The sequence below is a fragment of the Bacillus timonensis genome (assembly GCF_000285535.1).
Classification (GTDB): Bacteria; Bacillota; Bacilli; order Bacillales; family Bacillaceae_L; genus Ferdinandcohnia; species Ferdinandcohnia timonensis.
On record NZ_HE610985.1, the window covers coordinates 661,510 to 705,386 of the forward strand.

Here is a 43,877-nt window from a genome sequence, read left to right on the forward strand (position 1 = left end):
CCATCACATATGAAGTGATTACATTTTCAAATTCTTTGAGTAAACGTTCTTGCTTAATCTCAACATCCTTTAATTGTGTAATCTTGAGATATAAAAGAATAATTAAGAAAAATGCGATTGCGAATAATCCAAAGCATAGTACAAATAAAATGGTTGACATCGATACTCCCTCTATCCCACTATATCAATAAAATTGCCCTTATAGGGATGGTGTTCCTTTTCCTCTTGTTCTTGATCAGAGTCTTCTGTCTTTTGAGTTTACTGCTTTAAAAAAGAGTTTGAGGAACCATCCTTATGTATTTGAGCTTTTTCAGATTTGTTTTTCTCACTTATTTTAGTTCGATTTCTTTTATCCAATTTATCATTTTCCGCAGAGATATGATCTTGCATATGCTGTCCACGCATCATTAATTGTTCATGAATCTTCCCTGCATCTTGAGTTCTTGGGATTGCAACTTGTAATTCAATTAATTTAAGACTCAAAGTTTTCACTTCTTCCATTTTTTAATTGTCGGAAAAAATATTTATTGAAATCTCTTTATTAACTAGTTGCACTTTTACATGATGAAAGAGTTGATTAATAATTCTTTGGTATTTCCCAAATTGGACAAAGACATTCGGATAGAGATTGCCTCTCACAACTACACATTTGGTTGTGTCTTCCCCTCGTTTTTTAGAAAGGTCCTGTAATTCTGCTTCAAGCAAATCGAGTTTTTTTGTAAGTTGTACCTGTGTTAGTTTGTCTCTTTTTAAGAGTAAAATCTCATCTTCAGAAAGGGTAGATGTCTTTTTGTATTTTTCAGCTAATTTCTGGAGAATGTGGATTGCTTTTTGAAGTTGAACGTTTGTTGTTTCCATTTCTACACGTATTCGTTTCTCTTCTTCATGATGGAGATTACCTGTTCCTATAAGTATCTCTGTTTTTGTATGTAAAGCATTGCCGATGTCTTTTGCATCCAATTGTTTGCCAGCAGTGATAGAGCCCCCTATTATACTTCCGGTTACTAAACGGACGGTTCCATTTGCACGGCATGAGCTATGTAGAATAGATCCTGTTACTTCAATATTATTTCCGGCAATTACTTGACTCTGATTGATATAAGAAGCGATAATATCTCCCTGAGCTTGAATCGAAGCTTTCGTAAAACCTACAATACCACCTGAAATATAAATGGACCCATCAGCTTCTAGCTGTGCTCCTTCGACGATTCCATAGATTGAGATATCTCCGCCTGCTTTTACGACATAGTCACTAGGTACATTCCCTCTGATTGTAACATTTCCAATAAAATCAATATTTCCTGTTTTAAGGTTCAGATCCCCGTTCACTTCATAGACAGGAAGAACGTTTATCTTATTTCCCGATATGCTGACTTGTCCGTCAATTGTTGCATAAAGTTTTCCACTTGTTTCAACAATATTCTTACCCAACTTCAATGAATATGGTTTTCCGTTGACCGCACGAATTGGGTGTCCAAATACATTTTTTCCAGGTAGTCCAGGTTTTCCAGGATAAACGGTTGCTATCAATTGACCTGCTTTTACAGAAGGAATTTCCCTCACATTCCGAAAATTTAATACCTCTTTCGACTGAAACTCTTTTTTCTTTTCAGGAAATTCAAGCTTTAAAAAACCATCTTCTCCTTTTGTAGGAGCCTCGCCCTCGGCAATTAATAAGGGAAAATGCATGTCGTTCAAATTTGAGAACATGTTTGAAATGATATCTCGTTTTATTCCAAATGAAATTCCATGTTTAGTAAGCAACGAGTACACATCATTTTCTTCACTTTGTATAGGTGTAGAATCTTTACTAGCATTTACATGTACAGTTAATTTATCTTTGGATACTAGTAGTTCAAGTTCCGCCACAATCCTCCCGCCTTTTTAATGGTTATTCAGAAAGTCACCAAATGAGTAAGCTTAACGACTTTTTGACCATGATTTTAATGGATATGTTTTTGTAGGATATCCTTCAGCTTAAAAAGGGCTTTAGAGTGAATTTGAGAAATTCTTGATGTTGATAACCCCATAACCTGTCCAATTTCGGTTAATGTTAGCTCTTCTTTATAAAATAAGCTAATAATTAGCTGCTCTTTTTCATTTAATTGTTGTATTACCTGAATTAACTTGTTTAAAATTTCTTTTTTAACGACATGTTCTTCCGGTGTTAAGGTTGTATGGTCCTTGATCGAAAATGCTGACTTTTCACTGCCGTCATCATCATGTTGATAATCATCCATCGAAAGTACATTCGCATAGAATCCTTCATTAATGGTTTGATAAACTTCCTCTTCACTCATTCCAACTTGTTCTGCAATTTCTGGTATCGTGGCGTTCCTCATTAACTTTTGTTCAAGTTTTTCTATGACGGCTTCCACTTTTTTGGATTTTTCTCTTGAACTTCTAGGTAACCAATCTTCCTTTCTAAGACCATCAAGTATAGCTCCTCGGATTCGAAAGGACGCATATGTATCAAATTTTAAATCTCGAGAAGGATCGAATTTTTCCAGAGCATCATATAACCCCATCATCCCAAGACTTTTTAAATCATCTTTGTTCACACTTTTCGGAAGTGTAACTGAGATACGTTGCACATGGTATGAAACGAGTGGCATATATTTTCTGACAAGTGCGTCTCCTGCATCTGTGTCTCGTGAGTCGGTCCATTTCTGCCAATAATCGCCGTGATCTGTGGATGATAATCTGGACATTCTACTCCTCCTTTGCTCATATTTTGAACATTTATTTTACTTATTTTAGCAAAGTCCTATACAACTATTCATGACGGAACAGAGGGTGTAATCTTTTTTATATTTCCATTATCCCTTTGTTAACTGTGCGGATTTTAAGGATGGTTGTCACGGGGTCAAATTCGATTGTTCGACCGTTACTCCCACCAACATCCGACGCTACAAGTGTAATATTAAAGCGCCTTAGTTCTGCTTCAACTGCCTCAACATTTCGAGGACCAATTCTCATAATATCACTGCCAGATTGAAATTGAAACATTTGGGCCCCACCAGCGATTTTAGCTTTTAAACTCTTCGGTCGACCGCCAATTTTAATGATTTGGCTAATTAATTCCTCTATTGCAGTATCAGCATATTTAGCAATATTCATATTTCCTGCTTTTATTGAAGCGGAACTCGGTAGCATGATATGGGCAAGTCCTGCTACATGTTTTGCTTGATCATAAATGACAGCACCTACACAAGAACCTAACCCTGATGTGCGAATTAGGTCTGGTGCGGCTATGACATTCAAGTCAGCTATACCTACTTTAACAATTTGGTATGAATCAACCATCTGTTTGAACTCCTAATGCCGTAAAGATTTTTTCAAAAGAATTAGGATCCGGCAACAGCAAAAAGTGCCCATTGATGTTGTTGTTCTCAGGATTTTCATCTTCATTAATTTCTGTTTCAATGACAATTGCAAAATCACTTATCTGGGAAAGCTCTAGTAAACCGTAACCAATAATTGCCCCGACCATATCAATTGAAAATCCCGGAACAGAGGGATACAAATTCAAATGAGTAAAATCAGAAAGCGAGGTCAAATAAGAGCCCGATAAAATATTACCAACCTCTTGAAAAGCAGAAATTCCCATTTCATTCTGAATGCCACTTTCGAAAGAAAAGCTCTCATCGCCAAGTAAATCCTGAATTAACTTAGTGGCTTGTGGAAGTTGTAAGATAAAAAACATATTCCCAGTTAAATCTCCTTCAATTCGTAGGAAAATACCTGCAACGACATTATCAGCCCCACCAGCAAAATCCATCATTTCATTAAAAGAAACGATTCTCACATTAGGAACTTGCATATCAATTTTTCGATTTAAAAGTTTTGACAAAGCAGTAGCAGAATGTCCCGCACCAATATTGCCAATCTCTTTTAAAATATCTAAATGAGTAGAATTAATACGCCCGAAAAATGACATTGCAATTACCCTTCAATCTTTTCCCTTACGATTTCTGGGTTAAGAACCTTTTCTAGATTTAATAAAATGAGTAGTCTTTTATCAAGTTTTGCTACACCTTCTAAATATTCGACCTCTACACTACCTACAATCTCTGGTGGAGGCTCAATGGTGTTAACCGGGATATCCATAACATCATTTGCTGTATCTACAATTAACCCAGCCTCTACATTTTCGGTAGCAACAATAATAATCCTCGTACTATCCGTATACTCCGTTTCAACCATTCCAAAGCGAGTTCTTAGATCAATAATTGGAGTAACAACTCCTCTTAAATTAATTACACCCTTTACAAATGGTGCTGTTCTAGGTACGCGAGTTATATGTAGTACTTTTTCAATTGAACGCACCTGGGAAACTGGAATTCCGTATTCCTCATTATGGAGCGAAAATATAATCACTTTTAACGCTGCTGCTTGTTCTGTCATTTTGTTCTCCCCCTTAACCTATAAATGTAACCAACTTTATTTAATTAACGCATTACAATCAATGATTAATGCAACTTGTCCATCTCCGAGGATAGTTGCACCTGAAATGGCGAATACGTTTGTTAAATAATTCCCAAGCGATTTTAACACTATTTCTTGTTGACCGATGAAAGAATCTACAATGAGTCCCGCTGATTTATCACCTTTTTTACAAGTAAAACAGAAAGATAATCATCTTCTTGAGGAGAAGATGGAACCTCAAACATTTCTTTCAAATCTGTTAATGGAACTACCTTGCCTCTAAAATCAATTACCTTTTGATTATGTGCATGTAGAACCTCACTTTTCTTTATTATGGCTGTTTCGATAATGGAAGAAAGTGGGATAGCATATTTTTCATTTTGTACTTCAACTAGCATTACAGAGATAATGGATAGAGTGAGCGGTAACTGAATTGAAAAAATTGACCCTTTTCCAAGTGACGAACGAATTGTAATTGATCCACCTAATGATTCAATTGTATTTTTTACAACATCAAGACCGACTCCTCGTCCTGATACATCTGAAATTTTTTCAGCTGTTGAGAATCCTGAAGAGAAAATGAAATCAAATACTTCACTATCAGTTAGCGCTTCTCCAGATTTTGCTGTAATTAATCCCTTGCTAATCGCCTTTTGAATTACTTTTTCTCTGCTAATTCCCGCACCATCATCTTCAATCTCAATAAAGACATGATTTCCACTATGGTATGCACGAAGAATAACCGTACCTTCTTCTGATTTCCCATTTTGCACTCTGACTTCAGGTCTTTCAATTCCATGATCTAGTGCATTTCGCAATAGGTGTACGAGTGGGTCTCCAATTTCATCAATTACTGTGCGATCTAATTCTGTTTCCGCACCAATAATTTGAAGATCAATTTTCTTATGCAAATCCTTCGCTAATTGGCGAACCATGCGTGGGAAACGATTAAAGACTGTCTCTACAGGTACCATTCTCATAGTCAAAATAATATTTTGTAAATCACCTGAAATTCTAGACATTCTTTCGACTGTTTCATTCAACTCAGAATGATTTAATTCCTTAGAGATTTGCTCTAAACGTCCTCTATCAATCACTAATTCTTCAAATAGATTCATAAGAATATCTAATCTTTCAATATTGACCCTAATCGTTTTATGACTACCGCTTTGCTTAGTGTTTTTAGCAGGCTGGTTTTCTTCTAATTTAGGTTTTGAATGTTCTTCTTCAACTGTAAGAGAAGGAGCAACTTCTTCCTTCGCCAGTTCCTGTTCATGTACTTGTGCCATTAATGAATCAATTTTAAATTCGGTCACTATTACCTTATCTATTTCAGAAACTTTCATTATCCGTTTTTCGATATTTTCGGCTGACTCGGTTGATACGAGCGTCACTGTAAATTCATCTTTGAATTGTTCTTCCTCGAGTTGTTCTACTGAAGGAAGAGACTTGATAATTTCACCAATTTGTTCAAGTACCTCAAAGACCATAAATACACGTGCAGCCTTCAGTAAACAATCTTCACGTAAACGAATCGTGATTTCATAACAAGTAAATCCTTGTTCTTTCGATTGCTGAATGACTGTTATTTCAAAATCATCATAAGTGGTTTTTCCAACAGAATTAGCAATTTCACTTATTGCCTCTACTGAAACAGGAGTGTCAGAATTGGTAATTTCTTCTCCACTTTCAATCTTCTTAAGTAAAAAACAACATCGGAAACATCTTTTTTACCATCGCCGCCATCGGCAATCGAAAAAATCATTTCCTCTAAATAATCAACTGCCTTAAAAACAACATCCAAAAGTGATGGTGATACCGTTATTTTCATATTTCGAATGCAATCGAGTACATTTTCCATCTGATGTGTAAGACTTGCTAAATCCTCATATCCCATCGTAGCGGACATTCCCTTTAATGTATGGGCTGAGCGGAAAATCTCATTTACAATTGAAATATTTTCTGGTTCTTTTTCTAATTCTAATAAATGCTCATTACAAGCCTGAAGATGCTCTTTACTCTCTTCAATAAACACTTCTAAATATTGATCCATTTCCACCAAATAACACCCCTTTGCTTATGTAAGGGTAACTATGGTACCCGCAATATCCTCTAAATTTTCAACCCTATCAACTAAATTTGTTTCAATTGCCGCTTTTGGCATTCCAAACACAATGGAAGTTTCCTTTGATTCAGCAATTGATACAACTTGTCCTGTGTCTTTAAGTTTTTTCAATCCTTTAGAACCATCTGCTCCCATTCCTGTCATGATAACTGAGATTTTCGGAATGCCCTTAATTTCACTTACCGACTCAAACAAGGCATCAACGGATGGTCTATGCCCATTTCGAATCTCACTCTCATCAATACTAATTGCGATTGTTGTCCCAATCCTTTTTAATTTCATATGGTAACCACCGGGAGCTATATAAGCAGTTCCTGGCCTCAAAAACTCCCCATGTTCAGCTTCCTTTACCGTAATCTTACTTAAACTATTTAGCCTATTCGCTAGCGATTTAGTAAAGCCTGCTGGCATATGTTGAACAATGACGATTGGTGCGGGATAATTACTTGGGAATTCAGGGAGGACTTGTTGTAGTGCTCTTGGCCCTCCTGTTGATGTACCGATACAGACAATTTTTTTTATACTTTTATTTGGTTCTAGTTCTATTTTACTATAATCTATAACTCTACTAATAGGTGTTTCTTGAATTTTCAATGGCTTTTTAAGTAATTCTATATTAACCTGCCCTGCATGTAGTACTTTTGTCACAATTTCATTTTTAATGAGATGAAGATCAATTGAAATCGACCCTGATGGTTTTTGAATAAAATCCACAGCACCATATTGCATCGCTAGCAATGTGTTGTCTGCCCCTTCTTTCGTAGTACTAGAAAGCATTACAACTGGTCGTGGAAATTCGCTCATGATACGTTGTAATGCTTCTATCCCGTTCATTTCAGGCATTTCAACATCTAAAGTAACCACATCTGGGTTATATTTTTCTATTTTACTCAGTGCATCGATTCCGTTTCTTGCAGTACCAATAACATTAATCCTTGAATCTTCCTGAAGAAAATTTGAAATGAGTTTCCTCATAAATGCTGAATCGTCTACAATAAGAACATTAATTTTTGTCATCGCAAGTGCTCCTATCTACCACGTACGAAAAAACGTTGCAACTTTGATATAAAGGATATTTGGTGATTCTTATCGTGATTTTGTTCATTCTTTTTTTCTAAATAATTTCTACAAATATCTAATAAATGTCTACTGATTCCTGATTTTGGTGCATATAGCAAAAATGGTTCTTGATGGCTTACCGCTTTTTGAACCGTTTTATCATAAAGCAAAACACCTAATACTTCGACTTCCTTTACTAAGAACTGCAACACAGCTTGTTTTAACCTTTTCAATGTCTGCACTCCCTCAGGCTCACTTTCAGCGCGATTAACAAGTAGATATAAGGGAATGGTTTGGTCGAATAAACAAATATATTTCATCGCCGAGTATGCATCAGTAATCGAAGTAGGTTCTGGAGTTGTGATGACAAAGATTTCGTCCATAGCCATGAGAAACTTTACATTTTCCTCCGTCATACCTGCACCCATATCAAAAAATACATAGTCGTAATCATTAAGTATAAGTTGCAATTGGTCGAGTAAATATTCTGATTTCTTTTCATCAAGTTTAAACAGATTTGGTAATCCATTTCCGCCTGCAATATAATCAATACCTTTTGGTCCTTTGATTAACAAATCTTTGATGGAAAGGTTATTTTTAAATAGGTCAACAATAGTATGTTGGGCTGTAATCCCCATCAAAATATCAATATTACCCATCCCGATATCCATATCAAACAGCAAAACCTTTTTGCCAAATTTAGAAAGGGCAATGGAAAAGTTAAGTGAGAGGTTTGATTTTCCAACCCCTCCTTTTCCGCTGATTACAGCTATTGTCTTCGGTTGTTCTTGGTCATTATTCATCGATGCTAGTTTTTTACGAAGAGCTGTAGCTTGGTCTATCATAATTCATCGACTCCAAGGATAGTATTAGCGATTAAGGATGGTGAAGCTACAACAATGTCATCTGGAACATTTTGTCCATTCGTTAAATATGCGACACCAACACCAGTATCAGCAATTAAATTTACCATTGCACCATAATTTCCGGTTTCATCCACTTTTGTAAAAATGAATTGAGATATTGCAATTTTTGAAAATTGTTCATAAATCAATTTCATGTCGTTCATTTTCGATGTTAAAGAAAGCACCAAAAACGTCTCCATATCATTCGAAAAATGGATTAGGCTATTTAAGTCGTTAATATATTTTTCATTTCGAAAGTTCCTGCCTGCAGTATCAATGAAAACAACATCATAATTTTTATAATTTTCTTTTGCATGTTGGAAATCTTCAAATGAATAACAAACCTCAACAGGTGCTCCTAAAATTTTGGCGTATGTTTTTAACTGCTCAATAGCAGCAATACGAAAGGTATCAGTTGTAATAAAGGCAATGCTTTTTTTATCCTTTAACATACAATCAGCTGCCATTTTCGCAATTGTAGTTGTCTTCCCAACACCCGTAGGACCGACTACATTAATATATTTTTTTTGATAGGATATCCCACCAAACTGAACACCAGAAATCTTTGCAATGATACATTCCTTGACCCACAATTTAACTGTTTCAAACGAAGCTTTTTCTGAAGCAGAGTACCATTTTCCCTGTAAACTAGTCATGATTTCTTTTCGAATAGAAGAATCAATTCCTTGATGATGCAGCAATAAGTTCATGTCCTGTAGTACCCCTGTGTAAGGGCTAATATCTGAGGATAATTCTTTCATGGCTGCTTTTAGTTCTTGAATTTCTTTCACAAGGTCTGGAGACGATGCATGTTCGTCCTTTGTCTCGTATTGCTTCACCGTTTCACGAACCACTGGTTTCGTTGTTTCAATTTTGACATCGTTAACTGGTACTTTTCTTTTCTGTTCTTTCGTTTGAACCATTTGATTTCTTGATATTTCTGGGTCAATCGCTGCGATTACTTCAACATTCTTTTTTCGAAAAAAGCCGAAAAAACCTTGAGTTTGAACGACCTTTGAGTTTAAAATAACTGCTTCACTACCCAATTCAGCACGGATTATTTTCATCGCTTCAGGCATAGAGGGCGCAACGTATTTTTTTACCTTCAATCTATATTCACCACCCCAACACTTTGAACTTCAACATTTGCCTCAAGCTCATTATAGGATAACACCGGAACCTGAGGAAAATAGCGTTCAATCAATTGTCTGACATACATTCTGACCGCTGGTGAGCATAACAAAATTGGAGCTTGTTCTTGGATGCTTACCGTTTCAATTTGCTTTGCAATTGATTCTATAATTGATTGTGAAACAGTAGGGTCTATTGATAAATAATTTCCATGTTCTGTCTGCTGGACACCATCTGCCACATACTTCTCGACTCTACCTGAGAGAGTCACAACCTTCATTGTTTCCCCTTGAACAAGGTATTGGTTTGTTATTTGTCTTGCAAGGGATTGTCTTACATATTCAGTTAACAAATCCGTATCAGTCGTCATTCGACCAAAATCAGCTAAAGTTTCAAATATAATCGGAAGGTTGCGAATTGAAACATTTTCTTTCAGTAATTTTGCCAACACCTTTTGAACATCCCCAACTGATAATGGATTTGGTGTAACTTCTTCCACTAAAATTGGATAGGATTCTTTTAAATGATCAATTAACTGTTTCGTTTCTTGTCGACCGAGCAATTCATAGGCATTTCTTCTAATGACTTCGGTTATATGTGTGGACACTACAGAAGGCGGATCGACCACCGTATACCCTTGCATCTCTGCCTGATCCTTCACCTCTTCGGAAATCCACTTTGCAGGTAGGCCAAAAGAAGGTTCTATTGTATCAATTCCTTCAATCGAATCGTCATCATAACCAGGGCTCATTGCTAAGAAGTGATCCAGCAAGAGCTCACCTCTCGCCATTTCACTCCCTTTAATTTTCAAGCGATATTCATTCGGTTGTAATTGAATATTATCCCTAATTCTAACGACAGGTATTACTAAACCCAATTCAATTGCCAATTGTCTACGGATCATAACAATTCGGTCTAAAATATCTCCACCTTGGTTCGTATCTGCTAGTGGAATCAAACCATAGCCAAACTCAAACTCAATTGGATCAACATTTAAAAGATTAACTACACTTTCAGGGCTCTTTAAATCCTCTACTTGTACTTCCTCTTCCATATCAGACTCTAAATCAATCTCTTGATCCTTATTTTTCGAAATCATATAGCCGCCAATTGCTAAAAAACTTGAGATAGAGATTGTTAAAAAATCATGAATCGGAGTAAACAATCCCAAAAGAAAAATTGTACCAGCCGTAATATATAGCATTTTCGGATAGGCAAATAATTGCTTAGTTATATCTGAACCTAAATTTCCTTCTGATGCAGCTCGAGTTACAACAATTCCTGTTGCAGTAGAAATTAATAAGGCAGGGATTTGACTGACGATTCCGTCCCCCACTGTTAAAAGAGTAAACTTAGATAGGGCTTCTTGGAACCCTAACCCATGCTGTGTCATTCCAATGATGAAACCAAATATTAAGTTGATAAGTACAATGATAATCCCTGCAATTGCATCCCCTTTTACGAATTTACTCGCACCGTCCATTGCTCCGTAAAAGTCAGCCTCCCTGCTTACTTTTTCACGACGCTCACGAGCATCTGTTTCAGAAATCATACCGGCATTTAAATCAGCATCAATACTCATTTGCTTACCTGGCATTGCATCTAATGTAAATCGGGCAGCAACTTCTGATACACGTTCAGAACCTTTTGTAATAACAATAAATTGAATGATAATGAGGATTAAAAAGACAACGAATCCAACAACAACATTGCCTCCAACAACAAAGGTACCAAAGGTGTGTACAACTCCACCTGCATCCCCTGTTGCAAGAATCGATCTTGTTGTAGAAACGTTTAACCCTAGTCGAAATAAGGTTAAAAGAAGAAGCAATGATGGAAAGATTGAAAATTGAAGTGGTTCTTGCATATTCATCGAAGTTAGAAGGACCAACAATGCAAGAGATATATTTATGATAATTAAAATGCTTAGCATCCACGAAGGAAATGGGATAATAAGCATTGCAACGATTAAGATAACACTTAGTAAAACTGATAAATCTCTTGCACGCATTGTTTTCTCTCCTTTAAGTCAAAAGCACATGTGGTGTTGAGGTAACTAAAATAAATCCTCAAAAACAATTTATAATTTTTCTTTCAAGCGGTACACATAGGCCAGTATTTCAGCTACCGCCTTAAAATACTCTTCTGGAATGGCATCCCCTATATCTGTACTTGCATAAAGAGCCCTTGCAAGTGGTCGGTTTTCAATAGTAGTAATTTCATGCTCTTTTGCAATTTCTTTGATTCGTGCAGCTACAAAATCTACACCTTTTGCAACAACAAAGGGAGCATCCATTTTTGTATCATCATATTTTAAAGCAATCGCATAGTGAGTTGGGTTTGTTATAATGACATCTGCCTTTGGCAACTCTTGCATCATTCGACTCATGGCCATTTCACGTTGTTTTTGCTTAATTTTTGATTTGATTAATGGGTCTCCTTCTGTCTTCTTATACTCGTCTTTAATATCTTGCTTTGACATTCTAATGTTTTTTTCAAAATCAAAACGTTGATAGAGATAGTCTAAAAACGATAAGAATAGAAGTGCCCCACCAGCAAATAATCCCATCTGGACCGTTAGTTTAGCAAGAACAATTAGAGCTGCGCTGACGGTTTTCTGGGATAAAGATAAAATTTCTTCCAATCGAAACCAAAGGATTGCACATGTCACGCCACCGACAATTACAATCTTTAAGATGGATTTAATCATTTCAACAAGGGCTCGTATCGAATAAATTCGTTTAAAGCCTTGGATCGGATCAAGTTTATTTAATTTCATTTGAATTGCTTCCGGTGAAAATAAAAATCCAACTTGCATAAGGTTTGCTGCAATCCCTGCGATGAGGGCAACAATCATAATTGGGGCTAAAATAATTGCTGCTTCTATTGATAATTCAATAAAAATTTCTTGAACACTTTGTTCAGTAGGTGTAATTAATAAATAATGACTAAATGAATGATTTAAAAATGTTAATACACGGTCAAAAATGAAACCTCCAAAAACGAGGAGAGTAAAAAAGACAGAAAGAAGTAGGATGGCCGTGTTTACATCTGAACTTTTTGCAACCTGTCCTTTTTTCCTTGATTCTTGTCGTTTTTTAGGAGTGGCTTTTTCTGTTTTTTCACCTGCAAAAAATTGTAGGTCAAGCCGAACTAAAGACATCTAGCTTCCCCCTAATAGTTCCATTAATCCTCGCATCGTTAAAACAGCATTGTCTACTAGTTTTCCGACAAGCATAAAAATCATCGACATTGCGATAAACAATACAATAAAACTAACCCCAACTTTTAAAGGTAAACCTACTACAAACACATTTAATTGTGGGACTGTTCTCGCTACAATACCTAAGGCGATGTCTACTAAAAATAAAGCGCCAACGACTGGCATTGACATTTGAAATGCAATAATAAACATTGTGCTAAAAGCCTTTAAAACAAAGGCCACCACATTTTCATCACCAAAGGGAAGTGTAGCTTGGTCCATTGGGATAAATTCATAACTATAAAAGATACCGTCTAATAATAGATGATGACCATTGATAGCCAATAAAAACAAAAGTGCAAATGTATATAGGTATTGTCCCATTAACGGGCTTTGCGCACCAGTATGAGGATCAATTACATTCGCGATAGCAAAACCCATTTGAAAGTCAATAAATCCCCCTGCAATTTGGATTGCAGCAAAAATCATATAAGCAACTAAGCCGATGAAAAGACCTACCATAGCCTCTTTCAAAACCAACATGATAAAAAAGCCATCAATTTGGAGTATTGGTTTTTCCATTGATAGGAACATAATCCATGCAAGAAAAAACGCAACCCCAATCCGGTGTGATGTTGGAAGAGTGCGATACGAAAACAAAGGCATGGTCACAAAAAAGCTTGTTACCCTCACTAGAACAAGTAAAAATGCAGGGAAATAAGAATAAACCTCAGTCATTTTTTCACCCTACAAATCTCGTTAAGTTACTAAAAATATCATGTGTATACGCAAGCATCTTTGAAAGCATCCACGGTCCAAAAAATACCAACCCAAGTAGAACAGAAACGATTTTGGGGATGAAAGCCAAAGTTTGTTCTTGAATTTGAGTTGTTGCTTGGAACACACTAACAATTAGTCCGACGACTAATGCAAGTAATAATAGTGGACCACATATCATTAAAGTCGTATATACACCCTGTTCTGCCAATGAAATAACTACTTCAGGACTCAATTGTGTTCACCTACTTTTTAGAAGGTCTGTAATAAAGATTTAACAATTAAATACCATCCATCCACAAGGACAAACAAAAGTATTTTAAATGGCAAGGAAATCATTACTGGTGGAAGCATCATCATCCCCATTGACATTAGGATACTTGCTACAACCATATCAATCACAAGGAACGGAATAAAAATCATAAAGCCGATTTGAAAAGCTGTCTTGAGCTCACTAATTGCAAAGGCTGGTACCATTGCTGTTAAAGGAATATCATCAATCGTTTCTGGCCTGTCTGCTCCTGAATAATTTAAAAATAACTCCAAATCTTTTTGGCGGGTATGTTTACTCATAAATTCTTTAAACGGAACAGCTGCACGATCATAGGCTTCCTCTAAGTTAATTTCTTCATTAAACAACGGGGTTAATGCCTGCTCATTCACTTGACTAAATGTCGGTGCCATCACAAAAAAGGTTAAGAACAATGCTAGTCCTATTAACACCTGATTTGGAGGCATTTGTTGTGTCCCCAAAGACGTTCGAACAAAAGACAATACAACAATTATCCTCGTAAAGCTTGTCATAAGGATTAAAATGCTTGGTCCAAGTGAAAGTACAGTTAAAAGAAGAAGAAGTTTTACGGATGTCGAGACATTTTCGGGCGCACTAGTATTAAAAAATTCCATAAATTCATTCATTCTTTACTAGACTCCTTATTTTCAAGTTGCTCGACAATTTTCTTTCTCCCTTGTTTTAATTCTCCTAATTGTTTTTGGAGCACGGAGGAAAAAGGCTGCTCCCCATTTTTCGCTTCTTTTCTTTTATCAATAAAACGGTTTATGATATCTCTTGGTTGAATCATGGATTCTAGTGAAGCATTATGTTGTTCAAGTATTTCATTAATCTCTTCCGTGTCTTCGATCTCTGTTAGAAGCTGAATTGTGTCCCCAACTCCAACGACCAAAACCCGCTCCCCAACCTTCACAATTTGAATGGAGCGGTTTGTACCTAAGCTAGTCCCACCTAAATTCTCAATAAACCTATGCTGGTTAAACATTCGATTTCTCTTATTAACAAATTTTAATAAAAAATAGATGAGTGCAATGACAAATAAGGTTGTAAAAATCATTCTAAAAAAATCGCCCGCTGTAAATTCATTGGCAGGTTGTGAATTTTCAGTAGGATTGGTTTCCTGCTCATCGTCAATTTGTTTTTCTTGCTTATTAAGTGCGTCATTTACACTTTTATCAATCTGACCTTCCGCTGCTTGTACAGGGAAAGTGACAAGCAAGGCATGAAAGAAGATAAGTGCAATAACAACTTTTTTTATGTGTTTCACTATTGTTGCCACTCTCCTGAATTAAATAAGATCATTAATGCTTGTCCGAAGCTTGACTATATTAAATAAAGTTAGCTAAGTGTTTTACTTATCGCTTCAATAACACGGTCTGCCTGGAATGGTTTTACAATAAAATCCTTTGCTCCTGCTTGAATTGCATCTATAACCATTGCTTGCTGCCCCATTGCTGAACACATGATAACTTTTGCATTTGGATTGATTTTTTTTATCTCTTTTAGTGCTGTTATGCCATCCATCTCGGGCATTGTAATATCCATTGTTACAAGATCTGGTTGGTGTTCTTTATACTTATCAACTGCTTGAGCACCATCCGCTGCCTCTGCAACAACCTCATAGCCATTTTTTGTTAGGATGTCCTTAATCATCATTCTCATAAATGCTGCATCATCTACAATAAGAATTTTATGTGCCATTAGAAAAGCCCCCTGTATTAATTCAATTTTTTAATTCGATCACTTTGGCTAATGATATCCGTTATTCTGACTCCAAAGTTTTCTTCAATAACGACTACCTCACCTTGGGCGATGAGTTTCCCATTTACTAAAACATCTACTGGCTCACCTGCAAGCTTGTCCAATTCTATTATAGAACCAGCTGATAATTCAAGAATGTCTTTAATGGATCGTTTCGTTCTACCCAATTCAACAGTAACTTGTAATGGAATATCTAATAACATATTTAAGTTTCTTGATTCAGCCTCTTGTAAATGAACTGATTCAAATTCCGAAAATAAAGCTGGTTGAATATCAGGCTGTTTTGCCTGGGTACCACCTAAATGCTGTGGACCTGTGTTTGTAACCGGTTGTTTAAATTCTGGCTGATGAACCTGTTGATTTGGTGGATAGGTTGTACGTTGTTCCTCATGATGTTCAGTAAAGCTTGGTTGTTCAACAGGAATCTCACTATCTACTTGTTGATTGGGAACCTCCAATGTTGGAGCTACCATGTCCACTTGAGGAGAAAGTAGCTCTCCAACAAGATCTTTTGCGAATTCAACTGGAACAAGCTGCATGATTGTTGAATCGATTAGTTCCCCGATTTTTAAACGAAACGATATTTTCACTAAAATATCATCTATAGGAAGGTTTTCAGCACCCTCACCTTGTTTAATGTCAAGGATATCAATACTTGGTGGTGATATATCAATCTTTTTACTAAAAACAGTCGACATGGAGGTAGCGGCAGAACCCATCATTTGATTCATCGCTTCCTGAACAGCACTTAATTGAAGTTCCCCCAAACTCTCCGGAGCTCCAAGACCACTTCCACCAAGCATTAAATCAGCAATAATTGCTGCATCACTTTGTTTAATTACTAACATATTAGTTCCTGTAAACCCAACGGTATAATTTACATATATTGCGACATACGGATGTGGAAACTCATCTGCTAGTTCAGAGCTTTGAACAAGTGAAACATTTGGTGTGGTAATTTCCACTTTTTGATTGAGTAATGTAGAAAGGGCAGTTGCCGAACTTCCAAATGATATATTTCCAATCTCCCCAAGTGCATCCTGTTCAATTAAAGATAAAAAATCCTCTACTAGGGGTTTATTATAATTAGCTACCGTTTCTTCGTTGTCTATGTCTACTGTACCTCTTAATAGAGCATCAATTTCATCTTGAGATAGCATATTTCCATTATTCATCTTCACTGTTCCCCCCTTTAATCTCCTCTAAAATTTGCACGGCTTGCTTTTTATTAACCCTACCAACCTGAGCATAAAATTTAGGTATACCTTCAACCATTAACTCAATAGGTTGATCAATCATTTTTTCAAGCTTGATTGTATCGCCTATATCTAATAATAGGAATTCCTGAACTGCAATATCAGCTGAACCTAATTCTGCTACAATTGGCAGTTTCGTATCCTTAAGATTGTGTTTAATGTTAGAAAGTTCCTCAACATTCCGTTCCTTTTTTGGTGCAGATTGCATCCAGTAATGGGCGGATAATTTAGGAATAATTGGCTCTAAGAATACATGGGGAATGCAAATATTAATCATCCCACTTGTTTCTCCAATTTGTGTATTAAGTGAAATCACCACTACCGTTTCATTTGGCGAGATCATTTGGAGGAACTGTGGGTTCACTTCAAAGTCAGTTAAAATCGGGTCCACTTCAACCAAATTTGCCCATGCTTCTCGCGCTTGATCAAATGCTTTTTCAAACATATTGCTCATTATTTTCGTTTCAATTTCAGTTAAATTTTCAATTTTGTTATAACTTGTTCCTTTTCCTCCGAGCATTCGATCAAGTATGGCATATGCAATATTAGGGTTTACCTCTAATATGATTGGCCCCTCAAGTGGAGGCATTTCAAATACATTTAAAATAGTCATATTTGGAATCGATCGAATGAACTCCTCATATGGCACTTGATCTGCTGTACCTACAGTTATTTGCACATATGTTCGAAGCTGAGCAGAAAAAAAGGTTGTTAATAATCGTGCAAAGTTTTCATGTATCCTAGTAATACTTCGAATCTGATCCTTCGAGAAACGAAGTGCCCTTTTAAAATCATATACTTTGACACGACGCTCACTTTCTTCTCTTTTTAATTCTTCTGGGTTCATTTCTCCAGTAGAAAGAGCTGAAAGCAAGGCGTCTATTTCACTTTGGGATAGTATTTCACCAGGCAAGGTTCCACCTCCGCTCATTAAGTACTTAATTTTCTATTATGTTACTGCGGAAGAAAGGACGTCGCATAAACTTTTACGACTGTTCCATCTTGCATTAATTCATTAATTCGTTCCTTTAATCTATTTTCAAGATTAACGATGCCTTCTTCACCCTTAAATTCTTCAGATGTCATATTCGAAAGTTCTTTAATGATGATATTACTGACCTGGAATTCACGTTTCTCTAATTCCTCTTTGCCTTTTTTACCATCTGTCTGAATGTTAAAAGATATACGAATGTAATCATCACTTAATAGTTTTGTTGTTATTTCCGGAATTTCAACGGTCGATTTAAGTACTTCGTCTATAGATGGTTCCTTTTGATTATCACTAGCTGTTACCTTCGTTAAAATAACAAAAGCAGTGGTACCAACCAACGTAATTGTACTTAATATGATGACCATTATTACAAGCAGCTTATTCTTCATAGCAACTTATCCCTCCCAAGCATTAACGAAGGCCTAGCACATTCATTTTTTGATAAAATTCAAGAACCTTCACTTGTACATCCTCTTCTGTTTCCTTCACAACAAATTTTTTCCCATTAGTTAATGTAATTGTTGTATCTGGAAAGGATTCTACTTGCTCAATATATAATGCATTTAATGTAAACTTCTTATTATTTAATCTCGTTAAAGTTATCAATGTTTTTCAGGGTTTTAGTAGAAAAACCTAAAACCCTTTACCCCCTTAACGTTTTAGGTTTACAAGCTCTTGAAGGATTTCATCAGAAGTTGTAATGATACGAGTATTGGCTTGGAAACCACGCTGTGCCACAATCATTTCCGTGAATTCTTCGGAGAGGTCAACGTTTGACATTTCAAGTGCACCAGCCATTAATTTCCCGCTTCCTCCATTACCTGCTGTAGTTGCCTGAGGAGCTCCAGAGTTTTGAGTTTCGATGAACAAATTATCACCAAACTTTTCAAGACCATCAGGGTTAGCAAAAACAGTAATTTCTAATGTTCCCGCAGTTTGTAAATTACCAGCATTGTCTACAAAACTTACTACACCTGCTGAGTCAATACTAAAACTTTGAGCGTTTGATGGTATAGAAATATTTGGTTTTACATTTAAACCGCTACTATTTACTAGTTTTCCAGATTCATCTAAATAAAAATTCCCCGCTCTTGTATAATAGGTATTTGTTCCCTCTGTTAGTGTGAAGTAGCCATCACCGGAAATTGCTAAATCTAGTGGGCGGTTAGTAGACTGAATACTTCCTTGTGTCGAAATCGTGTCGATTGTAGATAATGTAGAGCCTAACCCAACTTGTTTAGGATTCACACCACCTCGTAAATTATCATTTCCTTTAGCACCTTGTATGGTTTGACTCATCATATCTGTAAAAGTAGTTCTACCTTTTTTGAAGCCGTAAGTATTAACATTGGCAATATTATTACCAATTACATCTAACTTGGTTTGAAAGTTTTTCATACCACTTATCCCTGAATACATTGAACGTAACATTTTATTTTCCCCTTTCGAATATAGGTGGCTTCTGTCGGTCGGCACACCTCGGCTTCCTGTTAAGGTCCAGCCAGTCCTTATCTTTAATCTAAAATAATGGTTCCATTAATATTGGTAAAAATCTGAGAGTTTGCTTCATCACGATTCATCGCCGTTATGACTGTATTATTCGGTACATTGACAATTAAAGCTGCATTATTGGTAACAACCAATGAATCTCTAATTCCCTTTGTTTTCGCCTCAGAAATTTTCATTTGTATTTCTTTCCACTTCGAATCTTGAATACTAATATTTCTCTCATCCAACCTCTTTTGAGCATGTTTACTAATGACAAGGCTTGTCTCTTTCTCTAACGTATCTTTAAATGATATTTTAGGTTGGTCTGAAGTCTGTACTTTCTTCTTCGTTTGTAATGATAAGGGATGATTTTGTAATTGTAGAATACGATGATCCAAAATTTCACACCTCCTATTCTTCTTCGCTAGAAGGTTCTTTTACTTTCAAAATTTCATCACTATAAATTTTCGTTCCATCCTTTAACTCTAGCTCAATATATCCTGACTTTTGAGAAACAGATGTTACAATTCCTTGTCCATTTTTAAATATTTCTTTCCCATCTTCATCCTCTGATTTAAAGGTGTACTCTACTTCTTTCCCAATCATACTGCTGTATTTTAAAAGCTGTTCACCCTGCTGGCCAGTTACAAATTTTTCTAATGTACTATTCATATTTGTCATTTGTTCCAGTGAAGTAAAAGTCGCCATTTGTGCGATAAAATCTTTATCTTCCAACGGCTTCATGGGGTCCTGATTTTGAAGCTGAGTCATTAAGATCTTTAGAAAATCGTCTTTTCCTAAAATGTCATTACCTGTTTTACGATCATTTTTTAGATTTGAAAGGTAAAGACTTGAATCAATTTTTGTTGTCATATAATCACCACCTATACTTTAAAATTAACAAGCTCGTCATGTAGAGCAGCTGTAAAGGTTTGATCCTCATTTGTTTCTTGTTTATCTTGATCCTTTTGTTGTTTTCCTGAGTGGTGTCCTTGTTGCTGTTCACTTTCTCTTTGTAAACTTTTCTCAGTTTGGCTCGGTAGTTGTGTTGAAACTTCAATTTTTTCAATCGAGATATTTTGTGCCTGAAGTGAATGCTTCAGGTTTGACAACTGTGATTCAACTAAATCCTTTGCCTGGCTTGTTGATGCCATAATTCTAGCAATCATTCCACCTTCACTTTGAAGAAGTTCAATTCGTAATGAACCAAGGTGTTCAGGATATAAATTAATTAATAGTTTTTGTTGCCCACTACCATTTAAAAAGCTACTTCTTGCTAAAATATTTTGAAACTGCCTTATAAATTGTTGTTGATTTGGCACCTGTTTGCCGTTTTGATCAACAAATATTGAAAATTGTTGTACTTTTGATAATTGACCCGAACTCGCATCTCCAGAAGAATTCGCCACATTTGTTGTTCCAGTAACTTCCGTAGTGCTACTTGCTTTGGACAGGAGTTTTTCAGGTTTTTCTACTATACCTACAGATTCTGGCTGTCCCTCTTTCCCAACTTGAAGAAGCGTCCTAATTGATGCCGCTGCTTCTTGAATTGTGCTACTGGAAAATTGATTATTACTACTAACGGGCTGTGGTGTTTCAATCCCTTTAGGTGTTGAAAAATACCTTGCATGAACTGTTTGTAAATATTGATTTCGCGACTGTGGTTCGATTAAATGCTTATCTATTACAAGAAACTTATTTTCCAGTTTTTGTATCAATTCCTGAACAAACTTATTGACCTTACTAACTGAAGCATCTTTTGTAGTCAGGAAATTAGTTGGTAACATCTCATTGGCAGTCATTTTTAACTGCTTTAACAAGTTAAGTAGACCTTCCTTATTCGTAAAGGAACTGTCTTCTACATAGCTTGTTGTCAGTAAAAGCAGACCAATTAGCTCCTCTTTTCCGTTAACCTTATCCAATTCCAACTTAGTAGTACCAGACTGAATGCTAGAAATAAATGCCTTGATTTGGTCAACCAATTCAGGTGGAAACATCAGAAGAGCATCTTGAAAATCAGACAAATCCATTTTTTCTTCCGTAAATGTCTCCATTTCAGATAAAAAATGAGTGATTGTATCAATCGAAGGGTCTTCCTGTGCTTTTTCTTCTATCATATTCGTTGGGATTTTCTCATTTAAAATCATTGCTGGTATTTCTTGATTACTCGTTAAAACGAATAAACTCTCACGAAAAGATAATTGTGAAACATTCTCTCCTTGAAATAAACCATTTCCACTCGTTCCAGAAGCAACAGACTTTCGTATAGAACCCATTAAAGGTTCGAAATTTGCTACTACGTTCACGCCATTTCACCTCCCTTCAAGTATTTATAACCATTTATTTTGTAATTAATTGAGTGAATTTCGCTGCATCCTCAGGTGACATTTTTTCAAAAATAGCAGCTAGTTTTTCAGTATCAATACTTGAAAGAATTTCCGTGGCCTCATCCTCTTTTAAATTCGGAATAATTTTTGCCGCATTTTTAGGAGACATAAGCTCGTACATTTTGGTTAATTCTTTTAAAGATTTACTTTTTGACAAGCGTTCTTCCTGAAGTTGTAAAAGTTCATCTGAAAGATTTTTAATTTCCTCTTCTAATGACTGGATTTCGCCACTCTTTGTTTCTAATTCATTTTCTAATTGGGTAACTTTTGTTTCCTTTGCCAGTATCTCTTCTTCCAAATCTGAGACGGATACTTCATCCTCTTTTGGATTTTGCGCCTTATTTTCTTCATTATTAAATAGGGAAGAAATAACTGGTATCTTTGTAGCAAAATCCTTCATTGCTCCGAGTGGATTAAATCCAGTAACAGATAGTAGAACGAATACGACAATAAGAGTAAAGAAAGACGGAATTACTACAACAAACAGAAACCACTGAAATTTGCTATATTCTTTTTCATTTGTCTCCATTTGAACACCTATCTTCCTTTTGACATATATTGTTGGATTGAAATTTCATCCATCATTTGACTCTCTTGCATCTTTATCTGTCCTTCATAGATAGCAAAATCTCTTTCGTTCATAACCTCATATTTCTTAACCTCAATATTCTTTTCGGTTAATACTGCTTGCAGTTGCTGCATTTTTTGTCTTGCATTACTGACAAGATGTTGGTAATTCATAATTGTTTTTTCTAGTGCTGTTATGAACGATTGTTGGTGCCGAATACTTTGAATGGATAAACCATTTTGTAACTGCTGTCTTTGACTTTCTTCAAGTGTTTCCTTCTTTTTTAAGGACTCATATAAACTTGTAGCAGCATCTTCAAATTCTTTAACTGATGTTTTATAATCCGCAAGAACTTGATTCTTCTCATTTTCTTTTATCGACATAACTTTTTGAAATTTGAACTTGTAACTCATTTATTTCATTCACCTTTTTCAGCCAATTGCGCCAATAAATGTAAACTTTCTTCAAACGTGAAATTCTCATCCGTCTGCTGTTTTAAAAACGTTAGAATCTTTGGGTAATATCTGATTGCTTCATCAACTTCAATTGAGGAACCTCTTTTATACGCTCCAATATTGATTAAGTCTTCTGAATTGAGGTATGTAGCCATAATTCCTCGAAGTTTTTCAGCATATGCTTTATGTTTACTAGATGTAATTTGGTTCATTACCCGGCTGATTGATTTCAAAACATTTATAGCTGGATACTGGCCCTTATTTGCAAGACTTCGGTCTAGCACAAAATGCCCATCGAGTATTCCTCGAACTGTATCCGCAATCGGTTCATTCATATCGTCACCGTCTACTAGTACCGTATAAAAAGCAGTTATCGACCCTAAATGATTTGTCCCGGTTCTTTCTAGCAATCTTGGAAGTGTTGTAAATACACTTGGAGTATAGCCCTTTGTCGTTGGAGGCTCACCAATAGCTAAACCAATTTCCCGACTTGCCATAGCTACACGAGTAACTGAATCCATCATCAGCATGACATTAAGACCCTTGTCTCTGAAATACTCAGCAATTGCAGTTGCTGTCATTGCTGCCTTGATTCGAAGGAGAGCCGGCTGATCAGAAGTTGCTACAACTAAAATCGATCTTTTGAGGCCTTCTTCTCCTAAATCTTTTTCAATAAACTCTCTTACCTCACGTCCACGTTCCCCAACTAAAGCAATTACATTTATATCTGCTGTCGTATTACGGGCAATCATGCCTAATAATGTACTTTTCCCTACTCCACTTCCCGCAAAAATTCCGACACGTTGTCCTTTTCCAACGGTTAAGAGTGCATCGATCATTTTAACCCCAACCTCGATTGGCTCTTTTATTGGAGGACGAGATAATGGATTTGGTGGGTCTTGTTCAGTAGGAGTTGAAGACAGCCCCCTTGGTAACCCACTTCCATCAAGTGGTTGCCCTAATGGGTCTAATACCTTTCCAATCAAACCGGCTCCAACCTTTATATCAAGGGGCTTTCCCGTCGCTTCCACAATGCTTCCAGGTGATATATCCTTCACATTTGAGAAAGGCATTAGGATAACATGCTCCTCTCGGAAACCAACAACTTCCGCTTGGATAGAACTTTTATGGTTTAATCCCACATAAATATGGCATAAATCTCCAATCGAACACTCTGGGCCGCGAGATTCTATCATTAATCCAACAACTCTCGTTACCTTCCCATAACGTTTATATGAATCAAGTGAATCTATTTCATTTAGAAGCTCGATTGCCTTCACAACCTATTCCTCCAATAGTATAGAAAGAAGTCTTTCTTTAATTTCTGTAAGCTGGGTATCCACACTTGCATTTATCTTTCCAAAAGAAGATTCAATCACACAATCTGCTTCTTTTAAATCTTCATTCGGATAAATGAAAAGATCACTCTCTCGATTAAGAATAGCCGTTAACTCTTCCTTTTGTTCAACCATCATTTGATAATAGCGAGGGTTTACTTGAATAGTTATATCAGAATGTTCCTTTACTTCCTTAATTGCCTTTTTTACAAGATAAGTAAAATCATCCGGACTCTCAGCTAAGTGAACTCCAATGATTTTTTCTGCTACGGCCATAGCGAGCTTTAAAATTACCTCTTCAGAAGAATCGAGATAATGCTCATAATCTTGTTTCGATGTATCAATGATTTGACGTGCAGCTAAAAGTAAATCCGCATACTCCTGATAGCCCTGTTCTTTACCTTTAATCATTCCAGCTTGAAAACCTTCTTCTGACGTTCTTTGATAAAGTTCTTGTTTTTCTTCTTCCCATTTACGTTTTTCAACTAATGCTTCTTGCCTTAGTGAATTTGAATAGGCTATCGCGTCTTTAACAATTTTATCTGCTTGTTCTTTAGCTTCATTAATCATTTTTTGAGTAACAATTTGTATATCTGAATTTTCATATTCGACTTGACTGCCGTCTGTTTGTTGTAACACTTTTAACCCAATGACTCTCTTTGATATTTCTTTGGACTCAAGCGAATTTGACTTTATCACATTAGACAATAATATCATCTCCTCCGCCACGAGCGATGACAATCTCTCCTGCTTCTTCAAGTCTTCTAATAACCGCTACAATACGTGATTGAGCTTCTTCAACATCACGCAAACGAACTGGTCCCATGTATTCCATTTCCTCTTTAAATGATTCGACCATTCTTGTAGACATGTTTTTAAAGACAATTTCCTTCACTTCTTCACTTGCAACACGAAGAGATAACATAAGGTCTTCGTTTTCAACATCACGAATGACACGTTGAATTGCACGATTATCAAGAGTGACGATGTCTTCAAATACAAACATTCTCTTTTTAATTTCTTCAGCAAGTTCAGGATCTTGAATTTCGAGCGCGTCTAAGATTGTTCTTTCCGTTGAGCGGTCTACTCCATTTAATACCTCAACAACAGCTTCTATCCCACCGGTTTGGGTATAGTCATGCGTCACAGTAGTTGAAAGTTTGCGTTCAAGTATTTGCTCAACCTCATTAATAATTTCAGGCGAAGTCCTATCCATAACTGCGATTCTTCTAGCGATATCGGCCTGGACCTCTTGTGGCAACTCAGATAAAATTTGAGCAGCCTGTCTAGAGTCCAAATAGGATAAAATTAACGCAATTGTCTGTGGATGTTCGTTTTGAATAAAATTCAAAATTTGTCCAGGATCAGCTTTTCTTGCAAAATCAAATGGTTTTACCTGCAAAGAGGAAGTGAGCCGATTAATAATGGCAGAAGCTTGTTCCTCTCCGAGTGCTTTTTCGAGTACTGTCTTGGCGTATCCTATACCACCTTGGCTTATATAATCCTGAGCAATCGCAATTTGATGGAACTCGTCCATAATTTGTTCCTTTGTATTTGCTTCCACTTTTCGGACACTTGAAATTTCTAAAGTTAGTTTTTCAATTTCTTCCTCTGACAGATGTTTGTATACTGAAGCAGAAACATCTGGACCAAGTGAAATGAGGAGAATGGCTGCTTTTTGTTTGCCGTTTAGTCCATTATGAATATCTCTTTTTGCCATTTCTCCACCTCCTACTCATCTGCCAACCAAGAACGTAATAATTTTGCAAAATCTTCTGGTTTTTCTTTGGCAAGTTTCTCTAATTGTCTACGTCTAACTGTAGCATCAGACTCTTTTTCCTCATTAACATCGGGAATTTGATTAAAGAAAATTGGTTCAGGTTGTTCAATTTCCTCTTCGGTTTCTGGAACTTTCTTTTTACGTAAAATTAAGAATAATAGAATGATAAGTCCAAGTGCTAAAAGACCACCAACAATATATGCCCATAACGGTATAGTTGTTGTTTTTGGTGTTTCTGTTACAGTTGTTGTTTTCCCATTAAACTCTTGAACAGAAACAACTATTTTATCTTGAATCTCTTCTTGCGTTAATTCGTTATTCTCATCTTGATCAATACTAGTATTAACAATCGTACTTAAGATTCTCTCAATGTCATCAACACGTTCCTGTGGCATTGATGAAGGGTTTTTAGGGTCAGGTGCTTCGACCATAACCTGAATTCCTAAATCTCTTATTTTATAAGGGGCTTCTACAATCTCCTTTGTGATTCGATTCACATCTTTATTGACACGTTCTTCAATACGTTCATAATCCCCATTACCAGCTTGTCCACCAGTGTTATAATTTGGGATATCAGTTTCTCCCGAACCAACTGGTGGTACATTCCCCGGGGCTCCTTCACCCGTAAAAGTTTCGGTAATTCTTTCAACACTGATATCGATCCCTTCCATATTTTCAGGGTCAACTGGTGTTACTAGGTTTTCTTGACGGTTTTCCTGCGTAAAATCAATATCAGTCGTAACCGATACAACAACCTTATCAGGTCCCATCATTGTGCCAAGCATTTGCTGAACTTGTCTTTGAATATCTCTTTCAATTTCTCGTTTTAAATCGAGTTGAGATGCTACATTTCCAATTACTGATAAATTTTCTTCATTTTCTAAGTCAAAATACTCAAAGTTTTGGTTAGTTATGACGATATTATCAGTAGGTAGATTTGGAATACTCTTTGAAACCAAATGATATAAGGACTTTATTTGCTGTTGGTCGAACTTATATCCTGGTTTCGTGTTTAGAACGATTGAAGCGGACGCCACTGCCTGGCTGTCCTTCACAAATATCCCTTCGTTCGGCATACTGATCATAACCTTTGCATCATTTATCCCATCGATGCCCTTTATAAGGTTAGCTATTTCAGTTTGAGTGGATTCAAGTTTTAGCATATTAAATTCATTATCGGTCATTCCAAAGCCAGCATTTTGACCAAAAAATGTATAATCGATATTACCACTCTCTGGTATTCCTTCTGCCGCAAGTTCAACCATTAAGGTTTCGACCACTTCTTCTGGCACCTTAATGGTTGTTCCATTATCCGCTATTTCCGATTGAATTCCCCTTGAATCTAAAGTTGCTTTTATTTGTCCTGTTTCCTGTGGAGATAGATTACTGTACAAAGGAACAAGTGTTGTCTTTGTTGTAAAAAACACAGTAAGCGAAATAATGAAAATTAAGAGTAATGGCAGTCCAATAATAGTGGTCTTTTGAAGACCAGATTGTTTTTTCCAATATTCACTTATTTTCGTTTTATATAATTGTAGTTTCTCTTTCATGACATACCCCTAAGTCGTTTTATAGATCTCCAGATTACCGGATTAAACCTGCATCCTCATGATTTCTTGGTATGCTTCTATAACCTTATTACGTATTTGAAGTGTCGCCTGCAATGAAACACTCGCTTTCTCTGAAGCAATCATTACTTGGTGCAAATCAACGTTTTCACCTTTAATAAGTTTTTCTGTCATTTTATCTGAAGTTTTCTGTGTTTCATTTACATTATTCAGGGCATCTTTTAAAAAACCGCTAAACTCTTTTTGAACAGAACTCGCAGTCTTCGTTTGAACGACAGGCTTTGAAATAACCTGAGGTGTTGATGCTAAATTTATCTTATCAATCACGTTGATCACCTATTTTCCTATTTCTAAAGCTTTCATTAACATTCCTTTTGACGCATTTAAAACCGTCACGTTTGCCTCGTAAGATCTTGTGGCACTAATAAGGTCGACCATTTCCTTAAGAGGGTCTACATTGGGCAGAGCCACATACCCATCTTCATTCGCGTCAGGATGTTCTGGGTTATATACAAGCTGAAATGGAGTAGTATCTTCGACGATTCCCGTTACCTTTACCCCATTTCCTATTTTTGAATGATTCATCGCCTTTGACAAATAGGAGGAAAAAGTAGAACCTTGTGGCTGCTGAACAACCATTTTCCTTTTATAAGGTTGCCATTGTCCATCAACAAGTTTCCCTCTTGTTGTATCCACATTAGCCATATTTGAGGAAATAACGTCCATTCTGAGTCGTCCAGCTGTTAGGGCTGAAGCACTAGTATTGAGGCTATGGAATATTGACACTGTTAGTTTCCTCCTTTAATCACTGTTTGTAATGTATTGAATTTCCCGCTTATTCTTTGTGTTATTGCATTATAATAAATTTGGTTTTCTGCAAGCAAAGCCATTTCCTTATCAATATCCACATTATTACCGTTGTGGTTATATGCTGTATCATTCTTTGTAATGAGCGAACCGTTTGAACGTTTGCTGTTTGTAAATTCAAAGTGCTTTTCGTTCGTTCTATTTGCACTCATTTGGCTATTCATTTCATTGGAAAGAAGGTTCTTAAAGCTCACATCTTGTGCTTTATAGTTCGGTGTATCTACATTCGCAATATTATTCGAAATAGCTTTTTGTCTTAAAGATGAGTAATCCAAAGCCTTTTCGAGCGAATAAATGGTATTTGAAAAAAGTTTCATCTAATCCCCTCACAAAAAATAGATATCCTACGAATAAATATAACGTATTGTATAAACTCTTTATTATTGTAATGAAATATAATCTATCTGTCTATGAAGCTTGCGATAAAAAATGAGTTTTTTCGACAATATAGGTCTTTATCCCTATTTGTTCCACACATAATTATAGTGTTTACTCTACAAATTTTCACGTGTTTTTTACAAATATAGACAAGAACTTATTTCCACTATAAGAATTCGACATTTTATGATAGTGATATCCTCTTAAAATAATTCATAAAAAAAGAGATGGAAAACATCCATCTTCTTTTTTTGGATTTATTTAATGTGATTTTAATTTTTCTAATTCAAATAAGAATTTATCGTTAAGTACTTTAATGTAAGTTCCTTTCATTCCAAGTGAACGAGATTCAATTACACCAGCACTTTCAAGTTTCCTTAAAGCATTAACGATTACAGATCTTGTGATACCCACTCGGTCTGCAATTTTACTTGCAACTAGTAACCCTTCGTTACCATTTAATTCTTCAAAAATGTGTTCAATTGCTTCAAATTCACTATAGGATAATGAACTAATCGCCATTTGAACAACAGCTTTGCTTCTAGCTTCTTCTTCAATTTCTTCTGCTTTTTCACGAAGAATTTCCATACCAACAACTGTTGCACCGTACTCTGCTAAAATTAGATCATCATCTTCAAAACTTTGGTCTAGTCTTGAAAGAATGAGTGTACCTAATCGCTCACCACCACCGATAATTGGTACAATCGTTGTTAATCCACTTTTAAACAATTCTTTGTTCTCAATCGGGAAAGCAGTATAAGCACTTTCAATATCAAGGTTTGAAGAAGTTTCCGTAATGTTAAATAAACTTTGTGTGTACTCTTCAGGGAAATGACGGTCCTCAATCATTTTCTTCATTCTTTCATTTTCAATCTGTTGATTGATGGCAAATCCAAGAAGCTTTCCACGGCGACTTAATAAGAAAATATTAGCTGTAATTACATCGCGTAGAGTTTCTGACATTTCTTTAAAGTTAACTGGTTTACCAGCTGCATTTTGCAGCATAGCATTAATTTTTCTTGTTCTTTGTAATAATGGCATTTACTTGTTCCTCCTGATAATCTTACAAAATAAACTGACTCAAATCTTTGTTCTTCACGATTGTACTCAATTTCTCATCGACATATTGAGGTGTAATCGTGATTTTTTCCATTGTTATATCTGGCGCTTCAAATGATAAGTCCTCTAATAGCCTCTCTAAAATCGTATGTAGGCGACGAGCACCAATATTATCCGTGTCCTGATTCACTTGGAAGGCAACTTCAGCTATCTTACGAATAGCATCGTCAGAAAATTCAAGTTGTATACCTTCCGTCTCTAATAATGCTGAATATTGTTTCAATAGGGCGTTATCGGGTTCGACTAAAATGCGATAAAAATCATCGACAGTTAGTTTAGTAAGTTCTACTCGAATCGGAAAACGACCTTGTAATTCAGGGATTAAGTCCGAAGGCTTTGACATATGGAATGCACCTGCCGCAATAAATAGCATGTGGTCAGTTTTCACAGAGCCATATTTCGTGACAACCGTTGATCCTTCGACAATCGGTAAAATATCACGCTGAACTCCTTCTCTCGAAACATCTGCTGAAGAAGAATTGTGACTCTTACCCGCCACTTTATCAATCTCGTCAATAAAAATAATTCCGGATTGCTCAGCACGGTTTATAGCTTCTTGTGTAACCTCATCCATATCAATTAACTTTGCCGCTTCTTCATTCGTCAAGACTTTTCGGGCTTCTTTAACCGTTAATTTACGCTTTTTGCGTTTTTTAGGCATAAGATTACTAAGCGCATCCTGCATATTCATCCCCATATGCTCCATACCAGAACCTTGAAGTAAATCAAACATGGATGCTTGCTGCTCTTCAACTTCAACTGTCACGTAATAATCTTCAAGTTCACCAAGTGCAAGCTTATGCGCCATACGCTTTCTTCTTTCACTCAAGCTTTCATCTTCACTTGATTTTTCCACTTCTTGCTCGTTATTATTTCCACCAAAAAGCATTTCTAGTGGATTTTTATAAGCAGTTTGCTTTTTAGAACTTGGGACCAACAATTCAACAATTCGCTTATTTGCATTCTCACCAGCACGCTCAGATACTTCAGCCATTTTCTCCTCTTTTACAAGGCGAACAGCGGTTTCAATTAAATCTCTAACCATCGATTCAACATCACGACCAACATATCCAACCTCAGTAAACTTTGTAGCCTCAACCTTGATAAAAGGTGCGCCCACTAGCTTAGCAAGTCGTCTAGCGATTTCAGTTTTACCAACACCTGTTGGTCCAATCATCAAAATATTCTTAGGTACAATCTCATCTCTGATTTTTTCATTAAGTAAACTGCGACGATAACGATTTCTCAACGCCACCGATACGGCCCTTTTTGCGTCTTTCTGACCAATAATATATTGATCTAATTTTTCTACTATCTGCCTTGGGGTTAAATTCGTTTTCAATGTAATCCCCTCCTTATAGTTCTTCAACTATAATATTTTCATTAGTATATACACAAATTTCACTAGCAATTTCTAATGAAGCTTTTGCAATTTCTTTTGCTGTTAAATGATCACCTGAATATTTCTTCAATGCGCGTCCAGCAGAAAGAGCGTAATTCCCACCAGAACCGATTGCTAAAATGCCATCATCAGGCTCAATGACTTCACCTGTACCGGATACAAGAAGCAAATCCTTCTCATCCATAACAATGAGCATTGCTTCTAATTTCCGGAGAACTTTATCACTTCTCCATTCTTTAGCAAGTTCAACTGCCGCTCTCTGCAAATTTCCATTAAATTCCTCTAATCGTCCCTCAAACATTTCAAAAAGGGTAAAGGCATCTGCAACAGAACCTGCAAATCCAGCAATTACCCTCCCCTGAAACAGCTTGCGTACTTTCCTTGCTGTATGTTTCATAACAACGGCGTTACCAAAAGTAACTTGGCCATCTCCCGCCATTGCAGATTTTCCTTTATGTTTTACAGCGAATATTGTCGTTGCATGAAAATTTGACATTTTCTCAAACAACCTCCTTATGCACGTGGATGTGAGGATAAATAGATATTACGTAAATGATCCTTCGTAACATGTGTATATACTTGAGTAGACGAAAGACTTTCGTGTCCAAGCAGTTCTTGTACAGACCTCATATCGGCGCCCTCGTTTAAAAGGTGTGTAGCAAATGTATGTCTTAATACGTGTGGACTAATATGAATGGTAGAGGAAGTCTTTTTTATCATATTATTTAAGATTAACCTGACTCCCCTTGTGGTTAGAGGCCCACCACGAAAATTAAGGAATAAATTGTTTGTATGTACTGATGCTTTTTCGAGTAATTCCTTGCGACCATTTGATATGTAGTTTGAAAGTGCTTGCTCGGCATAACTTCCAAAAGGTACATATCGTTGTTTATTGCCTTTACCGTGAACAAACACGGTTCCTAATGAGAAGTCTAAATCCTGAAGTGTAAGTTTACAGCATTCACTTACACGGATTCCAGTAGCATAAAGCAATTCTAATAACGCTTGGTCCCGCTGACCAATACTCGTTGAAATATCTGAAACTGCAAAAAGCTTTTCCAATTCCTCTTCATATAAAAAATGAGGAAGCTTTTGTTCTCTTTTCGGCATTGAAACCAATTTGAATGGATTTTGAGAAATATACTTTTCCCGTAGAAGGAAATTAAAAAAACTACGCAAAGTTGAGATTTTTTTAGCAACAGTACGTCTAGCATATTGTTTCTTATAAAGCTCAGTAAGATACAATCGTACATCTGAATATGTTACATTTGATAAATTTGTGATAGACTCACGTTTCAGAAATTCGAAGAAATGTTCAATTGATTGCTCATAATGCACAATAGTATATTCTGCATAATTTTTCTCGATTTGTAAATATTCTTTGAATAACTGTAACGAATTGTTCACATTTTCCATTTTTTTCACCTCACAAGGGCTACTAAATATTATCACAATTTAGTAGCCCTTGCAAATAAAAACTCTGATTTTTTTACAAAATTCTGAATTGCGCAAGAAATAGCGTTTGTATCTTTTCTAAAAACGTAGAAAGTGGTGAGCCATATGTGAAGCTCACCACCACAACGTTATTTTTGAGGTTCTTCATTGTAATCACACTCAACACATTGTACTTGAATACCTTTTTTAAGCTTTTTCTCAACTAACAAACTCTCACATTTCGGACACTTTCTAGGAAGTGGTTTATCCCAAGAAAGAAAATCGCATTCTGGGTATTGATCACATCCATAAAAGATTCTCTTCTTTTTACTTTTTCTTTCAACAATGTTACCTTTTCCACATTTCGGACAAGGAACCCCGATTTCTTTAACAATCGGTTTCGTATTCCGACAATCCGGGAAATTCGAACATGCCATGAATTTCCCATATCGTCCCATTTTATATACCATTGGATGACCACAATTTTCACAATCCACACCTGCTGGTTCATCCTTTATTTCAACTTCCTTCATTTCCGCTTCGGCTATTTCCAATCTTTTCTCGAAGTCTTTATAGAATTCATCTATGATATTAATCCATTCTGTTTTTCCATCTTCGACTTCGTCAAGATCATTCTCCATTTTAGCAGTAAACTCCACATCTAAAATTTTCGGGAAGAACTCGAGCATCAATTCATCTACAATTTGGCCTAATTCTGTTGGAACAAATCGCTTGTTATCTAATGCCACATAGCCTCTTTTTTGAATTGTATCAAGGGTAGGTGCATATGTCGATGGTCTACCTATTCCACGTTCCTCTAATGTTTTAACGAGTCTTGCTTCCGTATACCTAGGAGGTGGTTGAGTAAAATGTTGCTTTGGATCAATATCCTTTGAGAAAACTTTATCTCCCTCTACTAATGCAGGAAGCATATTTTCCTTTTCTTCAACATTATCATCGTTCCCCTCAACATAAACCTTCATAAAACCAGGGAATTTAACTTTTGATCCTGTTGCTCTAAATACTACATCACCATGGCTAAGGTCTACACTCATTGTGTCCAAAATTGCAGATGCCATTTGACTTGCAACAAAACGCTCCCAAATAAGTTTATATAAACGTAACTGGTCTCTGCCTAAGTATTGCTTCACACTACTCGGTTCTCTAAAGACTGAAGTCGGGCGAATCCCTTCGTGTGCATCTTGTGTATTCGCACCTTTTTTCTCTTTTCTTTTCGTATCATTTAAAAATTGCTTTCCAAATGTTTGTTGAATATATTGAGAGCTTTCCTCAACGGCTGTCTCTGAAATCCGAGTTGAATCAGTACGCATATATGTGATTAGACCTACTGTACCTTCTTTACCTAGGTCAATTCCTTCATATAATTGTTGTGCCAACATCATTGTCTTCTTGGCACGGAAATTCAATTTACGAGCCGCCTCTTGCTGTAAAGAAGACGTAATAAATGGTGGTGCTGGATTTCTTTTTCGTTCTTTTTTTGTTACAGAATCAATAGTAAACGAGTTGCCATCTATTGCCGATAGAACTTTTTTTACTTCTGCTTCATTTGTTAAATCAACTTTTTTTCCATTTAGACCGTAAAACTGACCTTCAAATTGGTCATTGCCTTTTATAAAATCAGCCTTTATTGACCAATACTCTTCTGGCTCAAAATCTTGAATCTCTTTTTCGCGTTCAATAATAAGTCTTACAGCTACGGACTGTACTCTACCAGCACTTAGCCCTTTTTTTACCTTTTTCCAGAGCAATGGGCTAATATTATAGCCTACTAATCTGTCAAGAACACGTCTTGCCTGTTGTGCATCCACTAAATCCTGATTTATCGGACGTGGATGTTTAAAAGATTCTTTAATAGCATCCTTAGTAATTTCGTTAAAAACAACCCGACAGTCTGAATGAATATCCAAATCTAATGAGTGTGCGAGATGCCAAGCAATTGCTTCCCCTTCACGATCGGGGTCAGCTGCAAGATATACTTTTTTTGCTTTTTTAGCTGCTGATTTTAATTCTTTTAATACCGGGCCTTTCCCTCGAATTGTGATATATTTCAATTCGAAATGATTCTTTGGGTCAACCCCCATTTGACTTCTTGGCAAGTCACGCACATGGCCCATAGAAGCCTTTACTTTATATTTTTTACCTAAATATCTTTCAATTGTTTTCGCCTTTGCAGGTGACTCAACAATGACTAAATAGTCCGACATGTATCGCTTCCTCCTTAGAGGTTAAAATAATTTCCGGTTAATATGATGGGTTGATACCCCTTCAGAATAAATTTAAATCCTCCATATTATTAAATATTCTTGTACAGTTTGTCAAACTGTTATGTTTTATTTTTATACATTTTTTATCTATACTGTTAAGAATTTGTAGGAATTTCTGATAAAATATCGTCACAAGAAAGAACTAATTTCGCTCCTGATTGAATTAATTTATTTGTTCCTACGCAAGAAGGTTCCAAGATGGACCCAGGTAACGCAAAAACCTCTCTTCCTTGATTCACAGCTTGGTCAGCCGTTATTAAAGAACCGCTTCTTTCCTTTGCTTCTACAACTAAAGTTCCTTGTGTTAAACCACTAATAATACGATTTCGCATGGGGAACTGCCATTTTTCAGGTTTTGTTGATGGGGGATATTCAGATATAAGTATATGATTTTGAGTGATAGTAGTTGCCAACTCAATGTTTTCTCGAGGATATATGTGATGAAGGCCGCCAGCTATGACTGCAATTGTTTTGCCATTATGATGAATTGCCAATTGGTGTGCCATTGTATCAATTCCACGTGCTAAACCACTAACCATTACCCAATCTTTTTTTATCAAAGGCACCAAGACCTTTGTCATACTTTCAACGCTTGTTCTTATCGGTGTACGAGAACCTACAACACCCAATAATTTCCTACTATTTAATAATGCCTGGTCTCCTGCTGTATACAAAACCCAAGGTGGGTCATAAATTTGCTTCAAAAGAAAAGGATATTCTTGATCGAAGATGGTAATTATGCCCACATTATTATATCTATATTGTTTTAGCATACTTTGGATTGATAAAGAATGCAAATCTTTTAAAAAAATATTTAGTTGATTTTTGGGTAATGGTAGGATTTTATCATATACAGAAGAGGGGATAGTATAAATCGAAGAAAGTGTGGGATCATGTTGTAGAATTCGAAAAATAGATTTCCAACCTATTCCACGACAATGGTGAAGATGTATTAACTTTTCACGAAATTTATCCATATGTTCTCCTTTTTTCCATGAGAAAGAGACAGTTCCTTTAAACAGAACTGCCCCATTCTTTTATTTGTTAATGAGTTTTACATTTTTCGTATAAACCTTTTTCTTTTAGAACGGAAATTAAAGTTTCACCCATAACAGATGGTGTTTCAGCAACCTTAATTCCACATTCATTCATTGTTTTGATTTTTTCAGCAGCAGTACCTTTACCACCAGAAATAATCGCACCTGCATGGCCCATACGTTTACCTGGAGGTGCTGTTTGTCCACCGATGAATCCAACAACAGGTTTGGTCATATTAGCTTTAACCCACTCTGCAGCTTCTTCTTCAGCTGTTCCACCGATTTCACCAATCATAATAACAGCATATGTGTCTTCATCTTCATTAAATGCTTTTAATACGTCGATGAAGTTAGTTCCATTAACGGGGTCTCCACCAATTCCAACAGCTGTTGTTTGACCAATTCCAGCTTGTGTTAATTGATGAACAGCCTCGTATGTTAATGTACCAGAGCGTGATACAACTCCTACATGGCCTTTTTTATGGATATAACCAGGCATAATTCCAATTTTACATTCGTCAGCTGTAATTACACCAGGGCAGTTAGGACCGATTAAACGAGTCTTCTTACCTTCCATGTAGCGTTTCACTTTAACCATGTCTAATACCGGAATATGCTCTGTAATACAGATTGCTAAATCTAGTTCTGCATCAACTGCTTCCATAATGGCATCAGCAGCAAATGGAGCAGGTACATAAATAACAGAAGCTGTTGCACCTGTTTGCTCCACTGCTTCTTTAACAGTATTAAATACAGGAACACCTTCTACTTCAGTTCCACCTTTACCTGGTGAAGTACCACCAACGATTTTAGTACCATATTCAAGCATTTGTTTTGTATGGAAAAGCGCAGTCGCACCTGTTATCCCTTGAACAATTACTTTTGTATCCTTATTAACAAAAACACTCATGTTTGTCCCCTGCCTTTCTATCCTACTAGTGATACGATTTTTTGTGCACCGTCTGCCATTGATTCAGCAGCAGTAATGTTTAGACCAGATTCTTGTAAAATCTTTTTACCTAAATCAACGTTTGTTCCTTCAAGACGTACTACTAGAGGAATTTCCAAGCCTACTTCTTTTGTTGCAGCTACTACACCTTCTGCAATCACATCACATTTCATAATTCCACCGAAGATATTTACAAAAATGCCCTTCACGTTTTCATCAGAAAGAATGATTTTGAATGCCTCGGTTACTTTCTCAGCAGTAGCACCGCCCCCAACATCAAGGAAGTTTGCGGGATCGCCACCGTAATGTTTAATGATATCCATTGTAGACATAGCAAGACCAGCACCATTAACCATACATCCAATGTTTCCATCTAATGAAATATAGCTTAAATCATATTTAGATGCTTCAATTTCCTTTACATCTTCCTCGTCTAGGTCACGGTATTCTAATACATCCTTTTGACGGAATAATGCGTTAGAATCAAAGTTTAGTTTTGCATCAAGTGCCATTACTTTACCATCGCCTGTTACAACTAATGGATTAATTTCTGCAATTGAGCAATCTTTTTCCACAAATGCAGTGTATAACGCTGTCATAAATTTAACAGCTTGATTCACTAATTCTTTCGGAATATTAATATTGAATGCAATACGTCGAGCTTGGAATGGAAGTAATCCAACTACAGGATCGATTTCTTCTTTGAAAATCTTTTCAGGTGTTTTTTCAGCAACCTCTTCGATCTCTGTTCCACCTTCTTCAGATGCCATTAAAACAACACGAGAAGTTGCGCGATCAAGTACAAGACCAACGTAGTACTCTTTTTTAATATCGCAGCCTTCTTCAATTAGAAGACGTTTCACTTCTTTCCCTTCTGGACCTGTTTGGTGTGTAACTAAAGTTTTACCTAGAATTTCATTTGCATATGTACGAACTTCATCCAGGTTTTTCGCTACTTTAACACCACCAGCTTTACCTCGTCCCCCCTGCGTGAATTTGCGCTTTAACAACACAAACTTGGGTTCCAAGTTCTTTAGCAGCTTCAACAGCTTCATCAACCGTGAATGCAACCTTTCCATTTGGAACAGCTACCCCATATTTTCTGAGGATCTCTTTTCCTTGATACTCATGGATATTCATTTCCCATCCTCCATTCTTATGTAAAAAAGCAAAGAATATTTTGTCAGTCCAAATGTTATTATACATTCTCTTTCATTAACTTTCTATTGACAATTAGAACTTTTCCGAAAAATCCTATTTGCATAGAAAATTACATCATTTTCTGAGTGAGCTATTTTGCTCAATCTTAATGACGCTTACTAGATTTAATTAGACTGCGCTTTCATTTTATAACTGAATAGACGGCTTGTCTACCATTTCGCATGAATTTGTTCTTTTTTATACTAAAAAACGACAAATTTACTATTCCAGGAAACTATTTTTTTGATTCACCAATACTTTTATCCATTTTATATACAAAAGCAAAAATTTCCGCAATCACCTGATACAATTCTTCGGGAATGCTTTCGTTTAGCTTAAGCTCTCCCAATAATTCTACTAAAGCTGTATCCTCTTGTATCGGAATGTTATTTTCAATAGCCTTCACAATAATATTTTGAGCAACTTTCCCCTTTCCTTTAGCAACTACCCTTGGCTCAGTATCGATTGTTTCGTTGTATGACAGAGCAACAGCCTTCATCTCTTTATTCTGTGGCGCTTTTTTCATATTTTAAAATCCACTCTTTCGTGAAATCTAGTCAAATCAGCTTGCCCTACCTTACTATCTTTAGTTGTTGATTTCCCTATTTTAATAGACGAGAGCTTATACCCTAGTGATTCAAAACTCTCTTGCAGTGTTGTTCTCAGATCATTTACTAAAGACTCAATCCCTTCCGCCTGATTAAAGATGACGATTGATAAAATACGATTTTGAACCTTTACATCTATGACTACCTCACTTAAATTCTCGAGTTCTAGTGAAAAAAGCAACCGGCAAAAATCTGGATTGATTTTCCCGCTTTTTTTCCTTCCAGACATTTGAATTGAAAATTTCTTAAAGTCTTGGTTTTGAAAGATGATTAGGTGCTGAATATATTGACTTGAATCATTTAATGTTAGTTCAACTTTATCCGTTTGATGTATCTGGCTATGTTGGGAGGCATTTTCGATTATATCATTATTCATAATAGGTATTATGTTTGATAAGCTGGTGGAAGGATGTTGTGATTTTTGTTCATTTTGATTTGTATTTGGAAGAGAGTGGAGCTTTTGTAAAGCTCCACTCTTAAATAGTGCTTGTATTATATTGATTGGTATCATCACTTTACCTCTATTAACTCTCGGATTGGAGCAAATGAACGTCTGTGTTCACTTGTTACACCATATTTTTTTAGTGCATCTAAATGATATGCCGTACCATATCCCATATGTTTTTCAAACCCGTATTGTGGATAGTCATGTCCTAAGCGAACCATCAAGCGGTCTCTAGTCACTTTTGCAATAATAGAACTTGCTGCTATAGATATACTTTTTGCATCCCCTTTAATTATGGATGTTTGAGGGATGTTAATTGGTATTTTCATTGCGTCGACTAAAAGATGATCAGGCTTTTCAGATAGACCAAGAAGTGCCTGCTTCATTGCTTGTTTTGTTGCTTGATAAATATTAACATCATCGATAACCTTTGCGGGTATGATTCCAATCCCTATGGAAGTAGCACATTCTGTAATTTGTTCAAATAATTCTTCTCTTTTGTTTTCAGAAAGTTTCTTTGAGTCATTTATACCAGGTAAATAGGCATCTTGAGGTAAAATAACCGCAGCAGCTACTACTGGTCCCGCCAAAGGGCCACGACCGACTTCATCAACGCCAGCAATACGCTTAAATCCCTTATGATAGAGATGCGTTTCGTATTGAGTCATTTCTTTAAATTGTTGCTCCAAAGCTTTTTCCTCAGCCTTTTTCCTTTTCCAACGTTGGACGAGAACCTGAACACCTTTTCGAGTATCTTTTTCGCATTCTATTATAAATTCATCTTGTTCATCATGTATCATGGCAAGCTTCGTTTCTATATCTCTAATTGTTAATGACAACATTTTTTCACCTTCGTTTTTTCATGCTTATGTATGTAATATCGTCAATTGTACAAAAAAATTAAGGCTCGCTTTGACGCGAACCTTTACGGTTTTTCAAAAGTAAGCCTACCTAATTTTTCAGTTCTGATTTCTCGTATAATTAATTCTGCAGTCTTATCGTAGTCTGTTAATCCGCCTGACATCATTGTTCCTCGACGTTTTGCAATTTCATCAAATAAAATTACAATATCATCCGGAATTTGATCCAAATCAAAACGTTCTTTTAAATTATCCGGATAGTTTTCCTCAAGAAATCGTAGGGCATATACCGCAATATCTTGTAAATTTAAGATAGTATCTTTTATTGCACCTGTTGTTGCTAGCTTTAGACCGACTTCTTGGTCTTCAAATTTTGGCCATAAAATACCCGGTGTATCGAGAAGTTCCAATTCCTTGCCAACCTTAATCCAGCTCTGAGCTTTTGTAATACCCGGGCGATCACCAGTTTGTGCAATGTTTTTCTTAGCTAAGCGATTAATAAGGGTTGATTTGCCGACATTCGGTATCCCGACAATAAGCGCTCTAATCGCACGTGGCCGAATCCCTTTTGCAGCCATTTTATCAAATTTATCTGTTAAGATTACTTTTGCTTCGTTCACGATTTGCTTCATTCCCTCACCAGCTTGTGAGTTAATAGCTAAGGCATGTACACCACTTTCCTTATAGTAAGAAATCCATTCTTTTGTTACTTTTGGATCAGCCTTATCTGCTTTGTTTAAAAGGAGAAGCCTTGGTTTGTTTTTTATGATTTCATCGATCATGGGATTTCGTGATGATGCAGGGATTCTGGCATCAACAAGTTCGAAAACGATATCGATGAGCGAAAGCTTTTCTGTAACTTGTCTTCTTGCTTTTGCCATATGGCCTGGAAACCATTGTATTGTCAAATTTCTTCACCAACTTACATGGTAATTTTTACATACATTTTGTTTTTGTTTATTTTACAATGCCAAAGTCGGATAGTGGCCAATAGATTAAGCTAGTTTCTCCTAGCACTTCGCTAATAGGGATTGGACCGATGTGGCGTGAATCTTTGCTGTAGCGTCGATTGTCACCCATAACAAACAGGTGCCCTTCTGGAACTTCTTCTAATATAAATGGATCTGTTAGTGGACCATCAATTAAGTTTTTCTTATATTCATCAAGATATGGTTCATCATATGGTTTCCCATTAACATAGAGAATATCATCCTTGTATTCAATTCGATCACCAGGTAACCCTATTATTCGCTTGATGTAATCTTTTTCAACTGTTGCATGAAAGACAACAATGTCAAAGCGTTCCGGTTTTCCGACCTTATAACCAATTTTATTGACAATCATACGGTCCTGATGATGTAATGTTGGCATCATAGATAGCCCGTCTACTACTATCGGTGCAAAGAAAAAATAACGTATAACAGCTGCCAAAATAACAGCTATTGCTAACGCTTTGATCCATTCCCAAAGTTCATTTTTTTGTTTGGCCATCATTGCTCCTCCATCTACTCTTTTCTCTTCTACAACCAAATAGATTATATCTAATAAACATAGTATGTATTATTCTTCTATTATAAATATTACGCGAGCAAATGTAAAAGGAGCTTGTTATTTTTATACAAGCTCCTTTCGTATTATTATCGGATTTCTTTAATACGTGCTTTTTTACCACGAAGTTCACGTAAGTAGTATAATTTCGCACGGCGTACTTTACCACGACGAACTACTTCAAGCTTCGCAATTTTAGGTGTATGCACTGGGAATGTACGTTCAACACCAACTCCGTAAGATACCTTACGAACAGTGAAAGTTTCGCTAATTCCTCCACCACGACGCTTAATCACAACACCTTCGTATACCTGAATACGCTCACGAGTACCCTCGATAACTTTCACGTGTACACGTACAGTATCTCCAGGACGGAACACAGGAAGGTCAGTTCTTAATTGTTCTTTTGTGATTTCTTCAATAATGTTTTGCATCGTTTCTTCAACTCCTTCCAACAGATGCTCTTACCAATATCGATTCATTGCAGCGGAACATCTTAATAAGACACGGACAGATTGCCCAAGTCACAAAGAGTATATTACCATAATCCAGCTATAGTTGCAATAGCTACTCTTCATCTAATGTAAATTCTTTTACCCATTTTTCTTGTTTAGGAGATAGCTGGTAATTTTCGAGTAAATCTGGCCTTCTTTTATAGGTTCGACGAAGTGATTCTTTTTCCCGCCATTCTTCAATATTCATATGGTTACCAGATAATAAGACGTCAGGTACGGTCATTCCTCTAAAATTAGCAGGTCTAGTATAGTGGGGATGCTCCAACAATCCCGTACTATGGGAGTCAAGTACAGGTGAATCCTCATTACCTAAAACGCCTGGCAATAGTCGTACGACACTATCAGAAATCACCATTGCGGCTAATTCGCCACCAGTTAAAACAAAATCACCGATTGAAATTTCTTCAGTACTCAAGTGTTCACGTATTCTTTCATCATAGCCTTCATAATGGCCGCAGATAAAAATGAGATGTTCTTCCTTTGCCAATGCTTCTGCTTTTTTTTGGGTAAATCTTTCGCCCTGAGGGCAAAGAAGAATTACCTTCGGCTTGGATTCCGTTTGTTTCGATAAATCTTCGACTGCATCAAAGATCGGCTGTGGCATTAATACCATCCCTGCACCGCCACCATATGGATAATCATCAACTTTTTGATGCTTGTTATCGGCGTATTCACGGAAATTAACAACCCTGAATGAAACTTTATCTTTTTCCTGTGCCTTTTTTAAAATGGATTCCCCTAGTACACCGTTAAACATGTTTGGAAAAAGGGTTAAAATATCAATTTTCATGTTAAATTAATCCTTCCATAAGGTGAATGGTAATAGTTTTTTCTTCTACATTAATTCCCTTCACAATATCATCAATAAATGGAATTAATATTTCTTTACCACTTGTTCCCTTAACAACCCATACATCATTTGCACCGGGAGTTAAAATTTCTCTAATTGTTCCTAGTTCTTCGCCTTCCTCAGTTATAACGGTGCAGCCGATGATTTCGTGAAAGTAATACTCTCCCTCATCTAATTCCCCAAGCTGACTTTCATGAACTTTGACAAGTGCGCCTTTCAAAGGTTCCACATCATTGACATTGTCATACCCCTCAAAGGTAACTAAATCAAAATTTTTATGAGTTCGATGTGATTGAACAGTTACTTCTATTGGCTCATTATCAGATACAAAGATATGTAGTGTATTTCCGATTTTGTAACGCTCTTCAGGGAAATCCGTTCTTGAGATAATTCGAACCTCGCCCTTGATTCCATGTGTATTTACAATTTTTCCGACGTTATACCACTTGTCCATTTATTTCACCTCTAACGAATTTCTTTAATTATTCCTTCTTTAATTACAATTGTTCGTGCAGATGTTGCGTCATCCCAGTTGTCGCCTACTTTTATGTCAATTATCGATTGAACTTCTTTCTCTTTTATTTCACTACCTATTGGTAGCATATGTATTTGTTCGCTTTGGAACTCGAGTTGTTTTATTTTTTCATGCCTGGATTCTATTTCATTTGCAAAATATCGTTTAATTTTTGCAGGATCGAATTTTTTTAGTTTTTCCATCTTTTTTAATTCAAATTTAAGCTGTTCACATTCTTTTAATAATTGATCAATATTGGTTTGTAATGAATCGATGAGTTTTTTCTTGCTGGTTTCCGTTAAGACTTGTTTTACTTCAACTGTTTGGACTATCTTCTCGCGAACACAACCCTTACG

The 43,877-nt window shown here is 36.3% G+C and carries 49 protein-coding genes and 2 pseudogenes; all 51 read right to left on the bottom strand.

Going from position 1 to position 43,877, the window contains the following annotated elements; all coding sequences use genetic code 11:
* Positions 1-258 precede the first annotated feature (258 nt).
* Positions 259-483, bottom strand: coding sequence for a hypothetical protein (locus tag BTHG_RS24185; protein WP_010282367.1), 225 nt, complete (start codon positions 481-483; stop codon positions 259-261).
* Between the two features lie 21 nt (positions 484-504).
* Entirely contained in the window at positions 505-1,869 is a 1,365-nt protein-coding gene (locus tag BTHG_RS03565) for a DUF342 domain-containing protein (protein WP_010282374.1), read from the bottom strand.
* A gap of 74 nt (positions 1,870-1,943) precedes the next feature.
* On the bottom strand, positions 1,944-2,711 hold the full coding sequence (locus BTHG_RS03570) for a FliA/WhiG family RNA polymerase sigma factor (protein ID WP_010282377.1): 768 nt from the start codon (positions 2,709-2,711) through the stop codon (positions 1,944-1,946).
* Positions 2,712-2,808: 97 nt separating this feature from the next.
* On the bottom strand, positions 2,809-3,306 hold the full coding sequence (locus BTHG_RS03575) for a chemotaxis protein CheD (protein WP_010282380.1): 498 nt from the start codon (positions 3,304-3,306) through the stop codon (positions 2,809-2,811).
* On the bottom strand, positions 3,299-3,940 hold the full coding sequence (locus BTHG_RS03580; protein WP_010282382.1) for a chemotaxis protein CheC: 642 nt from the start codon (positions 3,938-3,940) through the stop codon (positions 3,299-3,301). Before BTHG_RS03580 ends, BTHG_RS03575 begins: the two co-directional genes overlap by 8 nt.
* A 5-nt stretch (positions 3,941-3,945) precedes the next feature.
* Positions 3,946-4,407, bottom strand: coding sequence for a chemotaxis protein CheW (locus tag BTHG_RS03585; protein WP_010282397.1), 462 nt, complete (start codon positions 4,405-4,407; stop codon positions 3,946-3,948).
* A 36-nt stretch (positions 4,408-4,443) separates the two neighbouring features.
* Positions 4,444-6,487: pseudogene (locus BTHG_RS24190) on the bottom strand (chemotaxis protein CheW).
* An 18-nt stretch (positions 6,488-6,505) separates the two neighbouring features.
* On the bottom strand, positions 6,506-7,570 hold the full coding sequence (locus BTHG_RS03595) for a protein-glutamate methylesterase/protein-glutamine glutaminase (RefSeq protein ID WP_010282398.1): 1,065 nt from the start codon (positions 7,568-7,570) through the stop codon (positions 6,506-6,508).
* A gap of 11 nt (positions 7,571-7,581) precedes the next feature.
* Positions 7,582-8,457, bottom strand: coding sequence for a MinD/ParA family protein (locus BTHG_RS03600; RefSeq protein WP_010282399.1), 876 nt, complete (start codon positions 8,455-8,457; stop codon positions 7,582-7,584).
* On the bottom strand, positions 8,454-9,626 hold the full coding sequence (gene flhF, locus BTHG_RS03605; protein WP_010282401.1) for a flagellar biosynthesis protein FlhF: 1,173 nt from the start codon (positions 9,624-9,626) through the stop codon (positions 8,454-8,456). Before flhF ends, BTHG_RS03600 begins: the two co-directional genes overlap by 4 nt.
* Positions 9,623-11,659, bottom strand: a complete 2,037-nt coding sequence (flhA, locus tag BTHG_RS03610; protein WP_010282404.1) for a flagellar biosynthesis protein FlhA — start codon at positions 11,657-11,659, stop codon at positions 9,623-9,625. The genes flhF and flhA overlap by 4 nt, the downstream gene beginning before the upstream one ends.
* A 69-nt stretch (positions 11,660-11,728) precedes the next feature.
* A complete protein-coding gene (gene flhB / locus BTHG_RS03615) occupies positions 11,729-12,811 on the bottom strand; it encodes a flagellar biosynthesis protein FlhB (RefSeq protein ID WP_010282407.1) in 1,083 nt (360 codons plus the stop codon).
* Entirely contained in the window at positions 12,812-13,588 is a 777-nt protein-coding gene (fliR, locus tag BTHG_RS03620; protein ID WP_010282408.1) for a flagellar biosynthetic protein FliR, read from the bottom strand.
* Between the two features lie 4 nt (positions 13,589-13,592).
* The gene (fliQ, locus tag BTHG_RS03625; protein ID WP_010282409.1) at positions 13,593-13,862 is read right to left on the bottom strand and encodes a flagellar biosynthesis protein FliQ; all 270 of its coding nucleotides are present in this window, start codon (positions 13,860-13,862) and stop codon (positions 13,593-13,595) included.
* 17 nt (positions 13,863-13,879) lie between these two features.
* A complete protein-coding gene (fliP, locus tag BTHG_RS03630; RefSeq protein ID WP_010282410.1) occupies positions 13,880-14,545 on the bottom strand; it encodes a flagellar type III secretion system pore protein FliP in 666 nt (221 codons plus the stop codon).
* Positions 14,542-15,186, bottom strand: coding sequence for a flagellar biosynthetic protein FliO (gene fliO, locus BTHG_RS24195; RefSeq protein WP_010282412.1), 645 nt, complete (start codon positions 15,184-15,186; stop codon positions 14,542-14,544). Before fliO ends, fliP begins: the two co-directional genes overlap by 4 nt.
* 71 nt (positions 15,187-15,257) lie before the next feature.
* The gene (locus BTHG_RS03640; RefSeq protein WP_010282414.1) at positions 15,258-15,620 is read right to left on the bottom strand and encodes a response regulator; all 363 of its coding nucleotides are present in this window, start codon (positions 15,618-15,620) and stop codon (positions 15,258-15,260) included.
* 17 nt (positions 15,621-15,637) lie between these two features.
* Positions 15,638-16,855, bottom strand: coding sequence for a flagellar motor switch phosphatase FliY (fliY, locus tag BTHG_RS03645; protein ID WP_010282417.1), 1,218 nt, complete (start codon positions 16,853-16,855; stop codon positions 15,638-15,640).
* Entirely contained in the window at positions 16,848-17,849 is a 1,002-nt protein-coding gene (gene fliM, locus BTHG_RS03650; RefSeq protein WP_010282418.1) for a flagellar motor switch protein FliM, read from the bottom strand. Before fliM ends, fliY begins: the two co-directional genes overlap by 8 nt.
* 41 nt (positions 17,850-17,890) lie before the next feature.
* A complete protein-coding gene (gene fliL / locus BTHG_RS03655) occupies positions 17,891-18,316 on the bottom strand; it encodes a flagellar basal body-associated protein FliL (RefSeq protein WP_010282419.1) in 426 nt (141 codons plus the stop codon).
* Positions 18,317-18,338: 22 nt separating this feature from the next.
* On the bottom strand, positions 18,339-18,533 hold the full coding sequence (locus BTHG_RS03660; RefSeq protein WP_010282420.1) for a flagellar FlbD family protein: 195 nt from the start codon (positions 18,531-18,533) through the stop codon (positions 18,339-18,341).
* A 45-nt stretch (positions 18,534-18,578) separates the two neighbouring features.
* Positions 18,579-19,358 (bottom strand): flagellar basal body rod protein FlgG, encoded by a 780-nt coding sequence (flgG, locus tag BTHG_RS03665; protein ID WP_010282421.1) that lies wholly within the window; start codon positions 19,356-19,358, stop codon positions 18,579-18,581.
* Positions 19,359-19,441: 83 nt separating this feature from the next.
* Positions 19,442-19,813: a TIGR02530 family flagellar biosynthesis protein gene (locus BTHG_RS03670; RefSeq protein WP_010282424.1), complete on the bottom strand. Its 372-nt coding sequence runs from the start codon at positions 19,811-19,813 to the stop codon at positions 19,442-19,444.
* A gap of 13 nt (positions 19,814-19,826) precedes the next feature.
* Positions 19,827-20,288 carry a flagellar hook assembly protein FlgD gene (gene flgD, locus BTHG_RS03675; protein ID WP_010282429.1) on the bottom strand — a complete coding sequence of 154 codons (462 nt, stop codon included), beginning with the start codon at positions 20,286-20,288 and terminating at the stop codon, positions 19,827-19,829.
* Between the two features lie 11 nt (positions 20,289-20,299).
* Positions 20,300-21,721 carry a flagellar hook-length control protein FliK gene (locus BTHG_RS25685; RefSeq protein WP_010282432.1) on the bottom strand — a complete coding sequence of 474 codons (1,422 nt, stop codon included), beginning with the start codon at positions 21,719-21,721 and terminating at the stop codon, positions 20,300-20,302.
* Positions 21,722-21,755: 34 nt separating this feature from the next.
* Positions 21,756-22,331, bottom strand: coding sequence for a MotE family protein (locus BTHG_RS03685; protein ID WP_010282436.1), 576 nt, complete (start codon positions 22,329-22,331; stop codon positions 21,756-21,758).
* Positions 22,332-22,339: 8 nt separating this feature from the next.
* The gene (fliJ, locus tag BTHG_RS03690) at positions 22,340-22,783 is read right to left on the bottom strand and encodes a flagellar export protein FliJ (protein ID WP_010282439.1); all 444 of its coding nucleotides are present in this window, start codon (positions 22,781-22,783) and stop codon (positions 22,340-22,342) included.
* A 5-nt stretch (positions 22,784-22,788) separates the two neighbouring features.
* Entirely contained in the window at positions 22,789-24,105 is a 1,317-nt protein-coding gene (gene fliI, locus BTHG_RS03695; RefSeq protein WP_010282443.1) for a flagellar protein export ATPase FliI, read from the bottom strand.
* 3 nt (positions 24,106-24,108) lie between these two features.
* Positions 24,109-24,861 (bottom strand): flagellar assembly protein FliH, encoded by a 753-nt coding sequence (fliH, locus tag BTHG_RS03700; RefSeq protein ID WP_232284431.1) that lies wholly within the window; start codon positions 24,859-24,861, stop codon positions 24,109-24,111.
* 1 nt (position 24,862) lies between these two features.
* Positions 24,863-25,882 carry a flagellar motor switch protein FliG gene (fliG, locus tag BTHG_RS03705; RefSeq protein WP_010282451.1) on the bottom strand — a complete coding sequence of 340 codons (1,020 nt, stop codon included), beginning with the start codon at positions 25,880-25,882 and terminating at the stop codon, positions 24,863-24,865.
* 11 nt (positions 25,883-25,893) lie between these two features.
* Positions 25,894-27,492 carry a flagellar basal-body MS-ring/collar protein FliF gene (gene fliF / locus BTHG_RS03710; RefSeq protein ID WP_010282454.1) on the bottom strand — a complete coding sequence of 533 codons (1,599 nt, stop codon included), beginning with the start codon at positions 27,490-27,492 and terminating at the stop codon, positions 25,894-25,896.
* A 42-nt stretch (positions 27,493-27,534) separates the two neighbouring features.
* On the bottom strand, positions 27,535-27,837 hold the full coding sequence (gene fliE, locus BTHG_RS03715; protein ID WP_010282458.1) for a flagellar hook-basal body complex protein FliE: 303 nt from the start codon (positions 27,835-27,837) through the stop codon (positions 27,535-27,537).
* A gap of 9 nt (positions 27,838-27,846) precedes the next feature.
* Positions 27,847-28,296 carry a flagellar basal body rod protein FlgC gene (gene flgC / locus BTHG_RS03720; protein ID WP_010282459.1) on the bottom strand — a complete coding sequence of 150 codons (450 nt, stop codon included), beginning with the start codon at positions 28,294-28,296 and terminating at the stop codon, positions 27,847-27,849.
* 2 nt (positions 28,297-28,298) lie between these two features.
* Complete coding sequence (flgB, locus tag BTHG_RS03725; protein WP_010282460.1) at positions 28,299-28,694, bottom strand: flagellar basal body rod protein FlgB; 396 nt, start codon at positions 28,692-28,694, stop codon at positions 28,299-28,301.
* A 322-nt stretch (positions 28,695-29,016) separates the two neighbouring features.
* Entirely contained in the window at positions 29,017-29,796 is a 780-nt protein-coding gene (gene codY / locus BTHG_RS03730; RefSeq protein ID WP_010282461.1) for a GTP-sensing pleiotropic transcriptional regulator CodY, read from the bottom strand.
* 22 nt (positions 29,797-29,818) lie between these two features.
* Entirely contained in the window at positions 29,819-31,216 is a 1,398-nt protein-coding gene (hslU, locus tag BTHG_RS03735) for an HslU--HslV peptidase ATPase subunit (protein WP_010282463.1), read from the bottom strand.
* Positions 31,217-31,229: 13 nt separating this feature from the next.
* Positions 31,230-31,772, bottom strand: coding sequence for an ATP-dependent protease subunit HslV (hslV, locus tag BTHG_RS03740; protein ID WP_010282465.1), 543 nt, complete (start codon positions 31,770-31,772; stop codon positions 31,230-31,232).
* Between the two features lie 17 nt (positions 31,773-31,789).
* On the bottom strand, positions 31,790-32,692 hold the full coding sequence (gene xerC, locus BTHG_RS03745) for a tyrosine recombinase XerC (RefSeq protein ID WP_010282467.1): 903 nt from the start codon (positions 32,690-32,692) through the stop codon (positions 31,790-31,792).
* A gap of 167 nt (positions 32,693-32,859) precedes the next feature.
* Positions 32,860-34,935, bottom strand: coding sequence for a type I DNA topoisomerase (topA, locus tag BTHG_RS03750; RefSeq protein ID WP_010282476.1), 2,076 nt, complete (start codon positions 34,933-34,935; stop codon positions 32,860-32,862).
* A 155-nt stretch (positions 34,936-35,090) separates the two neighbouring features.
* Positions 35,091-35,972, bottom strand: coding sequence for a DNA-processing protein DprA (gene dprA / locus BTHG_RS03755; protein ID WP_010282477.1), 882 nt, complete (start codon positions 35,970-35,972; stop codon positions 35,091-35,093).
* A gap of 67 nt (positions 35,973-36,039) precedes the next feature.
* Positions 36,040-36,942: a succinate--CoA ligase subunit alpha gene (gene sucD, locus BTHG_RS03760; protein ID WP_010282478.1), complete on the bottom strand. Its 903-nt coding sequence runs from the start codon at positions 36,940-36,942 to the stop codon at positions 36,040-36,042.
* 17 nt (positions 36,943-36,959) lie between these two features.
* Positions 36,960-38,121: pseudogene (gene sucC / locus BTHG_RS24205) on the bottom strand (ADP-forming succinate--CoA ligase subunit beta).
* Between the two features lie 295 nt (positions 38,122-38,416).
* A complete protein-coding gene (locus BTHG_RS03770) occupies positions 38,417-38,707 on the bottom strand; it encodes an EscU/YscU/HrcU family type III secretion system export apparatus switch protein (protein WP_010282479.1) in 291 nt (96 codons plus the stop codon).
* Positions 38,704-39,300, bottom strand: coding sequence for a hypothetical protein (locus tag BTHG_RS03775; protein WP_010282480.1), 597 nt, complete (start codon positions 39,298-39,300; stop codon positions 38,704-38,706). The genes BTHG_RS03770 and BTHG_RS03775 overlap by 4 nt, the downstream gene beginning before the upstream one ends.
* On the bottom strand, positions 39,300-40,076 hold the full coding sequence (locus BTHG_RS03780; RefSeq protein WP_026021678.1) for a ribonuclease HII: 777 nt from the start codon (positions 40,074-40,076) through the stop codon (positions 39,300-39,302). The genes BTHG_RS03775 and BTHG_RS03780 overlap by 1 nt, the downstream gene beginning before the upstream one ends.
* A gap of 83 nt (positions 40,077-40,159) precedes the next feature.
* Complete coding sequence (ylqF, locus tag BTHG_RS03785; protein ID WP_010282485.1) at positions 40,160-41,002, bottom strand: ribosome biogenesis GTPase YlqF; 843 nt, start codon at positions 41,000-41,002, stop codon at positions 40,160-40,162.
* 49 nt (positions 41,003-41,051) lie between these two features.
* The gene (lepB, locus tag BTHG_RS03790) at positions 41,052-41,585 is read right to left on the bottom strand and encodes a signal peptidase I (protein WP_010282487.1); all 534 of its coding nucleotides are present in this window, start codon (positions 41,583-41,585) and stop codon (positions 41,052-41,054) included.
* A 146-nt stretch (positions 41,586-41,731) separates the two neighbouring features.
* Positions 41,732-42,076, bottom strand: a complete 345-nt coding sequence (gene rplS, locus BTHG_RS03795; RefSeq protein ID WP_010282490.1) for a 50S ribosomal protein L19 — start codon at positions 42,074-42,076, stop codon at positions 41,732-41,734.
* A gap of 133 nt (positions 42,077-42,209) precedes the next feature.
* Positions 42,210-42,947, bottom strand: coding sequence for a tRNA (guanosine(37)-N1)-methyltransferase TrmD (gene trmD, locus BTHG_RS03800; RefSeq protein ID WP_010282493.1), 738 nt, complete (start codon positions 42,945-42,947; stop codon positions 42,210-42,212).
* A gap of 1 nt (position 42,948) precedes the next feature.
* Positions 42,949-43,461: a ribosome maturation factor RimM gene (gene rimM, locus BTHG_RS03805; protein ID WP_010282495.1), complete on the bottom strand. Its 513-nt coding sequence runs from the start codon at positions 43,459-43,461 to the stop codon at positions 42,949-42,951.
* Between the two features lie 11 nt (positions 43,462-43,472).
* Complete coding sequence (locus BTHG_RS03810) at positions 43,473-43,853, bottom strand: YlqD family protein (protein ID WP_026021679.1); 381 nt, start codon at positions 43,851-43,853, stop codon at positions 43,473-43,475.
* Between the last annotated feature and the right edge of the window lie 24 nt (positions 43,854-43,877).

Excerpts from the sequence above, each read along its gene's own strand:
- fliJ (WP_010282439.1), bottom strand. The coding sequence starts at position 22,783 with ATGAGTTACAAGTTCAAATTTCAAAAAGTTATGTCGATAAAAGAAAAT.
- BTHG_RS03570 (WP_010282377.1), bottom strand. The coding sequence starts at position 2,711 with ATGTCCAGATTATCATCCACAGATCACGGCGATTATTGGCAGAAATGG.
- fliP (WP_010282410.1), bottom strand. The coding sequence starts at position 14,545 with ATGAATGAATTTATGGAATTTTTTAATACTAGTGCGCCCGAAAATGTC.
- rimM (WP_010282495.1), bottom strand. The coding sequence starts at position 43,461 with ATGGACAAGTGGTATAACGTCGGAAAAATTGTAAATACACATGGAATC.
- topA (WP_010282476.1), bottom strand. The coding sequence starts at position 34,935 with ATGTCGGACTATTTAGTCATTGTTGAGTCACCTGCAAAGGCGAAAACA.
- flhA (WP_010282404.1), bottom strand. The coding sequence starts at position 11,659 with ATGCGTGCAAGAGATTTATCAGTTTTACTAAGTGTTATCTTAATCGTT.
- fliR (WP_010282408.1), bottom strand. The coding sequence starts at position 13,588 with ATGACTGAGGTTTATTCTTATTTCCCTGCATTTTTACTTGTTCTAGTG.
- lepB (WP_010282487.1), bottom strand. The coding sequence starts at position 41,585 with ATGGCCAAACAAAAAAATGAACTTTGGGAATGGATCAAAGCGTTAGCA.
- fliL (WP_010282419.1), bottom strand. The coding sequence starts at position 18,316 with ATGAAGAATAAGCTGCTTGTAATAATGGTCATCATATTAAGTACAATT.
- BTHG_RS03585 (WP_010282397.1), bottom strand. The coding sequence starts at position 4,407 with ATGACAGAACAAGCAGCAGCGTTAAAAGTGATTATATTTTCGCTCCAT.
- flhB (WP_010282407.1), bottom strand. The coding sequence starts at position 12,811 with ATGTCTTTAGTTCGGCTTGACCTACAATTTTTTGCAGGTGAAAAAACA.
- fliG (WP_010282451.1), bottom strand. The coding sequence starts at position 25,882 with ATGGCAAAAAGAGATATTCATAATGGACTAAACGGCAAACAAAAAGCA.
- flgG (WP_010282421.1), bottom strand. The coding sequence starts at position 19,358 with ATGTTACGTTCAATGTATTCAGGGATAAGTGGTATGAAAAACTTTCAA.
- BTHG_RS03685 (WP_010282436.1), bottom strand. The coding sequence starts at position 22,331 with ATGGAGACAAATGAAAAAGAATATAGCAAATTTCAGTGGTTTCTGTTT.
- hslV (WP_010282465.1), bottom strand. The coding sequence starts at position 31,772 with ATGTCAAATTTTCATGCAACGACAATATTCGCTGTAAAACATAAAGGA.
- BTHG_RS03595 (WP_010282398.1), bottom strand. The coding sequence starts at position 7,570 with ATGACAAAAATTAATGTTCTTATTGTAGACGATTCAGCATTTATGAGG.
- sucD (WP_010282478.1), bottom strand. The coding sequence starts at position 36,942 with ATGAGTGTTTTTGTTAATAAGGATACAAAAGTAATTGTTCAAGGGATA.
- BTHG_RS03780 (WP_026021678.1), bottom strand. The coding sequence starts at position 40,076 with ATGTTGTCATTAACAATTAGAGATATAGAAACGAAGCTTGCCATGATA.
- rplS (WP_010282490.1), bottom strand. The coding sequence starts at position 42,076 with ATGCAAAACATTATTGAAGAAATCACAAAAGAACAATTAAGAACTGAC.
- fliY (WP_010282417.1), bottom strand. The coding sequence starts at position 16,855 with ATGAATAATGGAAATATGCTATCTCAAGATGAAATTGATGCTCTATTA.
- BTHG_RS03775 (WP_010282480.1), bottom strand. The coding sequence starts at position 39,300 with ATGATACCAATCAATATAATACAAGCACTATTTAAGAGTGGAGCTTTA.
- trmD (WP_010282493.1), bottom strand. The coding sequence starts at position 42,947 with ATGAAAATTGATATTTTAACCCTTTTTCCAAACATGTTTAACGGTGTA.
- dprA (WP_010282477.1), bottom strand. The coding sequence starts at position 35,972 with ATGGATAAATTTCGTGAAAAGTTAATACATCTTCACCATTGTCGTGGA.
- BTHG_RS03580 (WP_010282382.1), bottom strand. The coding sequence starts at position 3,940 with ATGTCATTTTTCGGGCGTATTAATTCTACTCATTTAGATATTTTAAAA.
- flgD (WP_010282429.1), bottom strand. The coding sequence starts at position 20,288 with ATGACAACAAAAATTGATTCAAGTCTTTACCTTTCAAATCTAAAAAAT.
- flgB (WP_010282460.1), bottom strand. The coding sequence starts at position 28,694 with ATGAAACTTTTTTCAAATACCATTTATTCGCTCGAAAAGGCTTTGGAT.
- BTHG_RS03770 (WP_010282479.1), bottom strand. The coding sequence starts at position 38,707 with ATGAAAAAAGCGCCACAGAATAAAGAGATGAAGGCTGTTGCTCTGTCA.
- BTHG_RS03600 (WP_010282399.1), bottom strand. The coding sequence starts at position 8,457 with ATGATAGACCAAGCTACAGCTCTTCGTAAAAAACTAGCATCGATGAAT.
- BTHG_RS03575 (WP_010282380.1), bottom strand. The coding sequence starts at position 3,306 with ATGGTTGATTCATACCAAATTGTTAAAGTAGGTATAGCTGACTTGAAT.
- xerC (WP_010282467.1), bottom strand. The coding sequence starts at position 32,692 with ATGGAAAATGTGAACAATTCGTTACAGTTATTCAAAGAATATTTACAA.
- codY (WP_010282461.1), bottom strand. The coding sequence starts at position 29,796 with ATGCCATTATTACAAAGAACAAGAAAAATTAATGCTATGCTGCAAAAT.
- fliF (WP_010282454.1), bottom strand. The coding sequence starts at position 27,492 with ATGAAAGAGAAACTACAATTATATAAAACGAAAATAAGTGAATATTGG.
- BTHG_RS03640 (WP_010282414.1), bottom strand. The coding sequence starts at position 15,620 with ATGGCACATAAAATTCTTATTGTAGATGATGCAGCATTTATGAGAATG.